Origin of the sequence: Nocardia sp. NPDC050718 (genome assembly GCF_040654235.1) — a bacterium.
Classification (GTDB): domain Bacteria; phylum Actinomycetota; class Actinomycetes; order Mycobacteriales; family Mycobacteriaceae; genus Nocardia.
The window spans coordinates 703,520-761,190 of record NZ_JBFAHQ010000003.1 but is presented as its reverse complement, the minus strand read 5'-3'; the positions used below and the strand labels follow the sequence as shown (position 1 = coordinate 761,190).

At 70.8% G+C, this 57,671-nt stretch carries 41 protein-coding genes (2 of these 41 running past the window's edge); 14 read left to right on the top strand and 27 right to left on the bottom strand.

The features are described 5' to 3' along the window. The 4 genes in view from AB0H54_RS17875 to AB0H54_RS17860 are tightly spaced (at most 14 nt apart) and all read right to left on the bottom strand, a layout consistent with a single transcriptional unit that may run on beyond the window. Positions 1-4,187, bottom strand: partial view of an amino acid adenylation domain-containing protein gene (locus tag AB0H54_RS17875; RefSeq protein ID WP_357346449.1) — the 5' portion only. 877 nt of this gene lie to the left of the window's left edge; the window shows 4,187 of its 5,064 coding nt (coding positions 1-4,187); its start codon is at positions 4,185-4,187; its stop codon lies beyond the left edge, outside the window. Positions 4,188-4,201: 14 nt separating this feature from the next. Then, on the bottom strand, positions 4,202-7,351 hold the full coding sequence (gene nbtC / locus AB0H54_RS17870) for a nocobactin polyketide synthase NbtC (protein WP_357346448.1): 3,150 nt from the start codon (positions 7,349-7,351) through the stop codon (positions 4,202-4,204). Beyond that, a complete protein-coding gene (locus AB0H54_RS17865) occupies positions 7,344-8,669 on the bottom strand; it encodes a polyketide synthase (protein ID WP_357346447.1) in 1,326 nt (441 codons plus the stop codon). The genes nbtC and AB0H54_RS17865 overlap by 8 nt, the downstream gene beginning before the upstream one ends. Beyond that, the gene (locus AB0H54_RS17860; RefSeq protein ID WP_357346446.1) at positions 8,666-9,418 is read right to left on the bottom strand and encodes an alpha/beta fold hydrolase; all 753 of its coding nucleotides are present in this window, start codon (positions 9,416-9,418) and stop codon (positions 8,666-8,668) included. Before AB0H54_RS17860 ends, AB0H54_RS17865 begins: the two co-directional genes overlap by 4 nt. A gap of 254 nt (positions 9,419-9,672) precedes the next feature. On the opposite strand from AB0H54_RS17860, the gene AB0H54_RS17855 reads away from it, so the two are divergent. Then, the gene (locus tag AB0H54_RS17855) at positions 9,673-10,338 is read left to right on the top strand and encodes a GNAT family N-acetyltransferase (RefSeq protein WP_357346445.1); all 666 of its coding nucleotides are present in this window, start codon (positions 9,673-9,675) and stop codon (positions 10,336-10,338) included. Positions 10,339-10,396: 58 nt separating this feature from the next. Here the strand turns inward: AB0H54_RS17855 and AB0H54_RS17850 are convergent, their stop codons facing one another. Then, positions 10,397-11,686, bottom strand: a complete 1,290-nt coding sequence (locus AB0H54_RS17850; RefSeq protein WP_355271734.1) for a SidA/IucD/PvdA family monooxygenase — start codon at positions 11,684-11,686, stop codon at positions 10,397-10,399. A gap of 160 nt (positions 11,687-11,846) precedes the next feature. On the opposite strand from AB0H54_RS17850, the gene AB0H54_RS17845 reads away from it, so the two are divergent. The 3 genes from AB0H54_RS17845 to AB0H54_RS17835 all read left to right on the top strand — a co-directional run bounded on the left by AB0H54_RS17845 (position 11,847) and on the right by AB0H54_RS17835 (position 14,537). Continuing rightward, on the top strand, positions 11,847-12,554 hold the full coding sequence (locus AB0H54_RS17845) for a siderophore-interacting protein (RefSeq protein ID WP_357346444.1): 708 nt from the start codon (positions 11,847-11,849) through the stop codon (positions 12,552-12,554). Between the two features lie 119 nt (positions 12,555-12,673). Further along, positions 12,674-14,032, top strand: coding sequence for a hypothetical protein (locus tag AB0H54_RS17840; RefSeq protein ID WP_357346443.1), 1,359 nt, complete (start codon positions 12,674-12,676; stop codon positions 14,030-14,032). 85 nt (positions 14,033-14,117) lie between these two features. Further along, the gene (locus tag AB0H54_RS17835) at positions 14,118-14,537 is read left to right on the top strand and encodes a TIGR03667 family PPOX class F420-dependent oxidoreductase (protein ID WP_357346442.1); all 420 of its coding nucleotides are present in this window, start codon (positions 14,118-14,120) and stop codon (positions 14,535-14,537) included. Positions 14,538-14,588: 51 nt separating this feature from the next. On the opposite strand, the gene AB0H54_RS17830 is transcribed toward AB0H54_RS17835, so the two are convergent. Together AB0H54_RS17830 and AB0H54_RS17825 are read right to left on the bottom strand one after the other, a co-directional pair. After that, positions 14,589-16,325: an ABC transporter ATP-binding protein gene (locus AB0H54_RS17830; protein WP_357346441.1), complete on the bottom strand. Its 1,737-nt coding sequence runs from the start codon at positions 16,323-16,325 to the stop codon at positions 14,589-14,591. Further along, positions 16,322-18,163 (bottom strand): ABC transporter ATP-binding protein, encoded by a 1,842-nt coding sequence (locus AB0H54_RS17825; protein WP_357346440.1) that lies wholly within the window; start codon positions 18,161-18,163, stop codon positions 16,322-16,324. The genes AB0H54_RS17830 and AB0H54_RS17825 overlap by 4 nt, the downstream gene beginning before the upstream one ends. A gap of 405 nt (positions 18,164-18,568) precedes the next feature. Here AB0H54_RS17825 and AB0H54_RS17820 point away from each other — a divergent pair, with 405 nt between their 5' ends. The 3 genes from AB0H54_RS17820 to AB0H54_RS17810 are packed head-to-tail and all read left to right on the top strand — an operon-like array spanning position 18,569 to position 20,902. Further along, positions 18,569-19,144: a putative glycolipid-binding domain-containing protein gene (locus AB0H54_RS17820; protein WP_357346439.1), complete on the top strand. Its 576-nt coding sequence runs from the start codon at positions 18,569-18,571 to the stop codon at positions 19,142-19,144. Positions 19,145-19,164: 20 nt separating this feature from the next. Continuing rightward, a complete protein-coding gene (locus AB0H54_RS17815) occupies positions 19,165-20,106 on the top strand; it encodes an RluA family pseudouridine synthase (RefSeq protein WP_357346438.1) in 942 nt (313 codons plus the stop codon). 58 nt (positions 20,107-20,164) lie between these two features. Beyond that, the gene (locus AB0H54_RS17810; RefSeq protein WP_357346437.1) at positions 20,165-20,902 is read left to right on the top strand and encodes a CPBP family intramembrane glutamic endopeptidase; all 738 of its coding nucleotides are present in this window, start codon (positions 20,165-20,167) and stop codon (positions 20,900-20,902) included. Position 20,903: 1 nt separating this feature from the next. Here the strand turns inward: AB0H54_RS17810 and AB0H54_RS17805 are convergent, their stop codons facing one another. After that, positions 20,904-21,560, bottom strand: coding sequence for a TetR/AcrR family transcriptional regulator (locus tag AB0H54_RS17805; protein WP_357346436.1), 657 nt, complete (start codon positions 21,558-21,560; stop codon positions 20,904-20,906). A gap of 103 nt (positions 21,561-21,663) precedes the next feature. Here AB0H54_RS17805 and AB0H54_RS17800 point away from each other — a divergent pair, with 103 nt between their 5' ends. Together AB0H54_RS17800 and AB0H54_RS17795 are read left to right on the top strand one after the other, a co-directional pair. Next, positions 21,664-22,485, top strand: coding sequence for an SDR family oxidoreductase (locus AB0H54_RS17800; RefSeq protein WP_357346435.1), 822 nt, complete (start codon positions 21,664-21,666; stop codon positions 22,483-22,485). 113 nt (positions 22,486-22,598) lie between these two features. After that, positions 22,599-25,169: a hypothetical protein gene (locus tag AB0H54_RS17795; protein WP_357346434.1), complete on the top strand. Its 2,571-nt coding sequence runs from the start codon at positions 22,599-22,601 to the stop codon at positions 25,167-25,169. Between the two features lie 66 nt (positions 25,170-25,235). On the opposite strand, the gene AB0H54_RS17790 is transcribed toward AB0H54_RS17795, so the two are convergent. From AB0H54_RS17790 to rpsJ, 13 genes are all read right to left on the bottom strand, one after another. After that, positions 25,236-26,420 (bottom strand): MFS transporter, encoded by a 1,185-nt coding sequence (locus tag AB0H54_RS17790; protein WP_357346433.1) that lies wholly within the window; start codon positions 26,418-26,420, stop codon positions 25,236-25,238. Between the two features lie 63 nt (positions 26,421-26,483). Beyond that, positions 26,484-26,885 (bottom strand): HEAT repeat domain-containing protein, encoded by a 402-nt coding sequence (locus tag AB0H54_RS17785; RefSeq protein ID WP_357346432.1) that lies wholly within the window; start codon positions 26,883-26,885, stop codon positions 26,484-26,486. Between the two features lie 87 nt (positions 26,886-26,972). Further along, complete coding sequence (gene rpsQ, locus AB0H54_RS17780; protein WP_232996603.1) at positions 26,973-27,242, bottom strand: 30S ribosomal protein S17; 270 nt, start codon at positions 27,240-27,242, stop codon at positions 26,973-26,975. After that, positions 27,239-27,478 (bottom strand): 50S ribosomal protein L29, encoded by a 240-nt coding sequence (rpmC, locus tag AB0H54_RS17775; RefSeq protein WP_071926410.1) that lies wholly within the window; start codon positions 27,476-27,478, stop codon positions 27,239-27,241. Before rpmC ends, rpsQ begins: the two co-directional genes overlap by 4 nt. Beyond that, a complete protein-coding gene (gene rplP / locus AB0H54_RS17770; protein WP_019045023.1) occupies positions 27,478-27,894 on the bottom strand; it encodes a 50S ribosomal protein L16 in 417 nt (138 codons plus the stop codon). The genes rpmC and rplP overlap by 1 nt, the downstream gene beginning before the upstream one ends. A gap of 3 nt (positions 27,895-27,897) precedes the next feature. Continuing rightward, positions 27,898-28,692 carry a 30S ribosomal protein S3 gene (rpsC, locus tag AB0H54_RS17765; RefSeq protein WP_019045022.1) on the bottom strand — a complete coding sequence of 265 codons (795 nt, stop codon included), beginning with the start codon at positions 28,690-28,692 and terminating at the stop codon, positions 27,898-27,900. After that, complete coding sequence (gene rplV / locus AB0H54_RS17760; RefSeq protein WP_019045021.1) at positions 28,693-29,106, bottom strand: 50S ribosomal protein L22; 414 nt, start codon at positions 29,104-29,106, stop codon at positions 28,693-28,695. Next, the gene (rpsS, locus tag AB0H54_RS17755; RefSeq protein WP_019045020.1) at positions 29,103-29,384 is read right to left on the bottom strand and encodes a 30S ribosomal protein S19; all 282 of its coding nucleotides are present in this window, start codon (positions 29,382-29,384) and stop codon (positions 29,103-29,105) included. The genes rplV and rpsS overlap by 4 nt, the downstream gene beginning before the upstream one ends. A 14-nt stretch (positions 29,385-29,398) precedes the next feature. Beyond that, a complete protein-coding gene (gene rplB, locus AB0H54_RS17750; protein ID WP_019045019.1) occupies positions 29,399-30,235 on the bottom strand; it encodes a 50S ribosomal protein L2 in 837 nt (278 codons plus the stop codon). Between the two features lie 33 nt (positions 30,236-30,268). After that, positions 30,269-30,574 (bottom strand): 50S ribosomal protein L23, encoded by a 306-nt coding sequence (gene rplW, locus AB0H54_RS17745; RefSeq protein ID WP_019045018.1) that lies wholly within the window; start codon positions 30,572-30,574, stop codon positions 30,269-30,271. After that, positions 30,571-31,245 carry a 50S ribosomal protein L4 gene (gene rplD, locus AB0H54_RS17740; RefSeq protein WP_019045017.1) on the bottom strand — a complete coding sequence of 225 codons (675 nt, stop codon included), beginning with the start codon at positions 31,243-31,245 and terminating at the stop codon, positions 30,571-30,573. The genes rplW and rplD overlap by 4 nt, the downstream gene beginning before the upstream one ends. Next, positions 31,242-31,907: a 50S ribosomal protein L3 gene (gene rplC / locus AB0H54_RS17735; protein ID WP_019045016.1), complete on the bottom strand. Its 666-nt coding sequence runs from the start codon at positions 31,905-31,907 to the stop codon at positions 31,242-31,244. Before rplC ends, rplD begins: the two co-directional genes overlap by 4 nt. 14 nt (positions 31,908-31,921) lie before the next feature. Further along, positions 31,922-32,227, bottom strand: a complete 306-nt coding sequence (gene rpsJ / locus AB0H54_RS17730) for a 30S ribosomal protein S10 (RefSeq protein WP_003938093.1) — start codon at positions 32,225-32,227, stop codon at positions 31,922-31,924. A gap of 520 nt (positions 32,228-32,747) precedes the next feature. On the opposite strand from rpsJ, the gene AB0H54_RS17725 reads away from it, so the two are divergent. The 4 genes from AB0H54_RS17725 to AB0H54_RS17710 all read left to right on the top strand — a co-directional run bounded on the left by AB0H54_RS17725 (position 32,748) and on the right by AB0H54_RS17710 (position 36,582). Then, positions 32,748-33,224, top strand: coding sequence for a hotdog fold domain-containing protein (locus AB0H54_RS17725; RefSeq protein WP_357346431.1), 477 nt, complete (start codon positions 32,748-32,750; stop codon positions 33,222-33,224). Between the two features lie 71 nt (positions 33,225-33,295). After that, positions 33,296-34,174 (top strand): ATP-binding cassette domain-containing protein, encoded by an 879-nt coding sequence (locus AB0H54_RS17720; protein ID WP_357346430.1) that lies wholly within the window; start codon positions 33,296-33,298, stop codon positions 34,172-34,174. Continuing rightward, the gene (locus AB0H54_RS17715) at positions 34,171-35,352 is read left to right on the top strand and encodes an ABC transporter permease (RefSeq protein ID WP_357346429.1); all 1,182 of its coding nucleotides are present in this window, start codon (positions 34,171-34,173) and stop codon (positions 35,350-35,352) included. The genes AB0H54_RS17720 and AB0H54_RS17715 overlap by 4 nt, the downstream gene beginning before the upstream one ends. A gap of 51 nt (positions 35,353-35,403) precedes the next feature. Next, positions 35,404-36,582 carry a lycopene cyclase family protein gene (locus AB0H54_RS17710; RefSeq protein ID WP_357346428.1) on the top strand — a complete coding sequence of 393 codons (1,179 nt, stop codon included), beginning with the start codon at positions 35,404-35,406 and terminating at the stop codon, positions 36,580-36,582. A gap of 49 nt (positions 36,583-36,631) precedes the next feature. Here AB0H54_RS17710 and AB0H54_RS17705 read toward each other — a convergent pair whose 3' ends face one another. The 3 genes from AB0H54_RS17705 to AB0H54_RS17695 are packed head-to-tail and all read right to left on the bottom strand — an operon-like array spanning position 36,632 to position 39,296. Then, positions 36,632-37,489, bottom strand: coding sequence for an ABC transporter permease (locus AB0H54_RS17705; RefSeq protein ID WP_357346427.1), 858 nt, complete (start codon positions 37,487-37,489; stop codon positions 36,632-36,634). Further along, positions 37,486-38,295: an ABC transporter permease gene (locus AB0H54_RS17700; RefSeq protein ID WP_357346426.1), complete on the bottom strand. Its 810-nt coding sequence runs from the start codon at positions 38,293-38,295 to the stop codon at positions 37,486-37,488. The genes AB0H54_RS17705 and AB0H54_RS17700 overlap by 4 nt, the downstream gene beginning before the upstream one ends. After that, positions 38,295-39,296, bottom strand: a complete 1,002-nt coding sequence (locus AB0H54_RS17695) for an ATP-binding cassette domain-containing protein (RefSeq protein WP_355271213.1) — start codon at positions 39,294-39,296, stop codon at positions 38,295-38,297. The genes AB0H54_RS17700 and AB0H54_RS17695 overlap by 1 nt, the downstream gene beginning before the upstream one ends. Before the next feature lie 295 nt (positions 39,297-39,591). Between AB0H54_RS17695 and AB0H54_RS17690 the strand changes: the two genes are divergently transcribed. Next, a complete protein-coding gene (locus AB0H54_RS17690) occupies positions 39,592-41,106 on the top strand; it encodes an aldehyde dehydrogenase family protein (protein WP_357346425.1) in 1,515 nt (504 codons plus the stop codon). Here the strand turns inward: AB0H54_RS17690 and AB0H54_RS17685 are convergent. The 3 genes from AB0H54_RS17685 to AB0H54_RS17675 all read right to left on the bottom strand — a co-directional run. Then, positions 41,103-42,347: a TetR/AcrR family transcriptional regulator gene (locus tag AB0H54_RS17685; protein ID WP_357346424.1), complete on the bottom strand. Its 1,245-nt coding sequence runs from the start codon at positions 42,345-42,347 to the stop codon at positions 41,103-41,105. The genes AB0H54_RS17690 and AB0H54_RS17685 overlap by 4 nt on opposite strands. Before the next feature lie 172 nt (positions 42,348-42,519). Next, positions 42,520-43,542, bottom strand: coding sequence for an alpha/beta hydrolase family protein (locus tag AB0H54_RS17680; RefSeq protein ID WP_355271732.1), 1,023 nt, complete (start codon positions 43,540-43,542; stop codon positions 42,520-42,522). A 172-nt stretch (positions 43,543-43,714) separates the two neighbouring features. Further along, on the bottom strand, positions 43,715-57,671 hold the 3' portion of the coding sequence (locus AB0H54_RS17675) for an amino acid adenylation domain-containing protein (protein WP_357346423.1). The gene runs 2,717 nt beyond the window's last position; the window shows 13,957 of its 16,674 coding nt (coding positions 2,718-16,674); the start codon falls outside the window, past its right edge; the stop codon is at positions 43,715-43,717.

The following is a 57,671-nucleotide window of genomic DNA, read 5'->3' as shown; positions in this document are numbered from 1 at the left end:
AACAGGCCGATCAGGGCGGTGGTCGCCGAATCGGTGCGGGCCGCGACAGGGGTGCCGAGCGAGATGTCGGTGCCGCCGCCGAGCGCGTGCAGGAGCGTGGCGACGGCCGCCTCGCACACCATGAACTCGGTGGCGCCACTGCGCAGCGCCAGCGCCTCCAGCCCGGAGCGCACGCTCGCGGGCAGCGAGAAGGTGACCACCTCACCGCGCTTGCCGAGCACCGGCGGACGCTGCCGGTCGTGCGCGACCGCGATCTCCTCGGGCACGTCGGCCAGCGTCGCCTTCCAGTAGTCGATCTGGGCCAGCGCGAACTCGCTCGGCGCGGCCTGGTCGAACAGCTCGCGCTGCCACAGGGCGTAGTCGGCGAACTGGATCGGCAGCGGGCTCCAGCCCGGGGCGCCGCCCTGCTCACCGCGGGCCCGGTAGGCGACGGTCAGGTCGTCGAGGAGCACGCCGAACGACGCGTGGTCGGCGACGATGTGGTGCACCAGCAGCGAGAGCACATGGGTGTCGGCGTCGAGGACGAGCAGTTCGGCGCGGATCAGCGGCTCACCGTCGAGGGTGAACGCGTACTCGGCGATGGCCGCGAGTTCCGCGGTGAGGTCGGCGGGCGCGATCTCCCGGATCGGCAGCGGGACGGCGGTGGCGGGGTGCACCACCTGGTACGGGATGCCGTCGTGCTCGGGGAAGGTGGTGCGCAGCGACTCGTGCCGGGCGACGACGTCGTCGAGCGCCGAACGCAGCGCGGCGATGTCGAGCGCGCCGTCGAACCGCAGGGCCAGCGGCAGGTTGCCGACCGAGCCGGCACCCTCCATCCGGTACTGGAACCACATGGCCAGCTGCGAGTACGACAGCGGGACGCGCTCGCCGCGCGGCCTGCCGCCGATCGCCGGACGGCCCGGATTCGCCTGCGGGGCAGCGGTATCGACCACCACCACCTGCTCCTCGACGATCTCGTCGTCGGCGTCGACGGCGTCGAGGTCGAGGTCGAACTCGGCCAGGAAGCGGGCCACCAGGTTCGCGGCCAGCGCGGCCGGGGTCGGGCTGTCGAAGACGACGCGGACGTCGAGCTCGACGCCGAACTCCGCGCGCACCTGGGCGACCAGCCGGGCGGCGAGCAGCGAATGCCCGCCCAGCTCGAAGAACGAGTCCTCCGCGCTGACCTCGTCGAGCCCGAACAGCGTGCCGAACAGGGCGCACATCTTGCGCTCGGTCGCGGTGGCGGGCGCGCGGTGAGCGCGCACGACGGCGGGCGTCGCGGTGGGCAGCGCGCGCTTGTCGAGCTTGCCGTTGACGGTCAGCGGGATCTCCGGGATCACCGCGAAGGCGCTGGGCACCATGTATTCCGGCAGCCCGGTCGCGGCGAAGGCGTGCACCTGCTCGAGGTCGATCGACGCGTCGGCGGGCACCACGTAGGCGGCCAGCATGGCGCCGACGGCGGGGTCATCGGTGACGACGACGACGCAGTGCGCGACGGCGGGATGCGCGGCGATCGCGGCCTCGACCTCGCCGAGTTCGATCCGGAAGCCACGCACCTTCACCTGCTCGTCGGCGCGGCCGACGAACTCCAGCTCACCGAAGCTGTTGCGGCGCACCAGGTCACCGGAGCGGTAGAGCCGCGCACCCGGGGTGAACGGGTCGGCGACGAAGCGCTGCGCGCTCAGCGCGGGGCGGTCCAGGTAGCCGCGGGCCAGCTGGTCGCCGCCGAGGTAGAGCTCGCCGACCACGCCGTCGGGCACCAGGTGCAGGGCCTCGTCGAGGACATAGGTGTAGACGTTGCGGTTGGGGATGCCGATCGGCACCACGCCGGTGCCCTGCGGGCCGGCGACCGGCATGTGGGTCGAGCAGACCACGGCCTCGGTCGGGCCGTAGTGGTTGCGCAGTTCGGCGTCGAGGGTGTTGGCGAAGCGGTCGGCGACCTCGCCGGGCAGCGCCTCACCGCCGACCGGGACCTGCCGCAGCGACTGCCACTCGCTCACTTCGGGCAGCAGCAGGAAGGTGCTCAGCATGGAGGGCACCATGTGCAGCACGGTGACCTGGCGCTGGGTGATCAGGTCGGCGACATAGCGGATATCGCGGAAAGCGTTGGGCTTGGGCACGATCAGCTGCGCGCCGACCGTGAGGGTGATGGCGATGTCGACCAGCGAGGCGTCGAAGCTCACCGACGACGACTGCATCAGCCGGTCCTCGGCGGACATGCTCCAGTCGGCGGTGAAGCACACGATGTGCTCGGCGATCGCGGCGTGCGGCACCGGGACACCCTTGGGCTTGCCGGTCGAGCCGGAGGTGTAGATGACGTAGGCGAGGTTGGCGGGCAGCAGCGGGCGCAGCCGGTCCGCGTCGGTCGGCGTGGTCGCGGGCAGTTCGGCCGCGATCGACTCCGCGGCCGCCAGCTCCACGGCACCGAGCAGCAGCCGGGGACGCGCGTCCTCGACCAGGTACTCGATCCGGTCCTCGGGGTAGGCCGGGTCGATCGGCAGGTACGCGCCGCCCGCCTTCAGCACGGCGAGCACGGCGACGATGAACTCCACCGAGGTGCCCAGGCGCAGCCCGACGATGTCCTCGGTGCCGATGCCCTGCCCGATCAGCCAGTGCGCCAGCCGGTTCGCGCGCGCGTGCAGCTCGCCGTAGCTGAGCTCGATGTCGTCGGAGGCGAGCGCGGGCGCGTCGGGGGTGGCGGCCGCCGCGGCCTCGAACAGCGCGATGAGAGTGGTCGGCGGCTGGTCGACGAGCACGCCGTGCGAGCGCTCCAGTAGCGCGGCGCGGTCGTCGGCGCCGAGCATGTCGAGGTCGGCGAGCCTGCGCCGCGGGTCGCGCAGGGCGGCGTCGAGGAGCCTGCCGAAGTGCGCGAGCAGCTGCTCGACGAGGGATTCGGCGAGCACGTCGGTCTGGTACTCGGCCTCGACCACGGCGGTGCCGTCGTCTTCGAGCACGATCGCCAGCGACAGCGGCACCTGCGCGCTCACCGCGCCCAGTTCGAGCTGGGTGGAGGTGACGCCGTCGATGGCGAAGCCGTCGGCGCTCTTGCGCACGCTGAAGCCGAGGCGGACCAGCTGGTCCATGCCGTCCCGACCGGCCACCCGGTCCGGATTCGCCTCGCGCACCACGCGATCGATGCCGACGCCGCGCCGGGCGAACCCGCCGGCGCAGGTGTCGCGCACGGCGGCGACGAGCTGGGCGAAGTCGTCCCGGTCGCCGAAGGTGGCGCGCAGCAGCAGGGTGTTGCCGAAGTAGCCGATGAGCTGCTCGGTGCCCGCCGGGCGATCGGTGACCGGGATGGAGACGAGGAAGTCGTCGGCGGCGGTGTAGCGGTGCACCAGGGCGTCGAAACCGGCCAGCAGCACCATGAACGGGGTCGCGGCGTGCTCGCGCGCGAACTGCTCGGTGCGGGCGACCAGGTCGGCCGACAGGCGGTGGGTGCGGCGCTGGGCCTGCCTGCCGGGGGCCGCGGCGGGCGAGCCCGGCAGTTCCAGCGGTTCGGGCAGCGGGCGCAGGGCCGCGCGCCAGTAGTCGACGTCGGCCTCGGCCGCCTCGGCGGTGGAGGCGATCGCGGCGAACTGGACCGTGGCGCCCGCGCCGGACCCGGCGCGGTAGGCGGCGTTGAGCTCGGCGAAGAACACCGACCAGGAGTCGTCGTCCCAGCAGATGTGGTGGATGGCGAACAGCACGACGTGCTCGTCGGCGCCGGTCCGGATCAGGGTGGCGCGCACCGGCAGTTCGGTGCCGAGGGCGAAGGGGCGGCCGAACTCGCGCCGAGCCAGCACCTCCACCCGCAGGTCACGGCCGGATTCGGCGAGGTCGGTCAGGTCGTGGGTCTGCCACGGCGCGCGGCCGTCGTCGGTGAACACCTGGAACGGCTCGCCCTCGGCGTCCGCGCCGTAGGTGGTGCGCAGGATGTCGTGGCGGGCCACCACGGTGTCGAACGCGGCGTGCAGGCGCTCGCCGTCGAGCGGCCCGGTGAGCCGGTAGGCGACACAGATGGACAGGGCGGTGTCGTCGGCGTCGCGGGTCTGCAGGAACCACATCCGGCGCTGGCCGGGGGTGAGCGGACGGCGCTCCCCCGCCGCGATGCGCGGCACGGCGACGGGTTCGGGGGTGGCGGCGGCCATGCCGCTCGCGCGCAGCTTCTGCTGGAGCAGCAGCTTGCGGCGCTCCGCGACGGACAGGGTGGCTTCGGTGTCAGACATGTTCGTTCGGCCCCTCAGCCCTGGTTGGTGTTCTGTGCCATCAGCAGCACGACGTCGTCGAGCGACGCGCCGCCGAGAATCGCCGCGACCGGCAGATCGCGATCCAGCTCCGCCTTGACCCGCTTGCGGAAGTCCAAGGCCTGCAACGAGTCCAGGCCGAGGGCGACCAGCGGCATGGTGGCGTCGATCGAGTCGGCGCTGTCACCGCCGATTACTTTGAGCAGTTCGGTGCGCATGCGCAGGTCCAGCGCGACCCCGTCGGCCGGTGCGCCGACCGGCGCAGCCTGCGCCACGACGACGGGCTCGACCGCGACCGGTGCCGGCTCGACCGGCGGCGCGGGCACCGACGATTCGAGTCCGGTGAGCACCGAGGACTGCCCGAACGCGCCGAGCACCTCGCGCAGGAAGTCCCAGTCGGCGGCGATGATCATGCCGTCGCGGGCGGGCAGCGCGAGCCCGGCCTCGATCGCGTCGGCGGGCACCATCGGGAACACGCCCGCCTCTTCGACGCGCGCGAAGCCCGCGTCGTCCAGCGGACCGGCCACACTCCACAGGCCCCACTGGAGGCTGGCCGCGTCGATGCCGCGGGCCCGCAGCCTGCGGGCGGCCACGTCGAGCATGCGGTTGGTCACCGCGTACAGGATCTGTCCGCGGCCGCCCAGGGTCGCGGCCATGGACGAGCACAGCAGCACGCGCGCGCCGTCCGCCAGCGGCGCGGCGTCGACGAGGTTGTCCAGGCCGCGCAGCTTGGCGCCCGCGGCGGTGCGCACGTCCTCGGCGGTGATCTTGTCGAGTTCGGCGTCGACGTAGTTGACGGCGGCGTGGATCACCAGGTCGACCGGGCGATCGGCGATCTCGGCGCCGAAGGCGGCCGCGGCCGCCGGGTCGCTGACGTCGCAGGCCCGCACCACGATCTCGGTGCCGCCCAGACCGCGCAGCCGCGCCAGTTCGCCCGCCAGCGCCTCGGTCTCGCCGCTGCGGCTGAGCAGGGTGACGCGACCGGCGCCGGTGCGCGCCAGGTGATCGGTGAACCGCAGCCCGAGCTGACCGGTCCCACCGACGATCACCACGTGGTCGAGATCGGTACCGAGCGCGCCGGTGTCGGTGGCGGTGTCGAGCACCAGCCGCTTCACGAACACCTTGCCCGCGCGCAGCGCCAGCTCGGCCTCCCCCGTGGAGTGCACGGCGGCGACGATCTTGGCGGCCTGCGCGGCAGCGGGTTCGGACGCGGCGAGGTCGAGATGCCGGAACAGGATGCCGGGGTGCTCGATGCCGACACTGCGGAAGCCCGCGGTGACGCCCGACTGGAACAGCGCGGGAATCGGATCGCCGTCGTGCACGGACTCGCCGCCGACCGTCAGCAGCCAGCACTCGCCGCCGGGACGCAGCGCGGACAGCGCCGTGGCCCAGGCGCGGTCGGCGTAGAAGCCGGTCAGCGCGTCGATGGCGGCGGCGGTGTCGTCGGCGGCGGTCTCGGGCAGCAGGACGACCACGGTATCGGCGGCCGAGCCGTCACCCAGGGTGAAAGCCGTCGCGCCGGAAGCCAGGTCGGCCGGACCGAGGACGCGCGCGCCGGCGCCGTGCCGGTCGGCGGCCGCGAGCAGCGCGGTGGCGAGGTCGGCGCATTCGCCGGTGTGGTCGACCAGCAGCAGGTTGCGCGGCGCGGTGAGCGAGCGGCGCTGCAGCGGGCTCCACTGTTCCACCAGCCGCTGCGGTTTCGGCGTGCTGACGACCAGCTCGGCCGGGGTCTCATGCGCGCCGAGCGGGGCCCACAGCCGCTTGGGCGCGGTGACGGTGTGCGGGAAATCGCGCAGCGGCAGGGTGACGGTGTCGTCGACGCGCAGGGCGTCCCAGCGGTAGTCGGCGTCGAGGACGGTGACCTGGGCCAGGTTGCGGGTGAACTCCGAGAGCCCGTCGGCCGAACGCAGCGAGGTGCCGAGCACGCGGAAGTCACGCGGGGGCAGGCCGGGCCGGTTCGGGACCAGGCTCAGGTTCTCCTGCAGGGCCAGTTGCAGCACCGGGTGCTCGGCGACCTCGATCATCAGGTCGATGCCGTCGCTGCCCGCGCCGACCACGGCGCGGTCGAACCGCACGCGGTTGCGCAGGTTCCAGTACCAGTACTCCTCCTGCTTGAGGTCCGGCGTGATCACCTCACCCAGGGTCGCGCCGTAGCAGGGGATCTCGGACGCGGTGAAGGTCTGCGAGCTCATCTCGTCGCCGAGGAAGCCTTCGAAATCGGCGCGCACCTCGGCGACGATGGAGGTGTGCGCCGGGAAGGCGACCCGGATCTCCCTGGCGAACTGGCCGCGCGCGGTGGCCGCTGCCACCAGCTCGACGACGGCGCCGCGTTCGCCGGAGATGGCGATGATGTGCGGCGAGTTGACGACCGCCAGCTCGGCCCAGCCGGAGTTGCGCGCCATCAGCGCTTCCACGCTCTCGCGGTCCATGCCGAAGACCGCCATCGAATAGCCGCGCGGGGACAGCCGGTCCGCGAGCAGGGCGCGATGGGTCACCGCGAGCACCGAATCGCGCAGCGTCATCACGCCGGACACCGCGCCCGCGGCGAGCTCGCCCTGGCTGTGGCCGATGGTCGCGTGCGGTTCCACACCGGCGGCCCGCCACGCGGCGGCCAGACCGGTCATGTGGAACATCAACGCGGGCTGCACTTCCCACACCGTGTCCTCGTACTGCCCCTCGTGGCCGAGCAGGTAGTGCAGCGGCTTGGAGTGGCCGAAACGTTCGGCGTGGATGGCGGCGCACTCGTCGACGACGGCGCGGTAGGCCGGCGAGAGCTCGTAGAACACCGCGCCCATGCCGGGACGCTGGCTGCCCTGACCGGGGAAGACGAAGCCGACGCGGCGGGGCCCGGCGGGCGCGTCGGCCCGGACCACCGCGGGATGGTCGGTGTCGGTGGCGATCGCGTCGAGCGCGGCCAGCAGGTCGGTCCGCGCGTCAGCGGTGGTCGACGGCGGCGCCAGCACCAGGGCGCGGTGACGACGGGCCACCCGGGTGCGGAACAGCATGTCCGCCAGGCGTTCCGGGGTCACCTCGGCATGCGCCGCGACATAGGCGCGCAGGCCGGCGGCCTCGGCGCGCAGGCCGTCGGCGCTGTCGGAGGACAGCAGGACGGGAACGGTGCCGTCGGGCAGACGGTACTCAGCCATGGTTGGTCTCCTCCAGCACCGGCAGGCCGACGATGGCGTGCGCGTTGGTTCCCGCGACGCCGAACGAGGACACCGCGCCGTAGCGCATGCCGTCCGCGCGCGGCGCCCAGTCGGTGAGTTCGGCGGCGAGCCGCAGACTGGTCGTGTCCCAGTCCAGGTCGGTGGTCGGGGCGTCGACCCACAGGCTCGGCGCGATCGCGCCGTGCGCGCCGCACAGCAGCACCTTGATCAGGCCGAGCATGCCCGAGGCGGCCTGGGCGTGCCCCGCGTTGGACTTCACCGAGCCGAGCAGCGGTCCGTCGGCGCCGCGCTCGGGATCGCCGTACGTGGCGGCCAGCGCGGTCAATTCGAGCGGATCACCAACGGCGGTCCCGGTGCCGTGGCCCTCGATCAGGCCGATGTCGTGCGCGCTGATCCCGGCGGCGGCGACGGTGGCCTCGATGAGCCGCTGCTGCGCCTGCGCGCTCGGCACCGCGATCGGCGCGCCCGCGCCGTTGTGGTTGACCCGCGAGCCGAGCAGCTGACCGTAGATCCGGTGCCCGAGCGCCCTGGCCCGCGATTCCCGTTCCAGCACGACGACGCCCGCGCCCTCGCCCCACAGCGTCCCGGTCGGGTCGGCGGCGTAGGAGCGGCAGTGCCCGTCGGTGGCCAGGGCGTTGTTCTTGGAGAACTCGTAGAACGCGCCGGGCGAGCCCATCACGCAGACGCCACCGGCCAGCGCCCAGTCGCACTCGCCCGCGCGAATGGCCGAGGCGGCCTGATGCACGGCGGTCAGCGACGAGGCGCAGGCGGTGTCCACGCTGATCGACGGGCCGACCAGGCCGAGCCCGTGCGAGATGCGTCCGGCGACGGCGCCGAGCGCGGTGCCGGTGGCGCGGTAGCCGCTGTACTCGTTGACACCCGCCACGCGCGGTCCGTACTCGACGGTCGAGACACCCATCCACACACCGGCCGGATCACCGTCGAGCGCACCGGGATTGATACCGGCGTGCTCGAGCGCCCGCCAGGCCACCCGCATGGCCACCCGCTGCTGCGGGTCCATGGCGACCGCCTCGCGCGGGGTGATGCCGAAGTACTGGGCGTCGAATTCGGCGGCGCCGTCGAGGAAGCCGCCCGCGTCGCGCACGGGGGCCCAGCCGTCGAGCCTGCCGAGGGCGAACAGCTCGTCGAGCGGCCACTCGCGGTCACGCGGGAAGGGGCCGATCAGTTCGCGGCCCTCGGCCAGCGCCGACCAGAACGCGGGCAGGGTGTCCACGCCGCCGGGCGCCTCGACGCCCATGCCGACGATGACGATGGGGTCGTTGCTCGGCTCACTCATCGGGCGAGCGCCTGACCGGCGAGTACCTCGGCGATGCCGTCGATGTTCTCGTCGATGTAGAAGTGGCCGCCGGCGAACAGGTTCACCTCGAGCTCGGCGCTGGTGCTGGTCTCCCACGCGTAGAGATCGCGGGGGCCGACGAAGGGATCGTCGTCGCCGCCGAGCACCAGCAGGGGCGCGGCGACCTGGACGTCGGTGCCGCAGGAGTAGGCGTCGAAGGCGCGGTAGTCGGCCTTGAGCACCGGCAGCGCCATCCGCATGACCTCACGGCTGGCCATCACGTCGGCCCCGGTGCCGTTGAGGGCGGCCATGTGGTCGAGCAATTCCTCGTCCTCGGTGGGATGCCCGGGGAGCTCGGCGATCCGGTGCGGTGCGGCCGCCGCGGAGGCCACCAGCAAACGCACGGGCAACCCGGCGGCCTCGGCCAGCCGGACGAACTCGAACGCGACGATGGAGCCCATGCTGTGGCCGAAGACGGTCAGCGGGGCGCCGGTGTCGTGGGCGGAGCCGCGGAAGGCCTCGAAGGCGCCGGCGGCGAGTTCGGGCAGGGTCTCGGCGGCGGCGTCACGCACGCGATCCTGGCGGCCGGGGTACTGGATCACCACGGTGTCGAAGTCCTGGGCCATACGCTTGGTGAACACCCGGTAGGCGGAGGCACCGGCGCCCGCGTGCGGGAAGACGATCAGCGGCGGTAGGGAGTCGGTCCTGGGAGCCTGGAATTGCCGGATCCAGCCGAGTTCTCTTGCCATGTCGTTCTCCCTCACCGGTCGCGCACACGCTGCGCGGCCGTTTCGCACTGTCCAACGCCGTGCCTACGCACGGGCCCGCCCGGCGCGGTCGTCCGGGACCGGGGCGAATCCTGTTGCGCCCGAGGCCGACCCGTTCGGTCGCACCCGGCAACCACCGGGCGATCGGTCGGGCAACAGTAACACCCGGGCATTAGTATAGGCTAGCCTTACCAATCCAGGTGACCAAGGTTACGATTGAACGGAGCACCCAGGAGATGACCCTCGCCGGGACCCCCCACGCGCTACCCCGCGAGCAGACCGATCTGCCCGCCGAGGTGGCCGCCACGCCGGCACCGGCCCTGCCGATCTTCGCGGCACCCTTCGCCCTGCGCGTCGCCGACCCGGACGGCACCGACCCCGAACTGCTCGCCGAGTGGATGGCCCGCCCGCACCTGGTCGAATCGTGGGAACAGGACTGGGACGTCGAGCGCCGCCGCGCCGACTTCCAGACCCAGTTGGCCGGAACCTATTCGCGGCCCTGCATTCTCAGCCTCGACTTCGCCGTGCTCGGCGAGCCGGAACTCGGCGTCCGCGACATCGCCTACATCGAGCTGTACCGCGCGGCCAAGGACGAGATCGGCAGGCTCTACGACGCCGCGCCCGGCGACATCGGCTTCCACATCGCCACCGCCGACACCAGGGTGATCGGCAAGGGCATCATGTCCGCCTGGATCTCGACCATGGCCGCGGCCGTCTTCGCCGCCAATCCCGAGTGCCGCCGGATGCTCGGCGACCCGGACCACCGCAACCGGGCCATCTGCCGCAGCTTCGACAAGATCGGCTGGCACCTCGTCGGCGAGTTCGACGTCCGCCCGACCCGCCGCATCGCGCTCTACGCGACCCCGCGCACCCCGGACGACCTCCCGATCCCGCGCGCCTGAGCAGCCGACGGCAACAGCCCCGCGCCTTCCGGTGCGGGGCTGTTGTTCGTTCGGTGCCTCAGCGCGCGGCGAGGTGGTTCGCACCCGCGCGCGCCCGGGCGGGCTCGGTGCGCAGGACGCGGTCCGAGAGCTCGCCGAGGCAGCTGAGATTGGGGAAACCGGGACCCTGGGCCATCGCGGCCATGTTCGGCAGGTACAGCTTGCCCGCCAGCCCGGTGACGGCCAGGTCGTAGCCGATCGAGGACTCGATCCGCTGCTGGGTCAGCGGGCCGCCGACGGCGAGCTCGAGCAGGTCGGTGCTCTGCTGATCGAACAGGTCGAGGAACCACAGCGGCTGACCGCCGGTGGCGTCGACCACCAGATCGAAGTTGTGCACCTGATCGGCGCGCAGCTCGTTGGACAGCGTGAGCGCCAGCGCCTCGCCCTGCGGCGCGATCTTGGTGACCCGGCCCTGCAGGTGGTGCACCCGGTTGTCGCCGAGCAGGCTCTCCTGCACGCGCACCGAGAACACCCCGCGGTCGGTGCGCCGGATGACATCCCGGCGTTCCTGGATGCTCAGCGCGTTCCACTTCACCGGATCGCTGAACAGCGAGTTCTCGAAGAAGCTCTCGCCACGGGTGTAGAGGGTGGCCATCGGCGAGATCACCGAGATGGTGAGCATCTCGTGCCGGACCAGCTCGTCCAGGGCCGAGCCGGCGGTCTCGCCGCCGCCGATCACCGCGGCGCGAGAGGCGGCGGGCAGGCTGCGCTTGCCCGCGAGGTCCCAGAACTCGGCGATGCTGAGCACGCGCGGGTGTTCGGCCAGCGCGCGGCTGCTGCGGCCGGGGCCGGTGATCATCAGGCCGTCGGCGGTGAGCTCGGTGCGGGCGCCGTCGGCGTCGACCACGTCGACCTGCCACTGGTCGCCGATGCCGTTGCCGTCGTTGCGGATCCGCTCGACCCGGCCGAGCACGAGCTCGAGGTCGATGGACTTGGCCACCCATTGCAGATACTTGGCCCACACGTGGTGCTGCGGGCTCGGCCTGCCGCGGTCGATCCACTCGGCGTAGGTGCCGTGCTCGATCAGGAACGAGGTCCAGCTGAACGCGGCCATCGCCTGGTCGATGTCGCGGTTGCGGCCGCGCGCCCAGGTGGAGTGGTACGGGAAGCCGATGTCCTTCTCGGGGCTGGTGCCCAGGCGATGCTGACCGTCGGTCCAGCCGCCGGTGGGCAGCCAGTTGCCGCCGACCGCGTGCGATTCGACGACGACCACGCGCGGCGCGGGCAGGCCGAGGGTGCGCAGGACATGCGATTTCGCAGCCACCGCAAGGGCTTTCGGCCCCGCGCCGACTACCAGGAGGGTTTCCACCGGTTCGTTCTCCACTCTCTCACGCATTTCGCGCCGGGATCGTCCACAGGGCGATTGCCCGGACACGATCCCCATATTTGCATAGGCTTACCTTATCTGGCCAGTGTGACCCCCGCGTGCCTATGCAGACAAATTAGTGACCTTAGGCTAACCTAACGGCATGGGTAAGGGATTGAACGGCCTGATCACCAAGGCCTGGGGCGGCGCCGACTACAAGCTGACGGTGACATCCAACGAGCAGATCACCGACAAGTTCCTCCGGATCGGTGTCGATCTCGGCGGCCTGCTCGCCGATCACCCGGTGCACCCCACCCAGTGGATCCGCCTGTGGATTCCGGACGCCGAAAGCGACAAGCTGCACCACCGCGGCTACACCCTCGTCGACCCGGACCCGGAGACCGACACCGCCTACATCGACTTCGCGCTGCACAACGGCCCCGCCGCCGACTGGGCCCGGCGCGCCAAGCCGGGCGACCCGCTCGACGCCACCGTCCTCGGCTCGGACTTCCAGCTGCCGGAACAGACCCCGAGCGAGTACGTCCTCTTCGGTGACACCGCCTCGCTGCCCGCCATCAACTCGCTGCTCGACGCCATCGGCGACACCCCGGCGCGGGTCTGGCTGGAGTGGCAGTACGAGTCCGACCAGACCATCCCGGTGCGCAACAAGCCGCACCACCAGCTCACCTGGCTGCAGCGCGTCGACGACGGCCGCCTGATGCGCGAGGCCGCGCTGGAGATCGAGTGCGCCGCGGATGCCTTCGCCTGGGTGGCGTGCTGCGGGCAGACCACCCGCTCGATCGTGAAGACACTCAAGGGCCAGCACGCGCTGCCCAAGACCGCGATCAAGTCACAGGCCTACTGGAAGTAGGTCATCCCCGAGGACGACCACCGGTCGGTCTCGGTGCTGATGCGGGCGTAGCGGACACTGCGGCAAGCTGATCGGACAAGTCGGGAACCCCCGAGCCGTCCGGAGCGAATCGAGCCGCCGTGTCCGTCATCGATGCCGTTGTGCTGTTCGCCACCGTGGCGCTCGCGATCACGCTGGTCGCGTCGCCACGGATCGGCAGGCGGGTGGCGCCGTTCGCGCTGCCGGTGCTGATCATCGGCGCGCTGTTGCTGTGGGTGCTCGAGGGCTACTGGCACTGGTGGCCGCTCTACCCGCTGCTCGCGCTGATGTTCGCGTTCGTGGTGACCGATGTCGCCGGAACGCGCCGCCGCGCGTGGTTCCGCGCGGGCATCGGCGTGCTGGCGGCGGTGTCGATCCTGCCGTGGGCGGTGCCGCCGTCGCCCGAGCTCCCCGCCCCCACCGGCCCGTACGCGGTGGGGTCGGAGATCTTCCGCTGGGTCGACGAGCGGCGGCCCGAGCCGGTGACCGCGGCGGAGGACCGGCGCAATGTCGTTGTCCAGGCGTGGTATCCGACCGAGCTGACCTCCGGCAGGCAGTGGGTGTACCTCGACGGGCAGAACAGTCTGCCGTCTCGGGTGTCCGGGATTCCGGGATTTCTGCTGTCGGACACCATCATCGACACGCACGCGACCGCCGACGTTCCGGTGTCGCCCGCGCGGGAACGCTGGCCGGTGGTGCTGTTCTCCCCCGGCTACGGCGCGCCGCGCGCGTTCTACTCGGGGCTGGTCGCCGATCTGGCCAGTCGCGGGTTCATCGTCCTGGCGATCGACCACCCCTACGAGTCGGCGGTGACCGAGCTCGCCGACGGCACCGTCGCCACCACCGTCGAGAATATCGCCGCCGACGATCCCGATGCCATCCGCTACATGACCGAATGCCTCGAAACCCGCACGGCCGACCTGCGATTCGTGCTCGACCAGCTCGCCAGGCCCGAGGTCCTCGGCCCGCTGGAGGGTCGCGTCGACCTCGGCAACGCGACCGCGATCGGGCATTCCCTCGGCGGCGCCGCCGCCCTGTCGGCCCTGGCCGCCGACCCTCGGCTCACCGCCGCGGCCAATCTCGACGGCACCCTCTACGGCGACCTGCCCGAGCGCGCCCTGGACCGCCCCGTACTGCTGCTGGAGAGCGACCACGAGGTGACCGGCCACTCCCAGCGCTACCTCGACGGCAATCGCGGAGTCCTGGAACGCTTGCGCGCCCCCGGCTTCCGCTACGAGTTCGGCGACGCCGACCACTTCGGCTTCACCGACGTCCCCCGATTCCTCGCCGCCCCGGTGCGTTTCGTGGTGACCAGGTTCGCGGGCGGATCGCGCCCCGCCGCCGACACCCAGCGCACCGCCAACGACATCCTGACCCCGTTCCTGCTCGGCCGGACCGCCGAGGTCGCCGCCGCCGCGGCGGAGCATGCCGGGGTCACGGGTGGTCCGGTGCCGCGCTGACGAGGCGTGCTGGCGGGCACGGGCGATTTCGGCCAAGGTGGACAGCGGAACGCAGTACCGATCCCACACCCGCGAGGAGTACGCCGTGTCCGTTCTCGACGAAAGCACCCCCTTCGGCGCCACGGTCGCCCAGCGCCTGGCCGACGAGCACGTCCTCTGGCTGACCACGATCGGCGCCGACGGCACCCCGCAACCGAACCCCGTGTGGTTCCTGTGGCAGGACGGCACCTTCCTGATCTACACCATGCCCGAGGCCAAGCGGCTGCACCATCTCGCCCGCAATCCACGGGTCGCGCTGAACTTCAACAGCTCCGCCTCCGGTGGCGACGTAGTCGTGTTCGCCGGCGCGGCGCGCGTCGGCGAGCCGGTGTCCGCCGCCACGGTCGCCGACTACAGCCGCAAGTACACGCAGGGCTTCGTGGACATCAAGATGACCGAGGCCGAGTTCTTCGACACCTACTCGGTCCCGATCCACATCACCCCGGATCATCTGCGCGGCTTCTGAACACACGGAAGGGCCGTCTCGTCGAGCGAGACGGCCCTTCCGGCGCACCGATCAGACGGCGACGGGCTCCAGGCGCCAGCCGGTGGCCCGCTCGCGCTCGTTCCAGAACGCGGCGTAGCGGCCGTTGAGTTCCAGCAGCTCCTGGTGGGTGCCGCGCTCGGCGATGCGGCCGCCGTCGAGGAACAGGATCTGGTCGGCGTGCGCGATCGTCGAGAGCCGGTGTGCCACCACCAGCACCGTCTTGTCCCTGGTCAGTTCGTGGATGCCGCGCACGACGACGGCCTCGCTGTGCGGGTCCAGCGCGCTGGTCGCCTCGTCGAGCAGCACGATCGGGGCGTCCTTGAGCAGGGCCCTGGCGATCGACACGCGCTGGCGCTCGCCACCGGACAGCGACGCGCCGCCCTCGCCGACCATGGTGTCGAAACCGTCGGGCAGCCGCTCGACGATCTCGTCGACCCTGGCCGCGACGGCCGCGCGGTCGAGTTCGGCGTCGGTGGCGTCCGGCTTGCCGATGCGGATGTTGTCGGCGACCGAGCGGTTGAACAGGTAGACGTTCTGGAAGACCAGCGAGAGCTGGTCGAGCAGCGTGTCCGAGGGCTGTTCGCGCACATCGTGTTCGCCGACCGAGACCGCGCCGGAGCTCACGTCGTAGAAGCGGGCGGCCAGCCGCAGCAGCGTGGTCTTGCCGGCGCCGCTCGGCCCGACGATGGCCGTGGTGGTCCCGGCGGGCACGGTGAAGCTCAGCTCCGAGAGGACGGGTTCACCGGGCCGGTAGCCGAAGCTCACGTCATCGAAGACCACGGCGGGCGCGCCCGGCGTCACCGGCTCGGTGGGCGCGGGCAGGGTCGGCTCGGCCAGCAGATCGGTGATCCGGTCCGCGGCCGCGGCGGCCGAGCGCAGCGCGGCGCCGAGCTGGGCGGCCTGGTTCACCGGTTCGATGAAGCGCGAGCTCACCGCGATCAGCGCGATCGCCGCGGCCGCCGAGATCGAGCCGTCGGTCACCTGCACCACCGCGATGTAGGCCAGGACCAGGAACACGGCCTGCACGAACAGCGCGAAGACGATCAGTCCCGGCACGGTCGCGACCATCATCTTGCGCACCGCCGACCGCTGGCCGACCAGCGCGGCGTCGAGCGCCTTGTTGCCCGCGCCGACCGCGCCGAACGCGCGCAGCACCGGCTGCGCCTGGGCGAATTCCACCACCCGCGAGTCGGCCTCGGCCGCGGCGGTGTGCAGCCGGGCGTCGGCGCCGGTGTAGGCGCGGTTGGCGAGGTTGTTCACCAGGTACAGCACGGGCGCGGCGAGCAGCATGGCCAGCCCGATCCGCCAGTCGATGAACAGCATGCCGATGGCCACCACCAGCGGCACGATGATGCCGGTGAGCACCTTGGTGAGCAGATAGGCGATCAGGCCCTGCATCTCGCGGACCTGCTCGACCATGACGCGCGAGAGCGGGCCGGCGTCCCGGTCGGAGAACCAGCCCAGCGGCAGCGCGTTGAGCTGGTCGCCGAGCCGGGTCTGCAGGCCACGCTGCATGCCGAGGCCGATCCGCAGACCGATCACGGCCTGCAGGTAACCGAAGACGACCACGCCCGCCACGGCCGCGCCCATGCCGAGCGCCCACAGCCAGGCGCCGCGCAGGTCGTCGCCGAAGAGCGCTTCCAGCACCGGGACCAGCAGCAGATACGCGATGGCCTGGCACAGTGCCTGCACCACGATGGCGGCGAGCAGGCGCGGGATCAGCGGGGCGAACTCGTCGGGGACGAGGCGGAAAACCTTGCGAATCATCGTGTTTCCTCCACCAGGGCGAGCGTGCCGAGCGCGGCCTCGTTGATCTCCCAGAGCCGCTGATACAGCCCGCCCGCGGCGCGCAGCTCGGTGTGCGTGCCCTGTTCGACGAGCGTTCCGTTCTCCAGCACCAGGATCCGGTCGACGCCGGTGATGGTGTGCAGCCGGTGCGCGATCACCAGCACGGTGCGGCCGGCCACCAGCGCGGCCAGCGCGTCCTGGACGGCGGCCTCGGACTCCGGGTCGGCGAAGGCGGTGGCCTCGTCGAGGACCAGGATCGGGGTGTCGGCCAGCAGCGCGCGAGCGATCGAGAGACGCTGGGCCTCACCGCCGGACAGGGTCGCGTCGACGCCGATCTCGGAGTCGTAGCCGCGCGGCAGCGCCATGATCCGGTCGTGGATCTGCGCGGCCCGGCTCGCCCGCTCGATCGCCGCTTCGTCGGCGTCGGGGCGCGCGAGCAGCAGGTTCTCCCGGATCGAGCCGCGGATCAGGCGCACATCCTGGAACACGAATCCGACGGTGCGGTAGAGCTCTTCGCTGGTGAACTCGCGAATGTCGCGGCCGTCGATGGTGATCCGGCCCGCGCCCACGTCGTAGAAGCGGGGCAGCAGTTTGGCCAGCGTCGATTTGCCGGAGCCGCTCGGGCCGACCAGGGCGGTGATGGTGCCGGGGGTCAGTTCGAGGTCGAGGCCGCGCAGCACGTCATGGCCGGTGCGGTAGGCGAATTCGACGCCTTCGAAGCGGACGACGCCGTCCTGGCCCGCCGCCGGGGCGGCGGTCGCCGCGACGATGTCGAGTTCGGGCGTCTGCTGCAGTTCGTGCAGGCGCAGCGCCGCGGCGCCACCGGCCCGCAGCGCTTGCGACCCGTAGCCGAGGCCGAGCAGCGAGCTGCCGATACCCAAGCCAACCAGCAGGAACGGCAGCAGGTCGAGCGGATTCACCCAGTCCAGGCCGACGAACGCCAGCCCGCCGACGACCACGATCAGCATGACGAAGACCGGCATGACCACGATGTCGGAGGCCGACTGCACGCGCAGGATCGGCATCTTCATCCGATGCGCGGCCTGCACCTGACCGTCCACGGCGTGCTGGAACTCGGTGTGCGCCTTGCCCGCCTGACCGAACGCCCGCACCACCTGGATGCCGTCGACGAATTCGATGGTGGCCTCGGCGGTCCGGCGCTCCCAGCGGGTGTAGACGGCGAGGCGGTCGCGGCCGTCGCGGTCCATGATCTTGCCGAACAGGAAGAAGTAGGCGATCAGCGGAATCAGCAGCACCAGGGTGAGCCGCCAGTCGACGGTGAACAGGTAGCCGAGGGTGACCAGCGGGACCACCAGCGCGCCGACGAACTCCAGCCGGGCATGGGCGACGAGGTAGTGCAGCGCCTCCACGTCGTCGCGCAGATAGGTCTTGACCTCGCCGGAGCTGCGCTCACCGAACCAGCCGAGCGGGACCCGGGTGAGCTTGTCGGCCAGGGCCCGGCGCAGCGTCAGCTGGTAGCCGGCGTCCAGCGCGTGCGACCAGGTGAGGGCGACGGCCTGCAGCAGCGCGCGCACGACCAGCACGATCACGGCCGCGCCGAACAGCCACCACACCCGATCGGTGTCGACCGGGGTCTCCAGCAGTTCCCGGCAGGCGGCCACGATCAGCAGGAACGGCACGACGGTGCAGACCGAGGCGACCGCGACGAGCAGGCTCGCCACCGTCAGCATCCCCGACACCGGTGCCAGGATCTCCTTGCGCGCCTGCGCTTCCTGTTGTTTCTGCGCTTTCGCGGCCGCCTTGGGCAGCCGGTTCCCCGACTCCGCCCCCGGCGGCGGCGCTACCTGCACCGTCATAACTTCTCGCCCTCTCGACCTGTCCACGGCAACGTGCCAAGGGTAGGTTAGCCTAAGTTGAGCGGTTGTGGCCGACCGGGGAAGCTTGTGTGAACTGGCGGTCAACCCCCTCGGCAATTCGACATTCCGGGCGTAATTTCTCCTCTACCTCCGAATCCTTTCTCGCGGCGGGAGAGCGAAAATGTTTGTCACGTCAATAATTTCGGCGACTGCGGACTGCCATATCGACCCCGGTCATCTGACACCCGACCAAGCGCATCGGGCCATGCAGATTCATCTCGAATGCAGCGTCGATCTGTGCCGGGTCCGCAGGCGCGCGCGGCACACCCTTGTGGAAGCGAAATTGATGGTCCTCGACCAGCGCGCGGGCTGATTGGCCGGGAGAATTCCGGGAAACCTTTTCTCGTGTTCACTCCACTGCCCTCCGCGGCCGCCTGGACGCATCACGAGGCGCGCACCGGATTCGAAGTGACCTATTTCCGCGACGGCGAGCGCGGCGTGCTCATCGAGGGCTGCGCGACCGCCGTCGAGGACGGTCTCGCCTGGGCGATCGACTACCGCCTGCGGGTCGACGGCAGCTGGCACACCAGGTCGGCGCAGATCACCGGCCGCTACCCCGACACCCGGCGCTCGCTCACCCTGCAGTCCGACGGGCTCGGGCGCTGGCAGCTCGACGGAACGCCTGCCCCCGAACTCGACGGGTGTCTCGACGTCGACCTCGAGGCGTCGGCGTGCACCAACGCGCTGCCGGTGCACCGGCTGGGGCTGACGGTCGGCGACGCGGCCGACGCGCCCGCGGTCTACGTGCGCGCCGCCGACCTCGGCGTCATCCGGCTGCCCCAGCACTATCGGCGGATCACCGACGGCGCAGGTCAGCGCTATGACTACCGGGCGCCGACGCTGGATTTCCAGGCCACGCTGGACTACGACGAGGCCGGGCTGATCGTCGACTATCCGGGGCTGGCGCGCCGTCACGCCTGAGCGCCGACGAGACTGGCGGTATGCGACGCAGGCAGCAGCCGCCGCTGCCCAAGCGGCACGGCCTCGATCCCGCCCGGCTCCGGCTCCCGGAGGACGGGCACTGGCCGACCGTGCGCGATCACCTGGTCGAGCGGCTGCCGCGGGTCGATCCGGCGCGCATCGACGAGATGCTGCGCGCGGGCGAGATCGTCGACCTGGACGGGCCGCTGGCGCCGGACGCGCCGTTCGTGCCGGGTGGGGCGGTGTGGTTCCACCGGGATCTGCCGGTGGAGACCGAGGTGCCGTTCGAGATCGGGATCGTGCATCGCGACGACGACATCCTGGTCGTCGACAAACCGCACTTCCTGGCGACCATTCCGCGCGGTCAGCACATCCTCCAGACCGCGCTGGTCCGCCTGCGCCGTGACCTCGACCTGCCCGAGCTGATTCCGGCCCACCGGCTCGACCGGGTGACCGCCGGCCTGATCCTGTTCGTGGTGAACCCGGCGGCGCGCGGGGCGTACCAGACGATGTTCCACCGCCGCACCGTGCGCAAGGAGTACGAGGCCGTCGCGCCCTACGATCCGGCGCTGGCGCTGCCGAGGACCGTGCGCAGCCGGATCATCAAGGAGAAGCAGGTACTCGCCGCGCAGGAGGTGCCCGGCGAGCCCAATGCCGAGACCGAGGTGGAGCTGGTCGAGCACCGCGACGGGCTCGGCCGCTACCGGCTGCGGCCGCACACCGGCCGGACCCATCAGCTGCGGCTGCACATGAACAGCCTCGGCGTGCCGATTCTCGGCGACGATTTCTATCCGGTGGTCACCGACAAATCCGTCGACGACTACACCCGCCCGCTGCAATTGCTGGCCGCGTCGCTCGAATTCACCGATCCGATCAGCGGGCGGCCGCGGCGCTTCGAGACAGCGCGCAGTCTGCAAGCGTGGACGGACCTGCCCGGATGGTCCGGATCGGCTGTCGAGTAGCTCACAGGAGATTCATCGCACCGTTTCCATTCTGTGATATTTCCGTACACTCGGTCGGGTGCCCGTACCCGCCACCGTCGCCGATCCCCGGCCCAAGTTGCACGCCTACGTCGATATCGCCGTGGTCGTCGTGGTGCTGGCCTGCACCAATCTGATCGCGCACTTCACCACGGCGTGGGCCAATATCGTCACCGTGCCGGTCGCGGCGTTCGCGCTGCTGGCGCTGATGCGCAAGCGCGGGCTCGGCTGGGCCGAACTCGGCCTGTCCCCCCGGCACTGGCGCCGCGGCACGATCTACGCGCTCGGCGCGGTCGGCATCGTGCTCACCGCCGTCGCGATCGGCGCGATCCTGCCGATCACCCGGCCGTTCTTCCTCGCCGACCGGTACGCGACCATCTCCGGCGCGCTGATCGCCTCGATGATCGTCATCCCGTTGCAGACGGTGATCCCCGAGGAACTCGCCTTCCGCGGTGTGCTGCACGGCACGCTCGACCGGGTGCTCGGCGTCCGCGGGCTGTTCGCGGCGGGCTCGCTGCTGTTCGGCTTCTGGCACATCGCCTCCTCGCTCGGGCTGACCAGCGGCAACAAGGGCCTGTCCGGGATCGTCGGCGGCGGACTCGTCGGTCAGATCGTCGGCATCGCCCTCGCCGTCGCGGCCACCGCCGGTGCGGGCGTGGTGTTCACCTGGCTGCGCAGGCGCAGCGGCAGCCTGCTCGCCCCGATCGCCCTGCACTGGTCGCTCAACGGCGCCGGTGCCCTGGCGGCCGCCGTCGTCTGGCACACCGCGCTGAGCTGAGTCAGATCTCGTCGGCCAGGGCCGGATCGGTGGCCCGGACGGCGGCGAAGACGTTCGCGCAGACCGTCACCAGGTCGTCGGGATCGGTGGTGCGGCCGTCCATCAGCCAGTCGACCAGCAGGTGGTTCACGCCGCCGACCACCGTCACACACGTCAGGCGGCTGCGTTCGGGCAGCGGCTGGGCCCGCGCGGCGGCCCACAGGCCCGCGACCAGCTCCGCGTAGTCACGCAGCACGCCGTGCCTGCGCTGCTCCATCCGCGCGGAGACGCCGACCACCTCGATCAGCACCACCCTGGCGCGGCGCGGGTCCTCGGTGAGATAGCCGATGAAGGCGGCCAGGCCCGCGGTGATCACGTCGTCCAGTCGGGACCCGGCCGTTCCCAGTGCCGCGACCGTGCGCTCGCGGAGCTGGGCGGTCGTCTCGTCGTAGAGCGTGGCCAGGCAGGCTTCGCGGTCGCGGAACGATTCGTAGAAATAGCGCTCGGTGAGACCGGCGATCCCGCACAGCTGCTTGACCGTGCCCGCCGCGTACCCCTGGGTGCCGAAGAGTTCGAGCGCGGCGTCGAGCAACGCGGTTCGGCGCTGCTGGACTCGCTCCGCAGAGGTCCGTCCCGAGTACCGCCGACCCGCCGGTCGATCGGCGGACTGCTCTGTCATCGACGTCTGTCCTTCTGTGCGACTGCGTGGAATACTAGGCCACAATTTCTGACATGACGACATGTCAGAAGCGCTGTTTCCGCTGGATCGAAAGGCTTCGCCGATGAAACGCACCCATGCCGGCTCGGTCGTCGCGGTGACCGGCGGCGCCGCGGGCATCGGCCGCGAGATCGCCCGGCAGTTCGCGGTCGCGGGCGCGCGCGTCTGCATCGGCGACCTGTCCGGCACGGCGGCCCGCACCACGGCCAGGGAGCTCCCCGGCACCGTGCACGGGTGCGAACTCGACGTCACCGACGAGCGGTCGTTCCACAATTTCCTCGCCACCACCGAGGCCCTGCTCGGGCCGATCGACGTGCTCGTCAACAACGCGGGCGTCATGTGGGTCGGCGCGTTCGACACCGAACCCGATACCGCCACCACCCGGATGATCGCGGTGAACCTGCACGGCGTCATCCGTGGGGTGCGGCTGGCCGCGCCCGCGATGCGCACACGTCGGCGCGGACACATCGTCACCATCGCCTCCGCCGCGTCCCGACTATCCCCGCCCGGCGAATCCACCTACGCGGCAACCAAACACGGCGTGCTCGGCTATCTGACCGGTGTGCGCGAAGAACTTCGGGGCACCGGCGTGCGGATCTCGGTGATCATGCCGGGTGTCGTCGACACCGAACTGGCGGCCGGAACGGCAACGGGCGCAGCCGAACTCCTGCAACCCGCCGATGTCGCGAAGGCGGTGCTCGACGTGGTCGAGCGGCCGCGATTCGAGGTCTCCCTTCCCGGCTACATCGGCCCGCTCACGCATCTGGCCGGACTGCTGCCGCAACGGCTGCGCGATATCGTGCTGCGCCGCGCGGTCCCCGACCAGGTGGCGGCGGTCGCGGGATCTTCCGCGCGCGGGAAATACGAGAAGCGCACGCTCTCCTAGATCCGCTCCGATCGCCCGGTTGTCGTTGACCACGACGCGGACGGCGTTTACGCTCTCTGGCAATCACACATATGTTCGATAGTCCATATGTTCGAGTGACCGGAAGGCGCCAGATGTCCGACGATCGGTCGATGGAGGATGCCGTCAGCTCGCCGAACACCGAGATCACGGCACTCGCACAGCAGGTCGCGACCGCGCGCGGCAAGCTGCCGCTGCAGCACGACACGGCGCTCTACGACGCACTCTCCGACGCCGAGATCAGGGCCGAACGCGAACTCGCCGAATGGATCCGCGCGCAACGCCGCAAACAGCGCCGCCACGCCGTCGCCGACGAACTCGCCGCCGAACAGCGCGACCGGCGCACCGGCGCCCTGATCCGCCGCGCCGACGAAGCCGACGCCCGCTGGCATCGCAAGGCCCTGGCCGCCCGGCGGCGGGTCTCCAGCGCCGACGCGCGGCTGGCCCAGCTGTACCGGCGGGCCGAGTGGTCCTCGCGCGCGCTGATCGGCGTCGTCATCCTGGGCATGGTCTGGGCCGGGGTGAACGTGCAGCACAATCTGGTGCCCAGCGGGGACATGAGCGACCCGCTGTACTGGCTCAGCTTCGGCATCGAGGCGATGATCTCGATCCCGATCATCACCATCATGGTCGCCGCCACCACCGCCGCCCGCTGGGGTCGCGAACTCGAGCGCGGCAAGGTGCTGCTGTTCGAGCTGGCCCTGCTCGGCACCACCGTCGCCCTCAACGCCGGACCCCACCTGGCCTCCGGGTCGTACGGGCGCGCCGCCGAATACGCCATCGCGCCGGTGATGGTGGGTGTGGTGATCTGGCTGCACGCGTGGGTGTCGGCGCGGTACGCACTGTTGATCGAAGGGGCTTCGGTCGAACTGCCCGGGGAGGCGAGCTACTCCCCCGCCGAGCGAGTGATGTCGATGGCCGGGGTCGCCTCCGTGCCCGCGAGCACGCCGGAACAGGTTGCGGTGCAGGGCGACTCCCGGATGCGGGCAGTCGAGCGCGAGAACGTCACGGCCGCGCGCGATATCGCGGAGACGTCGGTGGCGGGATCTGCCGTCGACAAGGAGCGCGCCGTCATCGGTGCCATGCAGACCAGTGCGTCCGAATCACAAGAGAACTCCGCCGCGCAGGTAGCCACGGCGGTGGGAACCGCAATGAACGCCGCCGACTCCGAGGTTCGGGCTGCAATGAGCGCAGCCGACTCCGAGGTTCGGGCTTCGCGAGATGCCGCGCGGGAACACCCGGCCGCACAAGACGTCACAGTGGCGGCGACAGCCCTGGGCGCAGTCGATTCCGCCGCCCAGGCCTCGCAGAATGCCGCGCTCGACCGTTCCGCTGCACAGGCCACCACGGAGGTGGAGACCGTCCTGATCGATGCCGATTCCGACTCTCAGACCTCGCGGGATGCGGCGCGGGAGCGTCCCGCCGCGCGGGTCGACTCCACTCCCATCGAGACGCTCGCAGGTCGTGGCCAGCTCACGCATGGCGTCCGTCGGCCGTCGACCGACAAGATCGCCGCGCCCGGCACCCTCGAACTGATCCACAAGGCCGCCGCCGAGCACCGGCGCAACGGTGATCACGCCCGCGTCAACGGTGCCACCCCGACCCTGCGGCGAATACCCGTCACCGCCGCCGCGCAGGCGACTGCCGGCGAGGCCACCGGTACCGACCCGGTTCCCGAGGCGACGGCGCACGCCGGCTCCGTCGCCCGTGACCGCAACGGCGACACCGCGGCACCCACCGCATCGGTGGTGCACAACGATCCACAGCCTCCGGCCGAGCCCGAACAGCTCACCCTGACGGCAGACCTCGAACAGCCGAGTGCCGCTTCGGGGCCCGGCTCGAACCAGCAGCCTGCGGAGCGCGAGTCGACCCCTTCCGCGGATCGGCAGCCGTCGAAGTCAGAGCCGCAGGCCACGTCAGCTCCCGCGGCCGGGCGGCAGCGGACCGATGACTTCGCTGTGTCGAGGAACCAGCAGCGTGCCGAGACCGACCAGGCTCCCGTTGCAGTGCGGGCTTCTGCCGATCAGCAGACTGCTGACCAGGTCACGAAGTCCGCAGTGGCAGACGTTGCGCGGCAGCAGGATACGACGTTCGGGGCGAACCATTCGCCGCAGACGGATACAACGCCGTCGGCGAACGATATGCGGCAGCCGGATACGTCGTCCGCAGCGAGCGATACACGGCGCCCGAATACGACGCCCAAGGCGAGCGATGCGCGGCAGCAGAGCACGAAGTCCGCAGCTAGTGCGAAGCAGCAGCCTGCTGAGACGGAAGCCGTTACTCCCGAAGCGGAGTCGTCTTCGCAGCCTGCGCCGAGGCCCATCGCCGAGAAGCAGTTGACGAAGGTCGCGGCGGTGGCCGCGGCTCCCGTCGGCGAGCAGTTCCCCGAACCGGTCGAGCTCGAGGACGAGGACCAGGACGAGGACGACCGCACCGACGACTACGACTTCGACGACGACACCGAGGTCCGTGCCCTGGCCCGGCAGATCGCGCACCGCAGCCCCCTGCGGCTGACCCTCGATCAGATCGAAGAGATCCTCGAGCTCACCGATCAGTCGTGGTCGGCGCGCAGTATCGGCGCCGAGGTCGGCGTCTCGGGCAGCACCGTCACCAATATCGTCGAATTCGCCCGCAAGATCCGCCAGCCGTACGCCTTCACCGGCTGACCCCACCGACCCCACCGACCCCACCGACCGCGCCCCGGCCCCGGCTCGATCGGGGCCGGGGACGCTTCACCCCGGTGCCGGACCGACGACCGCTTTCGGCGCGGACCGCATCCCGACCAGCAGCGCGAGCCCGACACCCGCCGCGATCCCGAAAACGCCGGCGACCCCGAATCCGGCGCGCGCACCGCCGATCTCGATCATCGATCCGCCCAGCACACTGCCGAGGGCGCCACCCAGCGTCATCGCCGCGCCGTGCCAGCCGATGGCCTCACCACGTCCGCCCTCGGGGACGATCCGGCTCAGCTGGTCGATCGCCGCGGTGAGCGCGGGGGCACACAGCAATCCGGCGACGAAGCCGGTGACACCGAGCGACAGCGGACCGACGGCGATCGCCATCGGGACCGTCACCACGCCGAGCGCGATCAGCAGCACATCGGCCGGAATCGGCCGCCGCAGCGCGCCGTAGAGCAGACCGCCGACCAGCGAGCCCAGCCCCCAGATCGCCAGGATCACGCCGAGCCAGCGATCGGCGCCGAAACCGCGCACCGCCGAGACGAAGGTGAGTTCGGAGGCCGACACCACGCATACCGCCGCCGCCGCGACCCCACACAGTGCGACGAACTCGACGCGGAACCAGCTGCGCCGGGCCACCGGCCCCGTGCCGACCGCCGATTCCTCGGCACGCAGCGCGGGGTTCCACCACCACAGCACGATCCCGGCGAGCACCATGCACATCTGATTGGCGAACAGCGCCGCCGTCGTCGACCAGTGCAGCGCCGCCGCCACCCCGAGCACCGGCCCCACCATGAACGCCGCCTCGACCGAGACCGCCTCCAACGCGAGCGCGGGCTGACGCTGCTCCTCCGTCGTGGCCGCGATGATCGCCAGCCGCACCACGCTGAACACCGGAATGTCGTACAGCCCCGCGAGTCCCGCGAGCAGCAACAGCGGCAGATACCCGACGAACGGCGCCACCGACCAGCACACGGCCCCCAGCACGATCGCCGGCGCGATGGTCGCCCGCAACCCGAAGCGATCCACCAGCCGCCCCCGCCACGGCCCACTGGTCGCGACACACACGGTCACCACCATCGCCAGCGTCCCCGCCTGCAGAAACGACCCGCCCAACGTCTCCACCACATGCACCGCGAGCAGCACCGCCCCGGCGAAGTGCGGCACCCGCACCAGCACCCCGAGCAACACGATATTGCGCACCGCCCCGATAGACAGCACGTCCCGATAGGCCCGCATCGTCAGAGCCTGACAGCCCCCACCCCCACCCGCCACCGATTTTCCCGGGCAACGACGCCACGGCTACGACTCGTCGAGCAACTCTTCGAACTGTTCGAGCCCGGCCAGGCCGTCGGCCGACAATCCGGATCCCAGCGCCCTCGCGGATTTCACCAGTGGCACCTGCTCGAGCAGCTGCAACTCTCTCAACCGATACGCGATGTAGTCGACGTCCGGGTCATCACTTCGCCGCCCGAAGTCGGCCAACACCGCTTCCAGCCCCGCACCCCGACCGAATCGCACCAATTGCTCGGCAGCGTCCTGCTGCACGGCCGTATCCGCATCGTTCAATGCGGCGACCAGAGCCGCGAAGGCGTCCTCCGCAGGCAGCCACCGACCCAGTGCCAACACCGCATCGCGCCGCACGTCCCAGTCCGAGGCTCGAATCCGAGCCAACGCCTGATCGCGATCCAACTTCTCCCCCATCTCTTCCCAGGACAGACACGACGAAGGCCCGCTTCCCTGGGGAAACGGGCCTTCGTGGCAACGATCTCGATGGATCGAGGAGGGACCTTACTTGGCCTTCTCCAGGACCTCGACCAGACGCCAGCGCTTGGTGGCCGACAGCGGGCGGGTCTCCATCAGCTGAACGCGGTCGCCGATGCCGGCGATCTCGTTCTCGTCATGCGCCTTCACCTTGGAGGTGGTGCGAATGATCTTGCCGTAGAGCGGGTGCCGGTGACGGTCTTCCAGCTCGACGACGATCGTCTTGTTCATCTTGTCCGAGACGACGTAGCCGCTGCGTACCTTGCGGCTGTTGCGCTCTTCCTTGTTCTCGCTCATGCCGCATCTCCCTTGCCAGCGGGTGCCGTGGCCAGGCCGAGCTCGCGCTCACGCATGACCGTGTAGATCCGCGCGATCTCATGACGGACGACGCGCAGACGTCGGTTGTTGTCGAGCTGACCCGTCGCCATCTGGAAGCGCAGGTTGAACAGCTCTTCCTTCGACTCGCGCAGGCGGGCGACGAGCTCCTCTTCGTTGAGCTCGCGGAGCTCTGCGGCCGGTGTTCCGGTAGCCATCAGAACTGCTCCTCCCTGGTCACGATCCTGCACTTCATCGGGAGCTTGTGCATCGCGCGACGCAGGGCCTCGCGAGCGATCTCCTCGTTCGGGTAAGACATCTCGAACATGACCCGACCGGGCTTCACGTTCGCGACCCACCACTCCGGCGAACCCTTACCGGAACCCATGCGGGTCTCGGCAGGCTTCTTGGTGAGCGGGCGGTCGGGGTAGATGTTGATCCAGATCTTGCCGCCACGCTTGATGTGGCGGGTCATCGCGATACGCGCCGACTCGATCTGACGGTTGGTGACGTAGGCGGGCTCGAGAGCCTGGATGCCGTACTCACCGAACGCCACCGCGGTGCCGCCCTTGGACATGCCGGAGCGGGACGGGTGGTGCTGCTTGCGGTGCTTGACGCGACGGGGCATCAGCATGCGTCAGCCCTCCTGGTTCTCTGCCGGTGCGTCCGCCACAGCGGTGGCGGCGCGACCGACCTCGGTCGAGGTCGCGGTGGTGCCGGCGGAACCGGAACGACGCGGGCGGCTCGGACGCTCGCGGCGCGGGCGCTCCGGAGCAGCAGCGGCGGCGGTCAGCTCACGACGACCACCGACGATGTCACCCTTGTAGATCCAGACCTTCACGCCGATGCGACCGAAGGTGGTCTTGGCCTCGTAGAGGCCGTAGTCGATGTCCGCGCGCAGCGTGTGCAGCGGGACCCGACCCTCGCGGTAGAACTCCGAGCGCGACATTTCGGCGCCACCGAGGCGGCCCGAGCACTGCACGCGGATGCCCTTGACGTTCGGCGAACGCATGGCCGACTGGATGGCCTTGCGCATCGCGCGACGGAACGCCACACGGTTGCTGAGCTGCTCGGCGACACCCTGAGCGACCAGCTGCGCATCCGACTCGGGGTTCTTGACCTCGAGGATGTTCAGCTGAACCTGCTTCTTGGTGAGCTTCTCCAGCTCGGCGCGGATGCGGTCGGCCTCCGCGCCACGGCGACCGATCACGATGCCGGGACGCGCGGTGTGGATATCCACACGCACGCGGTCACGGGTGCGCTCGATCTCGACCTTCGAGATACCAGCCCGCTCCATGCCGGTGGCGAGGAGCTTGCGGATCTGAACGTCTTCCTTCACGTATTCCGCGTACTGCTTGTCCGCGTACCAACGCGACTTCCAGTCGGTGGTGATACCGAGGCGGAAGCCATGGGGGTTGATTTTCTGTCCCATTTACTTTGCCCCTCCCTTCCGGCGGCTACGAGTGGCAGCGCCGGCAGTGGGCACGCTCTCGACCTCGATGGTGATGTGGCTGGTGCGCTTGCGGATCCGGAACGCACGGCCCTGGGCCCGCGGCTGGAAACGCTTCATGGTGGCACCCTCGTCGACGAAAGCCGTCGAGATGACCAGGGTGGCCGGGTTGAGGCCGAGGTTGTTCTCGGCGTTCGCCGCGGCACTGGCCACGACCTTGGCAACCGGCTCGCTCGCGGCCTGCGGCGCGAACTTCAGGATCGCCAGGGCGTCCTCGACACGCTTGCCGCGGACCAGGTCCACGACGCGACGCGCCTTCATCGGGGTGACCCGCACGTGCTTAGCGGTAGCGCGGGCAGTCGGGTTCTGAACCGTTTCGGTGTTGGTTTCAGTCATCGCCGCTTGCTCTTCCGGTCGTCCTTGACGTGGCTCTTGAACGTCCTGGTCGGCGCGAACTCACCGAGCTTGTGGCCGACCATGTTGTCCGACACGAACACCGGGACATGCTTGCGACCGTCGTGGACGGCGAAAGTGTGGCCGATGAAATCGGGGATGATGGTCGAGCGACGCGACCAGGTCTTGATGACCTGCTTCGTGCCCTTTTCGTTCTGCACGTCCACCTTCGCGAGGAGGTGGTCGTCGACGAACGGGCCCTTCTTGAGGCTGCGTGGCATTTCTTACCTCCTCCTTAGCGCTTCTTGCCGGTCTTGCGGCGGCGAACGATGAGCTTGTCGCTCGGGCGGTTGGGCTTGCGGGTGCGGCCCTCAGGCTGACCCCACGGGGAGACCGGGTGGCGACCACCGGAGGTCTTACCCTCACCACCACCGTGCGGGTGGTCGACCGGGTTCATGACGACACCACGGACGGTAGGACGACGGCCCTTCCAGCGCATACGGCCGGCCTTGCCCCAGTTGATGTTCGACTGCTCGGCGTTGCCGACCTCGCCGACGGTGGCGCGGCAGCGCACGTCGACACGGCGGATTTCACCGGAGGGCATACGCAGGGTCGCGTACGGCCCTTCCTTGCCCAGCAGCTGGATGCTCATGCCTGCGGCACGGGCCATCTTGGCGCCGCCGCCCGGACGCAGCTCCACGTTGTGGATCGTGGTACCGGTCGGGATGTTGCGCAGCGGCAGGTTGTTGCCCGGCTTGATGTCGGCCGTGGGGCCGGACTCGATCGGGCTGCCCTGCTGGATGCCCTTCGGCGCGATGATGTAGCGCTTCTCGCCGTCGGCGAAGTGCAGCAGAGCGATGTTGGCGGTGCGGTTGGGGTCGTACTCGATGTGCGCGACCTTGGCCGGGATGCCGTCCTTGTCCAGGCGACGGAAGTCGATGACACGGTAGGCACGCTTGTGACCGCCACCGCGGTGACGCGTGGTGATGCGACCGTGCGCGTTACGACCACCGGACTTGGTGAGCGGGCGCAGCAGCGACTTCTCCGGCGTCGACCGGGTGATCTCGGCGAAGTCCGAGACGCTGGAGCCACGACGGCCCGGCGTTGTCGGCTTGTACTTACGGATTGCCATGAGTTCTTCTCTACTTTCTGGATGACCAGCCGCTTACGCGACCGGGCCTCCGAAGATCTCGATGGGCTTGCTGTCGGCCGAGATGGTCACGAGCGCGCGCTTGGTGTCCTTGCGCTTGCCGTAACCGAAGCGGGTCCGCTTGCGCTTGCCCTGACGGTTGGCGGTGTTGACGCTGGTGACCTTGACGCCGAAAACCTTCTCGACGGCGATCTTGATCTGCGTCTTGTTCGAATCCGGGTGCACCAGGAAGGTGTAGGTGCCTTCCTCGATCAGTCCGTAGGACTTCTCCGAGATGACCGGTGCGAGCAGGATGTCGCGGGGGTCGGCGATGGTGCTCACTTGCTCTCCTCCTGGGCCGCCTCGGCGGGACCGTGAACGAACGCGTTCAGGGCCTCGACGCTGAACACCAGTTCGTCGCTGTTGAGGACGTCGTAGGTGTTGAGCTGATCCGGGGCGATCGGCAGCACGTTCTGCAGGTTCGCCACGCTCTTCCACGCGGCGACGTCCTCGCGACCGACGACGACCAGGAACTTCTTGCGGTCCGACAGCTCGGACAGGAAGCTCTTGGCGGCCTTGGTCGACGGGGTCTGACCCGCGACCAGCTCGGTGATCACGTGGATGCGCTCGTTGCGGGCCCGGTCGGACAGGGCGCCACGCAGGGCGGCGGCCTTCATCTTCTTGGGGGTCCGCTGGCTGTAGTCACGCGGCTGCGGGCCGTGGACGGTGCCACCGCCGGCGAACTGCGGCGCACGGGTCGAACCCTGGCGGGCGCGGCCGGTGCCCTTCTGGCGGTACGGCTTCTTGCCACCACCGGAGACCTGACCACGAGTCTTCGTGGCGTGGGTGCCCTGGCGAGCGGCGGCCAGCTGCGCGATGACGACCTGGTGCATCAGCGCGACGTTGGCGGTCACGTCGAAGATCTCCGCGGGGAGTTCGACGGTGCCTTCGGTCTTGCCGCCTGCGGCCTTAACGGTCAGCGTCAGGTTGGCCTTCTTGTCGAGGCTGGTCATGCGTGCGCACCACCCTTCACGGCGCTCTTGACGATCACGACGTTGCCCTTGCGGCCAGGGATGGCACCCTTGACCAGGAGCAGGCCGTTCTCGGCGTCGACCTTGTGAACCGAGAGGTTCTGCGTGGTGACGCGGTCGTTACCCATACGGCCCGACATGCGCATGCCCTTGAACACGCGGCCGGGAGTGGCGCAGCCACCGATGGAGCCCGGGCGACGGTGCACAGCCTGCGCACCGTGCGAGGCGCCCTGGCCCTTGAAGCCGTGACGCTTCATGGTGCCGGCGAAGCCCTTGCCCTTGCTGATGCCGGTCACGTCGACGTAGGTGCCCTCTTCGAAGACGTCGGCGGAGAGCTCCTGGCCGACCTCGAAGGTGGAGGCATCCGCGACGCGGATCTCGGTGACGTGGCGGCGCGGGGTGACACCGGCCTTGGCGAACTGGCCGGAAGTCGGCTTGTTCACCTTGCGCGGGTCGATGGCGCCGAAAGCGATCTGGACGGCCGAGTAGCCGTCGCGCTCCACGGTGCGGATCTGGGTGACCACGTTCGGGCCCGCCTTGATGACGGTGACCGGGACGACGCGGTTCTTCTCGTCGAAGACCTGGGTCATGCCGAGCTTGGTGCCCAGGATGCCGGCTGCGGGCCGGTTCTTGTTGTCAGTCATATCTCGAGTCCCCGTCACTGAATGTTGACGTCGACGCTGGCCGGCAGGTCGATGCGCATGAGCGCGTCGACCGTCTTCGGCGTCGGGTCGAGGATGTCGATGAGGCGCTTGTGCGTACGCATCTCGAAGTGTTCGCGCGAGTCCTTGTACTTGTGCGGCGAACGGATGACGCAGTACACGTTCTTCTCGGTGGGCAACGGCACAGGCCCGACCACACGGGCGCCAGTGCGGGTCACCGTCTCCACGATCTTGCGCGCAGACGCGTCGATCGCCTCGTGGTCATAGGCCTTGAGCCTGATGCGGATCTTTTGTCCCGCCACGCTAAGTGTCCTTTTCTCCGCTTTCCTTCGTGGTCACAGGAGCTGGCTCCTGCACCACCCTCATTTGCACAGCCCGAACACACGAAAGACGCCAGAACGCCACCGGGCACCGCCCAGTCTTCGCCGCTGTTCATCTGTCATGGTTCTCCGGTCCACGCGGTCGGGCGTGTCGCCTTTTCGCTCATTCTTCAGCCCTGGTCACTTGCGCACCGCTGGCCTGGAACGTGGTCCCGGACGTATCCACACCGGCGAACCGACGGGATACAAACTACTGCTCGCCTCGCTCGACCCGTCTTCTCCGTGGAAAAGACATGATCCTGTGCAAGGCAACCCGAACAGTATGCACCATGCCGACGACGCTCTTCAAATCGGGGGTCGTGAGGTATCGATCACGCCCCTGCGGGGCCATCTACCTGGACCGCATCGCCGGCTGGGCTGTACCGGACCATGGTAGCTGGCGCGACGCTCGCGCCGGTCGCCGAGGGTTCCGCGCTACCTTACTTTTGAGTAAGATACGGGCATGGCACAGGAAACCGCGACGTACCGCGGCTGGAAGAAACTGCCCGACAACCGCCTCGGGCACACGCTGTTCTCGCTCGGCATGGTCGCCCGGGTGCCCTACTTCGGCACGGTGCTGCCGCAGGTGGTGCGGCTCGAGCCGGGCATCTGCGAGGTGACCTCGCCCAAGTGGTTCGGCATCCACAACCACCTGGGCACCTTCCACGCGATCGCGGCCTGCAATCTGGCCGAGGTCGCGATGGGCATGCTCAGCGAGGCCACCGTGCCGACCACGCATCGCTGGATTCCCAAGTCGATGAACGTGCAGTACCTGGCCAAGGCCGAGTCCGGGCTGCGCGCGGTGGCCAGGCTGACCGAGATCCCCGACTTCGACGCCATCACCGAGGGCACCGAACTCACCGTCCCCGTGTCGATCTACGACAAGGACGGCATCGAGGTCGTGCACGCCGACATCACCACCTGGGTCACGCCGCGCTGAGCTGAACATCGAGCCCGGTGCGGCGTCGGATCGGTACCGTTGGGGCGAGACGACAACAGACGGGGAATTCGATGTTGGAAGTCGCGCATCTCATCCGGCGCTTCGGCGACAACGTGGCGGTCGACGAGGTGTCCTTCACCGTGCCGCCGGGGGCGCTGACCGGGTTCGTCGGGGGGAACGGGGCGGGCAAGACCACCACCATGCGGATGATCATGGGGGTGCTGGCGGTGCACGGGGGCGAGGTCAGGTGGAACGGACGGGCGGTGACCGCGCTCGATCGCCGCTCGTTCGGGTACATGCCGGAGGAGCGCGGGCTGTATCCGAAACAGCCGGTGCTCGATCAGCTCGTCTATCTGGCCAGGCTGCGCGGACTGAGCGCGGCCGAGGCGAAGGCGCGAGCCGCCGAACTGCTGGGGCGGTTCGGGCTCGGCGACCGGAGCAAGGACAAGCTCGAGTCGCTGTCGCTGGGTAATCAGCAGCGGGTGCAGATCGCGGCCGCGGTGATCGCGCAGCCGACGGCGCTGATCCTGGACGAGCCGTTCTCCGGGCTCGATCCGGTCGCGGTCGATTCCATGGCCGAGCTGCTGCGCGAATACGCCGGGCAAGGCGTGCCGGTGCTGTTCTCCTCCCATCAGCTGGATCTGGTCGAGCGGCTGTGCGATCAGCTGGTGATCCTCGCCGCGGGGCGGGTGGTCGGGCAGGGCACGGTGGCGGCGCTGCGGGCGACGAGCGCGGCGCGGTACCGGCTGGTCGTCGGCAGTGATCCGGGCTGGTTACGGGAGTTCGCCGGGGTGCGGGTGCTCGAGACGAACGGGTCGGCGGCGGTGATCGAGCTGGCGGACACCAGTACCGACGCGGTGCTCGCCGAGGCGCTGGCGCGGGGGTCGGTGCGCGAGTTCGCCGAACTGCGGCCGACCGTCGCCGAGATCTATCGGGAGGTGACGGCATGACCGCCCCCGCATCGCATGGCGTGTGGCGGATCGTCGCCGCCAGGGAGATCGTGGTGAAGCTGCGCGATCGCAACTTCGTCATCTCGACGGTGATCACCATCGTGGCCATCGTCGCCTCGCTGGCCGTGAGCGGGTTCGTCAGCAGCAGGCCGGACAAGATCGAGGTCGCCGTCACCGGGCCGGAGACGGTGGCGGTGGTCCAGGCGGCGGGTGGCCTGGCCGCGGCGGCCGATACCGATATCTCCTTCACCGCCTATCCCTACCCGGACCGGGCCGCCGTCGAGCAGCAGGTGCGCGACGGGACGGTCGAGGTCGGGCTGGTGCCGGTGGACGGCGGGTGGCAGCTCATCGGCAAGACCGCCGAGAACGACGACGCCACCACCTACATCTCGGCCGCCGCCGCGCAGCTGGCCCTACAGCGCAATGCCGAGGCCGCCGGTGTGTCGCTCGAAGAGCTCGCGCGCGGAGCCGGGGTGAGCTACGCGCTGCTGGAGCAGGGCGGGGTCGATCCGGGGCTCGCCAGGATCGTGGCGTTCGTGTTCGCGTTCCTCTTCTATCTGGCGTCGGTGCTGTTCGGCATGTCCATCGCGCAGAGTGTGGTGGAGGAGAAGCAGAACCGGATCGTCGAGATCCTGGCCAGCGCGATGCCGTTGCGGCAGTTGCTGATCGGCAAGGTGGCCGGCAACGCGGTGCTGGCGTTCGCGCAGCTCAGCCTGTTCGTCGGCGCGGGTCTGATCGGCTTGGCCGCGACCGGGCAGGCCGATCAGCTGGGCCGGATCGCCGGCGCGGCGGGGTGGTTCATCGTCTTCTTCCTGGTCGGTTTCCTGGCGCTGGCCAGTCTCTGGGCCGTCGCGGGCTCGCTGGCGACCCGCAGCGAAGACCTCCAGTCCACCGCCACTCCCCTGTCGATGCTGATCATGATCGTGCTGTTCGCCGGCATCTTCCTCACCGGCGGCGCCCGGGTCGTCGCGTCCTATGTCCCGATCATGTCCATCGTCGCCATGCCGGGCCGCCTCGCCGACGGCACCGCCGCCTGGTGGGAACCGTTCATCTCCCTCGCGCTGATGGCCGTGGCCACCTACGGCATCGTGGTCGTCGCCGAACGCGTCTACCGGCGCTCCCTCATGCAGACCCAGGGCCGGCTCACCTTCCGTCAGGCCTTGGCCTTGGAGGACTGAGCCGAACAGCGGCGCTTGCGCCGTGACGGCCGGTGCGGTTTGAATGCGGGCGTGAGCGTTGTGCGGGAATTCGATATCTGCGTGGTCGGGTTGGGGCCGACCGGGCGGGGGTTGGCGCATCGCGCCGCGGTGGCCGGGTTGCGGGTGGCGGCGGTGGATCCGCGGCCGGATCGGCTGTTCCCGCCGACGTTCTCGTGCTGGGTCGACGAGCTGCCGGAATGGCTGCCCGCGAGCGTGATCGCGCAGCGGATCGAGGCCCCGACGGTGTGGACGAAGACCGAGCACCGGATCGCGCGGCCCTACTGCGTGCTGTCCAAGGCGGGGTTGCACGCGGCGCTGGCGCTCGACGACGCGACGGTGTTCGCGGACCGGGCGCGCCGGGTCGACCAGCACGAGGTGGAGCTCGCGGACGGGACGGTGATCTCGGCGGCGGTGGTGTTGGACACCAGGGGCCTGCCCGTGCTGGGGCAGCGCCGAGCGGCGTCGGCGCACGGGATCTTCGTCGACGCCGAGACCGCGGCGCCGATGGTGGCCGACGGCGAGGGCCTGCTGCTGGACTGGCGGCCGGAGAACGGGGCCGGTCCGGACGAGCCGCCGTCGTTCCTCTACGCCGTGCCGCTGGGCGACGGGACGGTGATCTTCGAGGAGACCAGCCTCGGCTTACGCGGCGGGATGCCACAGCACGAGCTACGCAAGCGCACGCTGAGCAGGCTCGCGGCACACGGCATCCGGCTCACCGGGGACGAGCCGCACGAGGCCGCCCACTATCCGCTGGATCAGCCGCCGCCGAAGAAGGGCACCGCCGTCGCCGTGCCGTTCGGTTCGCGCGGCGGGATGATGCACCCGTGCACCGGGTACTCGGTGGCCGATTCGCTCGCCCTCATCGATACCGCGATCGACGCCGTCCGGGCGGGTCGCGACCCGATCGCCGCGCTGTGGCCATGGCGGGCCCGAGCGGTGTACTGGATGCGGATGCGCGGGCTGTGGGGCCTCGGCCGACTCACCACCGACCAGTCGATCGCGATGTTCGAGGCGTTCTTCACCGAGTCCGAACGCGGTCAGCGGGCGCTGCTGACCGCCCACGACGACTACGCCGCGCTCGGCGCGGTGCTGTTCAACACCGTCGCGCACACCTGGCCGTTCCGCTGGCGCTACGACCTGGTCGGCTGGACCAACCGCAATCGGTGGGTCGACTACCCGTTCGCGCCGGCCGAGGCGCCGACCCACTGACACAGCAATCGCCCCGGAGTCACATGGACTCCGGGGCGATTGCCGTAGCTTACGAGGACTGCGCGGCGCGCTTGTAGCCGACGATCGCCGGGTAGGCGAAGACCGCGATCATCCCGATCGTCCAGGCCAGCGTCTTCAGCAGCGGCTCGGCGACCGGCCCGCCGTAGGACAGGCCGATCATCGCGTTGATCGCGCAGCTCATCGGCTGGTTCTCCACGATGGTCTGCAGCCAGGTCGGATAGGCGAAGATCGGGACGAAGCCGGTGTTGAAGAACATCAGCAGCGTGTTGACGATGCTGATCAAGCTGATCAGCATGACGCCCTCGGTGACGGTGGCCAGCGCGGTCACCATCACCGCGAAGCCGAGGCCGAACAGCACCGGCACGCAGACCAGCGCGATGTTGGTGAGCGGGTCCTCCATGAACAGGAACCCCAGCGGCACCGCGACCAGCAGCACGATCACGGTGGTGATCAGGATGCGCACCGCCTCGGCCAGCAGCCGGCCGGTCAGCAGCGAGGCCTTGTTCAGCGGCATCGTGTAGAACCGGCTGAGCAGCCCGGCCGCCTTCTCGCGCTTGAAACCGAGGGCGCTGACCACCGCGCCGGTCATGGCCGCCACCAGGGTGAGCAGCGCGGCCTGTCCGTAGATCGCGGGCATGCCGCCGTAGGCGGTGATGTAGTCGCCGAGCACGATGCGGAACATCAGCAGCGTCACCGCCGGGTAGACGATGGTCTGGATCGTCGTCGCCGGATCACGCAGCCACACCATCAGCAGCCGCTTGCACTGGAGCACGCTGTGCGTCGCCCACATCGACACCGAGCCTTCCGGCTTGGCGTGCACCACCGGCAACAACGCCGCGGTCTCGTCGACCGGCAGCGTGTGCTGGTCGGGCGTTGTCGTCGTCATGATCGCCTCACACTCGCCCACACAGCCAGTGGGAGGAAGAAAATGGTCAGACCGGCGAGCCACACCAGCGACACCCAGGTACCCGCCCAGCTCAGGTGGCCCGCGGCCATGTCGCTGAGGGTCTGGGCGGCCTGCGAGATCGGCTGATTGCGGGCGAAGCCCCGCGCCCAGCTCGGGAAGGCCTGCTCGGGAACGAACCCGGTGGACAGCATCCCGAAGATCAGGATCGGCAGGGTGAGCGCCTGGCTCAGCGACTCGGGGTTCTTGGTGAGGCTGCCGAGCGCGTCGGCGCCGAGCGTCAGGACAAGGCCGACCGCCAGCGCGAAACCACAGAAGGCCAGCGCCTGCAGCCAGCCGCCGGAGAACCGGAAGCCGATCAGGTAGCCGTAGCCGATGGTGGCGATCAGCGAGATCACCGAGCGCACCAGACCGGCGCTGATCCGCGAGACCAGCGGCACCAGCGAACCGATCGGCATGGTCTGCAGCCGCGAACTCAGCCCGGTGAGCGCCTCGAACGCCGCGAGCTGGGCGTTGGACATCATCGTCATCGCCATCGTCTGGAGCACGATGATCGGCATGACGTACTGCGCGTAGTCGATGCCCTGGACCTTCATCACGTACCGCAGCGGCAGATAGAAGGCCACGGTGATCACCAGCGGGAAGAGCACCGCGACGATCAGCTCGCCCTTGGTGACCATGGTCCACACGACCCGGCCGGTCAGCGCGCGCCACTGCGCGAAGCTGCTCGGCTGGGCCGCGGGTAGGTCGTCGAACAGGGTGGTCCCCGCGACGGTCGGAGCGCTCACTAGTGGCCGCCCGAATGACCGGTGATCGACAGGAACACGTCGTCGAGCGAGGGCCTGCGCAGCGCGATGTCGGCCAGGTCGATGCCCGCGCTGTCGAGCCTGCGCAGCGCCTCGGCGAGGGTGGCGGCACCGTCGGGAGCGGGCACCGACAGCTTGTCCGCGCCGGCGATGTCGGCGGCCACGGCGGCGGGGACCAGGTCGCCGAGCGCCTCGACCGTCGCGGCCAGGCGGCTCGGGTCGAGCGGGACGATCTCGCAGAAGCTGCCGCCGGTCTTGGCCTTGAGCTGATCGGCGGTGCCCTCGGCGATGACCGTGCCCTTGTCGATGACGATGATGTTGTCGCTGAGCACGTCGGCCTCTTCGAGGTACTGCGTGGTCAGCAGCACCGTGATGCCCTGGTTCTTGAGCGCGGTGACCAGGTCCCACACGCCCTGACGGCTGCGCGGGTCCAGGCCGGTGGTCGGCTCGTCGAGGAAGACGACCTCGGGCCGCACGACCAGCCCGCAGGCGATGTCGACGCGGCGGCGCATGCCACCGGAGTAGTTGCGCACGGCGCGCTTGCCCGCGCTGACCAGGTCGAACTCCTCGAGCAGCACTTCCGCGCGCTTGCGGGCGGCCGACTTGGACAGACCCATCAGCCGACCGAACAGTTCCAGGTTCTCGCGTCCGGTCAGGTTCTCGTCGAGCGCGGCGTACTGGCCGGTCATCATGATCGCCCGGCGCACGCCCGCCGCGTCGGTGCGCACGTCGTGCCCGGCGACGATCGCGGTGCCGGAGTCGGGGCGCAGCAGCGTCGACAGGATCTTGACCGTGGTGGTCTTGCCCGCGCCGTTGGGGCCGAGGATGCCCAATACGCTGGCCTTCTCGGCCTGGAAACTGATGCCCTGCAACGCGTGCACATCGCCGAAGGATTTGCGCACATCGGACACCAGCACCGCGGGCTCACCGCCGGGCGACGCGACGCCACCCGCCGGCGAATCCACTGAGATCGAACTCGGCATCAACTCTCCACCATCAGCCGGGTGCGGCGCCCTGACCGGACGAGCGCACACGGAATTTGCTTCTCGGTAGGTGATCCATACCGTTCGGCGCGATGTTACCGGTCCGGCGGTTTTCCGGGTCGCGTCTGCGCGCACCCGGCCGGTTTCCCGCGCGGCTGTGGTCTTGCTCACCAGGGCAGTGGAAGGGCAGTGCGCCGACCTTGTCGGCGCGCTCGGGCGCCCATACGCTGGCGACGGGGAAACACTCGTCTCACCGGCCCGCACGCGGGCGTGTTCGATCTCGTGAGAGGTGACAATGGGCGACTCAGCACCGGCAGGCGCCGCCGTGCCGACGGGGCGATCCGACGTGCTGACGTCGTTCGACCCGCGCACCGGCGAACAGCTCGCGCAGTATCCCGTGCACGGGCAGGCCGAGGTCACCCGCGCGGTGCGCACCGCGCGCGCCACCCAGAACTGGTGGAGCGAACTGGGATTCGCGGGCCGCAAGCGGCTGCTGCTGGACTGGCGCACGCGGATCGCCAGGCGCACCGGCGAATTGGTGGAGCTGCTGCGCGCCGAGACGGGCAAGCCGGAGGCCGACGCCGCGCTCGAGGTGATGCTGGCGGTGGAGAACCTGGACTGGGCCGCCCGCAACGCCGAGCGGACGCTGGGCCGAAAGCGCCTGGCCACCGGCTGGTTCACCCGCAATCAGCACGCCTCGGTCGGGTATCTGCCACTGGGCGTGGTCGGGGTGCTCGGCGCCTGGAACAACCCGGTCTTCACGCCGATGAGCTCGATCGCCTACGCGATGGCCGCGGGCAACGCGGTCGTCTTCCATCCGCACGAGCTGACCACCGGCGTCGGCACCTGGCTGGCCGAGAGCTGGGCGGCGGTGGCGCCCGATCAACCGGTGCTGCAGGCCGTCACCGGTGACGCGCGCACCGCGACCGCGCTGTGCAAGTCCGGCGTGGACAAGATCGCCTACGCCGGGCCGGAGGCGGCCGGGCGCGACGTGATCGCCCTGTGCGCGCAGACGCTGACGCCGGTCGTGGTGGAGCACAGCGGCAAGGGCAGCATGATCGTGCACGTCGACGCCGTCCTCGACGCGGCGGCCGAGGCCGCGGTCTTCGGCGCGATGGCCAACGCCGGGCAGAACGCCTCGGGCATCCAGCGCTGCTATGTCGCCGATTCGGTCTTCGACGACTTCCTGGCCAGGGTGGCCGAACGCGCGGCGAAGCTGCGCCCCGGCGCCGACAACCGCGCCGCCTACGGCCCGATGATCAACGCCGCCCAGGTCGACGTGGTGCGCAAGCAGGTCCGCGACGCCATCGCGCGCGGCGGGCACGCGGTGCTCGGCGGCCTCGATTCCTTCCGCGATCCGTACGTGGAGCCCATCGTGCTGGCCGAGGTGCCGGAGGAGAGCATCGCGATCACCGGCGAGGGCACCGGCCCGGTGCTGGTGGTGAATCGCGTCGCCGACCTGGCCGACGCGGTGACCAGGGTGAACGCGGCGGGCAACGGCATCGCCGTCACCGTCTTCACCCGCGACATCCCCAGCGCGGAGTTCATCGCCGAGCAGCTCAGGGTCGGCGTGGTCACGGTGAACTCGTCGACCGCCTTCACCGGGATCCCGGCGCTGCCGTTCGGCGGCGTCGGCGAGTACGGGCAGGGCCACAGCCACGGTCAGCAGGGCCTGCGCGAATTCAGCCGGACCATGTCGATCGCCCGCAGGCGCTATCGGGCCCCGGTCCGGCTCTCGACCTTCGACCGGCATCCCCGGCATCTGCACACGGCGCGCGCCCTGTTCCGGCTGCGCCACGGCCGGGCCTAGGCTTCGGCGTCCGGCTCGGCCTTGTCGCCGAGCAGGACCGCGCCGGTGAGCGCGGCCAGCCGGGCGAGCTGTTCGGGCCTGGAGTCGAAGCGCAGCAGCCGGCCCACGTCGATGATCTGACCGATCGCGGCGTGCACCCGGAACCTGGCCTCGATCGGGTCGCCGTCGAGCAGGTTGGCCCATTCGAGGACGTTCTGGCGCTGGATGGCGCGCAGCCGGTGCTGTTCGGCCTGCGGGAGGTTGCTGAACTCCGCGTAGTACACCGGCATGATCTCCGGCGTCGCGAAGGTGAGCCGGGCATAGCGGTCGGCGATGCGGCGGGCGGCGTCGGCCCGGCTCTCCGACTCGGCCAGTGCCTCGCCGATCGCCACGGCGAGCCGGTCGCCGGTGCGGTGGAAGGCGGCGGCGAGCAGGTCGGCCTTGCTGTCGAAGTGCCGGTAGACGCTGGAGGCGTTGATCCCGACGGCGGCGCCGATCTCCTCGATGCCCGACTCGTGATAGCCGTTGCGGCCGAAGATCCTGATCGCCTCGGTGAGCAGCTGTTCACGTTTCGATGTCACCGGCAGGCCCCGGTTCTGCCGGTCCGGTTCCGCGGCGGCGGGGGCGGGCGGCAGGTCGGCGCGCACGATCGCCCAGGACATGTCGAGCTGGAGCGCGAGGACGCGCGAGTGCGACAGCGTGGTGCGGTGCGCGGCGATACTGGCCAGCGAGCTCAACGCGCCGACCGCCCGCAGGGTGACGTTGTCGGGGCTCTCGCCGGGGTGCAGTTCGGCGATCGGCGCCGCGACCATGGCCTCGAGTTCGCGATAGAACGCGCGGATGCGCACGCGGTCCTCGCGCTCGAGATAGCGGCGTTCCCAGCGGTAGAGACCGGCCTCGCGCCGGAAGTCGATGTTCTGCTCGGCGACGGCCGTGAGCAGCGCGTCGAGCCGGGCCTCCGCGGGCAGCGACGGGTCGTCGGCGGCCGCGGCGCAATCGCGCAAACCGCGCGCGCCCTCTTCGGCGGCGGCCACGAGCAGGGCGTACTTGTTGGCGAAGTGGCGGTACAGGGCGGGCCCGGAGATGCCGACCTCGGCGGCGATCTCGTCCACGCCGACCGGGTAGTAGCCACGGGCGCTGAACGCGCGCGCGGCGGCCCGCATGATCTGGATCTTGCGGTCCTTGGGCCTGCGGCGCACGACCCGCGCCGGTGCGGTGGTCGGCTCGCAGGCGCGTTCGGCCTCACTGCGATCGGCGACCATGCACTCACTTTCCGTTCCGCGAACCGGGCTACTTACGACTGGCTGCGCACCCACCGGGCGGCGCCGGACCAGTCAACCTAAGTTAACCACAATTCGCAAACGTCGAGAGGCAGTCCGGGAAACGAAAACCGCCCCGGCGATACCGGGGCGGCCTTCGTGGAACGCGACGCGCTTACAGGCCGAGACCGCGGGCCAGCACCGGCCACGACAGCTTCAGCTCATCCTTCCAGTAGCCCCACGAGTGGGTGCCGTTGGGACGGAAGTTGAAGGTCGCCGGGATGCCCAGCTCGTTCAGCCGGTTGGCCAGGTTGTGCGTGCAGAAGTTGGTGCCCGCCTCGATGACGCCGCCGATGACGATCTGGTTGGCCAGGCCGTAGGCGCCGGGCAGGGCGTACGGACCGTCGAGGGTGTCGTACGGGCCGGGCAGCCCGTTGCCGGTGGAGATGTAGAGATCAAGCCCGCGCAGTCCCTCGGCGTGGACGTACGGGTCGTTCGCGACCCACTCCGCCGAGCCCTGCGGGCCCCACATGTTCATGGTGTCGCCACCACCCCAGGTCTCGACCGTGAGCTTGACGAACTCCGAGCCGACCGGGTCGGAGGTCTGCGCGCACCCGGAGTAGGCCGCGGCCGCCTTGTACAGGCCGGGCTTGGCGATCGGCAGCGCGAGCACGGTGGTGCCCGAGGTGGACAGACCCGCGATGGCGTTCACGCCGTTGGTGCCAAGCGCGCCGTCGACCAGCGGGGGCAGCTCCTCGGTGAAGAACGTCTTCCACTTGTTGCGGCCGACGACCGGGTCGTCGGCGATCCAGTCGGTGTAGTAGCTCCAGGCGCCACCGATCGGCTGGATGACGTTGACGTTCTTGTCGCTGAGGAACTCCAGCGCGTCGGTCTTGGCGACCCAGGACGCGGAGTCCTCGCCACCACCGGCACCGTTGAGCAGGTACAGGGTGGGGCGCGGCACGGAAGCGTCGGCGGGGCGCTGGACGTCGACGATGATGTTGGAGTCCATCGCCGCGGAGTACACGTGCAGCCGCAGGCTGCGCGAGTCCTTCACCTCGGCCTTGACGATCTTGGAGCCGTCCTCGGAAACGGGGTTGGCGAGCAGGCTCTTGGAATCGATGATCGGATCAGCCGAGGCCGGGCTCGCGCCGATGCCGGACAGCAGTCCGGCGGCCACTGCGGTCGCCGCGATCATCGCCGCGGCGCGGGAGCCACGACGCCGGGAGTGCCGACGAATCAATTTCGCACCTTCGCTTCGTTTCGAATGGGTTGCACCACGCCAGAACCCTACGGGTTACCCAGGCGATACAACAGTAGGAATCGTTACAACAGCGCGGTCACATCATGCCTCACCAGCATCACCGATGTCATCGTGCCCCGGACTCCCGGTCGCCGACATCCAGCAACTCCGCCAGGCGCGGGCCGATCTCGGCCAGCGCCTCCGGTGAGGTCATCTGATCATGCACCACCGCGACCGGCCGATCGCGGACCTCGCCCTCGACATACGGCGCCCAATTCCGTGCTGCCGTCTCGTGTCCGAGCGCGCTGAAGTACTCCAGCCTGCCCCGGTACATCGCGGGCTGGTGCTCGGCGATCAGCTCGGCCGAGCGCACCGCGCTGCGGTAGATCCGTCGCAACCGCTCGGGGGTGAGCACGGCCATGTTGGCCGGGACGATCGCGTGCAGCGCGGCCAGCGCGTCCTCGCTGAGTTCACGCACCCCGGAGGCGGGCAGCGCCGCGCCGAGGTCGACGCCGAGTTCGGCGAGCGCGTCCCGGACCGCGGTGTGGAAATCGGGCACATCGATGTCGGGATGCGAGTCGAGCATCGCCAGCAGCGCCACCCGCTCCCCGCGCGCCTGTAGTTCGGTGGCGACCGCGTGCGCCAGCACGCCGCCCAGCGACCAGCCCATCAGCCGGTACGGGCCGTGCGGCTGGGCGGCCTTGATCTCGGCGACGTAGCGGCGGGCCATCTCGGTGAGCGTGCCGGGCAGGTAGCCCGCCTCGCTCAGCGCGGGCGACTGCAGGCCGAAGATCGGCCGCCGCGCCGGGATGTACTGGGCGAGCCCGGCATAGCACCAGGACAGGCCGTACATCGGATGGACGCAGAACAGCGGTCCGCCCGCCTCGGTGCCGTGCGGCACCCGGTTGCGGATGGGCAGCAGCACGCCGAGCGCGTCGTCGGAGTCGACGTCGTAGTCGCCCGCGTCGGACTGGGTGGCGTCGATGCGGGCGGCGAGCGCGGCGACCGTGGCGTCGGTGAAGAACCACTGCACCCGCACCTCGGCGCCGACCCTGGTCCGCAGCCTGCTGATCGCCTTGGTGGCGACCAGCGAGTTGCCGCCGAGCTCGAAGAAGTCGTCGTCGAGGCCGACCTTGCCCGCCCCGAGCACCTCCGCGTACACCTCGGCGACCGCGCGCTGTAGCGGGGTCGTCGGCGGACGGTAGGGCCGGGTGGTGAAGGCGGGCACCGGCAGCGCCTTGCGGTCGAGCTTGCCGCTGGCGTTGAGCGGCAGCGACTTCAGGGTCACCAGGGTCGACGGGACCATGTACGACGGCAGCGCGGCCCTGGCGTGCGCCAGCAGCGCCGCCTCGTCCAGCCCGTCCGCGCTCGCGCCGCTCTCGATCGAGTAGCCGGCCGCGGGCGGCGCGGTCTCGGCCGCGGTGGGTTCGGCCGCGTCGACCGGGACGACGTAACCGACCAGCCGATCCCCGGTCGGGCCGTGCACGAGCGCCACGGCGGCGTGTCTGACCTCGGGGTGATCCAGCAGCACGGCCTCGACCTCGCCGAGCTCGATCCGCTGACCGCGCAGCTTCACCTGGAAGTCACTGCGCCCCAGGTACTCCAGCTCGCGCTCCTCGGTCCAGCGGACCACGTCGCCGGTGCGGTAGAGCCTGCCGCCGCCGGCCTCGGCGACGAATCGCTCGGCGGTCAGCGCCGCGGCACCGAGGTAGCCACGGGCCAGCTGCACGCCTTCCAGATACAGCTCGCCCGCGGTGCCGGGCGGCACCGGCCGCAGCTGCCGGTCCAGCACGTGCACGCGCGTGTTGGCGACCGGAGTGCCGATCGGAATGCTCACGGCGGCACCGGCTTCGGCTCGCGCCGCGGTGACGACGGTCGCCTCGGCCGGGCCGTACCAGTTGATCAGGTCGACGCCGGGCAGCGCCCGCGCGAAGCGCCGCGCGGTCGAGGCCGACAGCGCCTCACCGGCGGCGAACACCCGGCGCAGCGCCGGGAAGCCGCCGTCGGCGCGGTCGGCGAGGAACGCGTCGAGCATCGACGGCACGAAGTGCACCGTGGTGACGGCGCGTTCGGCCAGCACCTCGGCCAGGTAAGCCGGGTCGCGGTGCCCGTCGGGCGACGCGATCACCACGGTCGCGCCGGTCTGCAACGGCCACAGCAGTTCCCAGGTGGAGATGTCGAAGGTGACCGGCGTCTTGTGCAGGACCACGTCGCCCGGGCCGTGCGGGTAGGCGCGCTGCGCCCAGCGGAACTGGGCGACCAGCTGCCGGTGGGTGAGCATGACGCCCTTGGGCGTGCCGGTGGAGCCGGAGGTGTGGATGACGTAGGCCAGGTTGTCCGGCTGGACCGCCGCGCGCGCCAGCGGCGCCGAGCCGGGCTCGAGCGTGTCGACGGTGACAACGGAAACCTCGGCGGCGGTGGTGAATCCGGTGCCCGTGGTGGTGAGCACGCAGACGGGCGCGGCCGCGGCCAGCACCCGGTCGGTGCGCTCGGCCGGATGGTCCGGATCCACCGGCACGTAGGCGGCGCCGGTGCGCAGCACCGCGTAGATCGCGGTCACCAGGTCGACGCCGCGCCGCATGGCGACGGCGACCAGCGCGTCGGGACCGGCGCCCCGCGCGCCGAGTGCCGCGGCGAGCGCGCGGGCCTTCGCGTCGAATTCGCCGTAGGTGAGCGAGGTTTCGCCCTCGACGAGGGCGATCGCGTCGGGAGTCGCGGCCACCTGCGCGTCGAACAGTGACAGCAGTGTCGCGTCGTCGAGCAGTTCCGGCGCGTCGGTGGCATTGGCCGCCGACAGCACGGCCCGCTCCTCGGCCAGCAGCACATCGATCTCGGCGAGCCTGCTCTCCGGCGCGGCGGTGAACCGGGCCAGCAGCATCGAGAGTCGTTGCGCCAGTGCGGTCGCGGTGGCCTCGCCGAAGACGTCGCGCAGATACTTGACCGACACCCGCAGTTGGCCGTCGGCGACGACCTGCACGGTCAGCGGGTAGTGGGTGCCGTTGGCGGCGTCCATCCCGGTGACCGCGGCGGAGCCGGACGCGGCCTGCGCCAGACCCTCCCGGTCGACCGGGAACGACTCGAACACGACAAGCGTGTCGAACAGCGCGTCGATGCCCGCGATCTCCTGGATCTCGCCCAGGCCCAGGTAGTGGTGCTCGAGCAGGGCCGCCTGGTCGTCCTGCAGCCTGCGCAGCAGTTCGGCGACGGTGTCGCCGGGGTGCAGCCGCACCCGGACCGGGATGGCGTTGAGGAACAGGCCGACCATGCGCTCCACGCCGTCGAGGGTGGCGGGCCTGCCGGAGACGGTGGCGCCGAACACCACGTCGTCGCGGTCGACCAGGCGCGCGATGAGCAGGCCCCACGCGGCCTGGACCACGGTGTTCACCGTGACGCCGAGCCCCGCCGCGAGCGTGCTCAGCGCGGCGGTGTCGGCGGTGGACAGCTCGAAGCCGGTTTCGCCGGTGCCGGTGGCGATCTCGCGACCCTGGTCCACCGGTGCCAGCGGCGTCGGCTCGGCCAGGCCGGTGAGCGCGCTGCGCCAGGCCTGGCGCGCGGCGTCGAGGTCCTGTTCGGCCAGCCAGGCCAGGTAGTCCCGGTAGGGCGCGATCTTCGGCAGGCGGCGCGAGCGGCCGCCGACCGCGTAGGCGGTGAGCAGTTCCTGCAGCAGCAGCGGGGTCGACCAGCCGTCGATCAGGATGTGGTGGCTGGTGACCAGCAGGTGCGCGGTCTCGGGCGTGCGCACCAGGGTGAAGCGCAGCAGCGGCGCGGCCGCCATGTCGAAGTGCGTGGTCAGGTCGGCCGTCTTGATCCGCTGGTAGGTGGCGGCGTCGGCGTCGATGACCTGCCACGGCACGTCGATGTCGTCGAGCACCACCTGCAGCGGGGTGCCCGCCGCGTCGGCGGCGAAGGCGACGCGCAGGTTGTCGTGCCGGTCGAGCACGGCCTGCGCGGCCTGGTGCAGCCGCTCGTCGTCCACGGCCGGATCGAGGTCGAGCGCGAACTGGGTGATGTAGGGGTCGACCGAGTTCTCCGCGAGCAGCGCGTGGAACAGCATGCCCGACTGCAGCGGGGTCACCGGCCAGACATCGCTGAGCAGCGGGTAGCGCCGCACCAGCCGGCTCAGTTCGGTCTGGCCAAGGCGCACCAGCGGGAAGTCCGACGGGGTGAATCCGCCCGCGCCGGGCCGCAATCCGTGTTCGGCGAGGCCGCCGAGGGCGCGGATCCAGTGTTCGGCGAAGGTCTTGACCGCGTCGGCGGTGAGCGCCGCGGTGGCGTAGTCGAAGCGGGCGACCATGCCGTCGTCGGTGGCGTCGACGGTGAGCACGAGCGCCAGATCGTCGGCGGCGACGTCGGTGTGCACCTTGGCCGGGCGCAGGTCGCGGAAGCGCACCGCGAACCGGCCCCGATCCAGCGAGCGCACGCTGTCGGCGGCCTCGGCGTCGAGATAGCGCAGCAGGCCGAAACCGGCGCCGCGCGCTGGCACCGTCCGGCGCAGTTCCTTGATCTGGGCCAGCGCGGTCCCGGCGGCGGGCCCGCCGACCAGCGCGTCGGCGATGTCGACGCCCTCCAGGCGCAACACCAGCGGGTAATCGGTGGTGAAACCGCCGACCACGCTCTCGGCGTCGGGCCTGCCCAGCACGCGCTGGTCGGCGCGCAGCCGGACCACGGTGCCGATGACCCGCGCGACGGCGGTGTCGGCGGCGGTGTGCAGGGCCAGCGCGGCGGCGGTGAGCAGGACCTCGTCCACGGTGGCGCGGTAGGCGTCGGCGACGGTGGTGACCGCGGCGGTGCCCTCACCGGTGATGCTCAGCGAGACCCGGTTGCGCTGCCGCAGATCGGCGGATTCGCCTGCCCTGGAACGGATCGCGCGGTGCCAGTACTCGCGTTCGGCGCGGGCCCGGCCCGAGGACGGGTATTCGGCGAGCCTGCGCACCAGGTCGCCGAGTCCGGCGTCGGGTGCGGCGGGCGCCGCGTGGCGGCCCCGGCTCCACGCCGTGGTCAGCTGGTCGACGATCGAGCGCCAGGACGGTTCGTCCAGGACCAGGCTGTTGGCGACCACGACCAGCGTGGAGCTGCGCTCGCCGTCGCCGGTGAGCACGAAGTGGATATTGCGGCCCTCGTCCGGGTCGAGCGCGGCGGCGGCCGCGGCGACGATGTCGTCGACCGGCAGCGAGGACTCGCCGTCGGTGGCGTCGAGCCTGCGGAAGGCGTCGCCGGTGCGCTCCTCCTGCGACGGGATCACCAGCACCGGGGCCCTGCCGCTGCGGTCGAGCACCGCCCACAGCATCGGGTGCTGGTTCATCACGGCGTGCACGACCTCGGCGACGGCGTCGTCGGAACAGTCGACGGGCACGTCGAGCAGCACGGCCCTGGGTTCGACGGCGGTGTCCCCGGTCTCCATCAGCTGGGCCGCGGTGGCGGTCAGCGGCAGAGCGGCGGGCCGCGAGCCGGCGTCGAGGGTGATCTCGGCGCGCCCGGCGAGCGCACCGACGGTCCGCGCGTCGAAGAGGTCGCGCGGCCGCAGCCCCACCCCGGCCGCGCCGGCCCGCGAGACCACCTGGATGGCGGTGATGCTGTCGCCGCCGAGGGCGAAGAAGTCGTCGTCGAGGCCGACCCGGTCGTGGCCGAGGACCTCGCCGATCACCCGCGCGAGCGCGCGTTCGGCCGCGGTGCGCGGCGGACGGTGTTCGCGGCGCACGGTGACCGGATCGGGCAGCGCGCGCCGGTCCAGCTTGCCGACCGGCGTGAGCGGCAGCTCGTCGAGGACGACGATCGCCGCGGGCACCATGTAGTCGGGCAGCACGCGGCCTGCCAGCGCGGTGAGTTCGGCCGGGTCGAGCCGCTCCCCCGGCTCGGCGAGCACGTAGGACACCAGCATGGTGGCGCCGGTGCCGTTGTCGCGGCCCAGCGTGGTGACCCAGGAGACGCCGGGCGCGGCGGCCAGCACCGCGTCGATCTCGCCGAGCTCGATCCGCAGGCCGCGGATCTTCACCTGGAAGTCGTTGCGGCCGACGAACTCCAGCACGTCACCCCGACGGCGCACGAGGTCGCCGGTGCGGTAGAGCCGGGTGCCCGGCGCCCCGTACGGATCGGCGACGAAGCGCGCCGCGGTCAGGCTCGCGCGGCGGTGGTAGCCGCGGGCGAGCTGGATGCCGCCCAGGTACAGCTCACCGGTGACGCCCTCGGGCACCGGACGCAGCCGCCCGTCGAGGACCAGCGCCGTGGTGCCCCGGATCGGACCGCCCATGTGCGCGTCGGCGCCGGGGGTCAGCGGATCGCTGATGGCGGCCATGATGGTGGTCTCGGTGGGACCGTAGCCGTTGTGGAACTTGCGCTGTGCCAGCGTGTTCCAGCGCGCGACCAGGTCGGCGGGCACGTGCTCGCCGCCGACGACCAGATGCCGCAGCCCCGGCACGCCCGCCGGGTCGAGGGTGGCCAGGACGGTGGGTGTGAGGAAGGTGTGGGTGACCCCTTCGGTGCGGATCAGCTCGGCGAGTTCGGTGCCGCCGACGGATCCGGCGGGCGCCACCACCAGCGTGCCCGCGCCACCGAGGGCGAGCAGCAGCTCGAGCATCGAGGCGTCGAACGACGGCGAGGCGAAAGCCAGTGCGCGCGAACCGGAATCGAGCCGGTAGCGCTCCTTCTGCTCCGCGCAGAAGTTGGCCAGGCCCGCGTGGGTGACGACGACGCCCTTGGGCAGACCCGTCGACCCCGAGGTGTAGATCATGTACGCGCCGTTGGCGGTGCTCGGCTGGGCCCGCAGTTCGATCTCGCGCAGCGCCACCGAGGCGTAACCGGCGACCTCGGCGGTGAATTCGCGATCGTCGAGGGCGACCCAGCCCGCGTCGCCGGGCAGGGTGGGCAGCCCGGTCAGCTCGGCGGCGAGGGTGACGCCGAAGACCGCGCCGGAGTCGGCGGCCATGTGGGTGATCCGCTCGGCCGGGTAGCCGGGGTCGATCGGCACGATCATCGCGCCGGTGCGGGCGATGGCCCACACCGCGAGCACCGATTCGACCGACCGCCGGATCGCCACGGCCACCGCGACTTCCGGTCCGGCGCCACGGGCGATGAGGCCCCTGGCCAGCTGGTTGGCCGCCGCGTCGAGGTCGGCGTAGGTGAAGCCGCGCCCGTCACCGCGCACGGCCACCCCCGTCGGGTTGGCCAGCACGGCGGCATCCATCAGCTGCGCCAGCGTGCGCTCCGGCTCGGCGGGCGGACCGGTGAAGGTGGTCTGCGCGGTGAACTCGGCGTCGTCGAGCAACTCGACAGCACCGACGGCGACCTCGGGATCGGCGACGAGCTCGCCGAGCAACCGGGCGAACCTGGCACCGAAGGCCGCGACGGTGGCTTCGTCGAACAGATCTGTCGCGTAGGTGAATTCGGCGTGCATGCCGCCGTGGTCGGGCAGCTCGCGGACGGTGAGCAGCAGGTCGAACTTGGCCTCGGCGGTGCGCGCGTCGAGCGCGCCCACCGTGATGCCGGGCAGCTCGAACGCGACCGGGGCGAGGTTCTCGAACGACAGCGCCACCTGGAACAGCGGGTGCCTGCCCGCCGACCGGACCGGCTGCACCGCCTCGACGACCCGCTCGAACGGGATATCGGCGTGCGCGAAGGCCCGCAGGTCGGTGTCGCGGGTCTGCCGCAGCAGTGCCGTGAACGGCTCGGCGTCGGACACCCGGCTGCGCAGCACCAGGGTGTTGACGAACATGCCGACGAGGTCGTCGAGTTCGCGGGCGCCACGACCGGCGATCGGGGTGCCGATGGCGACGTCGTCGGTGCCGCCGGTGCGGGCGAGCAGTACCGCGAGGGCGGCCTGCACCACCATGAACACGGTGACGCCCTGGGCCCGCGCCAGCCCGGCCAGGCCGGAGTGCAGCGCCGCGTCGATCTCCACGGTGCTCAGCGCCCCGGCGAAGGACTGCACCGGCGGCCGCGGCCGGTCGGCGGGCAGCGCGATCTCCTCGGGAAGCCCGGCGAGTTCTTCGGTCCAGTAGCTCAGCTGCGCGGCGGCGGTGGACGCGGGATCGGCCTCGTCACCGAGCGATTCCCGCTGCCACACCGCGTAATCCGCGTATTGCAGCGGCAGCGGCGACCACGCGGGCGTGGCGCCTTCGGTGCGGGCGGTATAGGCCAGCACCAGGTCACGGGTGAGCGGGCCCATCGAGAAGCCGTCGGCGGCGATGTGGTGGGCGACGAACACCAGGACGTGGTCGTCGGCGCCCAGCCGCAGTAGTCGCAGCCGCACCGGCGGCGCGGCGGTGACGTCGAAGCCCTCGGCCACGGTGCGCCGCACCTCGTCGACCAGGTCGTCGGCGGTGACCAGCATCGGCGTCAGATCGACCCGCACCGCGCCGGGCGCGAGCACCTCCTGGACCGGACCGTCGCCGCGCTCGGGGTAGCGGGTGCGCAGCACCTCGTGCCGGGCGAACAGGTCACCGACGGCGACGGCCAGCGCCGCGAGGTCGAGCGTGCCGGTGAGCCGGATGGCGGCCGGGATGTTGTAGACGGTGGCCTCGGGATCGAGCCGGTTGAGCAGCCACATCCGCTGCTGCGCCAGCGACAGCGGCAGCCGGTCCGGGCGCGGTCCGGCCACCAGCGGCAGCGCGGCGAGCTCGGCGGAGCGGTGCACCCGCAGGGCGAGGTCGGTGACGGTCGGCGCCTCGAACAGCAGGCGGACCCCGACCGCGCGGTCCAGCGCGGCGCTGATCCGGGCGGCGGCCCTGGTGGCGAGCAGCGAGTTGCCGCCGAGGGCGAAGAAGTCGTCGTCGGCGCCGACCGCGTCGACCCCGAGGATCTCGGCGTAGACCTCGGCGACCAGCTGTTCGGTCGGCGTCGTGGGCGCGCGGAAGGCCGCGGCCTCGAACACCGGGGCGGGTAGCGCGGCCCGGTCCAACTTGCCGTTGACGGTGCGCGGCAGCGTGTCGAGCACGACGAACGCCTCGGGCACCAGGTACGCGGGCAGCTTGTCGCGCAGCGCCGACTTCAGCTGCGCCACATCGACTTCCCCGCCGACCACATAGGCGACCAGCCGGTCCCCGAAGTGCGCGTCGGTGCGCGCGAGCACGGCGGCCTGGGCGATCCCGGGCAGCCCGAGCAGCACGGCCTCGACTTCGCCCGGCTCGACCCGGAAGCCGCGGATCTTCACCTGGAAGTCCGTGCGGCCCAGGTAGTTCAGCGAGCCGGTGCGGTCACGGGCGACGAGGTCGCCGGTGCGGTACATCCGCGCGCCGGGCTCGAACGGGTCGGCCACGAAGCGTTCGGCGCTCAGCGCCGCCTTGCGCAGATAGCCGCGCGCCAGCTGGGCGCCCGCGAGGTAGAGCTCACCCCGCACGCCCGGCGCGACGGGGCGCAGGCGCTCGTCGAGGACGTACACCCGGGAGTTCCATTCGGGGGTGCCGATCGGCACGCTCAGCACGTCGGCCGAGGTCACCCGATGGTCGGTGATCGACACGGCCGCCTCGGTGGGGCCGTACAGGTTGTCGATCCTGGTGTCCGGCAGCGCGGTCAGCAGGCGCTGGGCGAGCGCGGCGGGCAGCGCCTCGCCGATGGCGAGGATGCGGGTGAGCGGCTGTGGCCGGGCCTCCCAGTAGCCGGCCAGCGCGTCCAGCAGCGACGGCACCGCCGTGAGCGTGGTGACCCCGGCGTCGGTGATGAGCCCGTCCAGGTAGGCGGGATCGCGGTGCCCGTCGGGCGCGGCGATCACCAGCTTGCCGCCGCAGACCGCGGCGGACCAGAACTCCCACACCGACAGATCGAAGGTGGCCGGGGTCTTCAGCAGGAACACGTCGTCGGCGCCGGTGCCGAATTCGCCACGCAGCCACTGCAACTGGTTGACCACGGCGGCGTGCGGCACCGCCACGCCCTTGGGGCGGCCGGTGGAACCGGAGGTGAAGATGACGTAGGCCGTGTTCTCCGGACGCAACGGCGCGCGCCGGTCGGCGTCGGTGATCGGCGCCGGATCGGCCGAGGCGATCACCGGATGGTCGACCCGCACGACGGGCGCCGCGTCGGTCCGGAAACCGTTGCTGAGCACACAGATCGGGGCCGCGGTGCCGAGGATGTAATCGGTGCGATCGGCGGGCTGATCCGGATCGATCGGCACGTAGGCGCCGCCGGCGCGGGTCACCGCGAACATGGCGACGACGAGATCGATCGAGCGCGGCAGCGCGAGCGCCACCAGCGACTCGGGTCCGACGCCCAGCGAGATCAGGTGCCGGGCAAGGCGATTGACCCGCGCCTCGAACTCGGCGTAGGTGAGTTCCAGCCTGCCCTCGGGCAGATCGGCCACCAGCGCGACGGTTTCGGGGCGCGCCAGTGCGGGCAGGTCGGCCAGCGTGCCACCCGGAATCGCGAGATCGGCCGCGCCCGCGGTGATCTCGGTCGCGCGCTCGGCCGACGTGCGCAGGTCGACATCGCCGACGACGACGCCCGGCTCGCGCACCACCGCGTCGAGCAGCAGACCGAGCCGATCGGCGAAGGCCCGCACGGTCTCCGCGTCGAACAGGTCGGTGGCGTAGGTGAAGAAGCCCTCGATGCCGGTCGGCGTGCCGTCGGCGGCGTAGCCGTCACCGACGATCAGGTGCAGATCGAACTGGGACACGGCCAGTTCCGCCGACACGGGGGCGATCCGCAGACCGGGCAGTTCCAGCGCGGCGCGGTCGACGTTCTGGAACGACAGGCCCACCTGGAACAGCGGATGCCGCGCGGTCGAGCGCGGCGGGTCGAGCACCTCGACGAGCCGCTCGAACGGGATGTCGGCGGCGGCGAAGGCGGCCAGGTCGCGGGTGCGCTGCGCGGCGAGCAGGTCGGTGAACGACGCGCCGCCGTCGTAGTGGGTGCGCAGCACGACGGTGTTGACGAACATGCCGATCAGGTCGTCGAGCTCGCGCTCGCCCCGACCGGCGAACGGCGTGCCGACCGCGACGTCGGCAGTGCTCGCCGTGCGGGCCAGCAGCACCGCGAAGGCGGTGTGCAGCACCATGAACACGGTGGCGCCGCTGTCCTTGGCCAGCTTCGCGAGCCCGGCGTGGGTCTCGGCGTCGATGCGCACCTGCACCCGGCTGCCCGCCAGCGAGGCGACGGCGGGACGCGGGCGGTCGGCGGGCAGTTCGAGCAGGTCCGGCAGGCCGGACAGCTCGTCGCGCCAGAACGAGATCTGCGCGGCGGCGGCGGATTCCGCGTCGGCCTCGTCACCGAGGCGATCCAGCTGCCACAGCGCGTAGTCGGCGTACTGCACCGGCAGCGCGGGCCACCCGGGGGCGTGCCCGGCCGTCCGGGCCAGATAGGCGGTGGTCACGTCACGCACCAGCGGCGCCATCGAGGACGCGTCGGCGGCGATGTGGTGCACGACCACCGCGAGCACGTACTCGGTGGGCGCGTCGGGGCCGTCGCCGGTGATGTCGAGCAGCCGGACCCGCAGCGGGACCTCGGCCGTCACGTCGAAGGCGGTCGCGGCGAGCGCGCCGACCTGCTCGATCAGCGTGGCCGGATCGACGCGGCGCACGGTGACATCGAGGTCGACCTGCTCGACCGGCAGCACCCGCTGGATCGGGCCGTCGCCGGTGTCGGGGTAGACGGTGCGCAGCACTTCGTGCCTGGCCAGCACATCGCGCAGCGCGGTGCCGAGCGCGGCCACGTCCAGGCTGCCGGTCAGGCGCAGCGCGAACGGCAGGTTGTAGGCGGCGGCGCCGTCACCGGCGGCCGCGCCCTGGTCGAACCGGTTGAGGAACCACATGCGCCGCTGCGCGGGCGAGAGCGGCAGGTCGGCCGGCCGGGTGAGGGTGCCGAGGCCACTGGTCGCGGCGGTCTCGCCGCCCGTCCCCAGCGTCGCGGCGAGACCGGCGACGGTCGGGGTCTCGAACAGGGCGCGCACGGCGACCCGATCCCCGGTGGCCGCGCCGAGACGGGCGACGAGCCGGGTGGCGACGAGCGAGTTGCCGCCGAGCGCGAAGAAGTCGTCGTCGGCGCCGATATCGGTGCGGCCGAGCACTTCCCCGAACAGCGCGGCGACGAGCTTCTCCTGCTCGGTGCCCGGCGCCCGGAAGGCGCGGGCCGAGAAGTGCGGCGCGGGTAGGGCTTTGCGGTCGAGCTTGCCGCTGGCGTTGAGCGGCAGCGCGTCGAGCACGGTCACCGACGCGGGAACCATGTACGCGGGCAAGGTCTTCGACGCGACGGTCCGCAGCCGGTCCGGATCGGCGGCCCGGCCGGGCGCCGGCACGACATAGGCGACGAGCTGATCACCGAGTTCGGTGGGCGCGACCAGCGCCACCGCCTGGCTGACGGAGTCGTGCGCGAGCAGCGCGGTCTCGATCTCGCCGAGCTCGATGCGCTGGCCGCGGAACTTCACCTGGAAGTCGATGCGGCCCAGGTAATCCAGCCGATGCGGCGCGGTCGCGGTGGGACGTCGCCACACCACCAGGTCACCGGTGCGGTACATGCGCTTGCCCACGTCGAACGGGTCGGCGACGAAGCGGTCGGCGGTCAGGCCGGGCCGGGCGACGTAGCCGCGCGCGAGCTGATCGCCCGCGAGATAGAGCTCACCCGCGATCCCGGGCGGCACCGGTCGCAGTCGCGAATCCAGCACGTAGACCCGGGTGTTCCACTGCGGCAGGCCGATCGGCACAGTCCGCTCGCCGGCGCGGGCGGGCCAGTAGGTCACCGAGACCGCAGCCTCGGTGGGACCGTAGAGGTTGTGCAGCCGGGCCGAGCTGATCTCGGCCATGGCGTCGACCGTCTCCGGCGGCAGCGCCTCACCGATCACGAACACCTCGCGCAGCGACGGCATCGCGCCGTCGGACCCGGCCTGTGCGGCGAAGACGGTGAGCATCGACGGGACGAAGTCGGTCACCGTGACGTTGTGCCGGTCGATCAGATCGATCAGGTATGCCGGGTCGCGGTGCCCGTCCGGGGTGGCGAGCACCAGCGTCGCGCCGACCCGCAGCGGCATGAAGTAGCCCCACAGTGACACGTCGAAGGTCGTCGCGGTCTTCTGCAGATAGACATCGCCCAGGGCCAGTGGGTATTTCGCGAGCATCCACACCAGCTGGTTGTGGATGGCCGCGTGCGAGATCGCCACGCCCTTGGGCTTTCCGGTGGAACCGGAGGTGAAGATGACGTAGGCCGGGTGGTCGGCGCGCAGCGGCGCGCGCAGTTCGGCCGGGCGCACCGGATCGACCGGTACGCCCCGCGTATCGAGCTCGTCGAGCCGGAGCAGTTCGGTGCCCTCGGGCACCGGCATCGGCTCGGTGCTCAGCACGGCCGCCGGGCGCGCGGTGTCGAGGATGTAGGCGATGCGCTCGGCCGGATGGTCCGGGTCCAGCGGCACATAGGCGCCACCGGCGGTGAGTACCGCGTACATGGCGACGACGAGGTCCGGCGACCGCCGGATCGCCAGGCCGACCAGGCCTTCCGGGCCGACCCCGGCCTGGATCAGCAGCCGGGCCAGCGCGTTGACCCGCTCGTCGAACTGCCGGTAGGTCAGGTCGGCGCCCTCGTAGACGAGCGCGGTGGCGTCCGGATGCGCCTGCACCGCACGGCGATACGCGTCGAGCATCAGCTCGGGCGCCACCGGGTGACCGGTCCCGTTCCAGGCGGTCAGGGTCAGTTCGCGCTCGGCGGCGGTGAGCAGATCGATCTCGGCGATCGTCAGGTCGGCGTCGGCCGTGACGGCGGCGAGCAGGTGGGTGAAGCGCGCCGCCATGGTCTCGATCGAGTCGGCGTCGAACAGATCGGTGGCGTAGTTGAACGACGCGGCCATCGGCTCGGCCGGGTCGGTGCCCGGCACGACGGTCAGCTGGAGGTCGAAACGGGCGACCGCGCCGCCGAATTCGACCGGCGTCGCGTCCAGGCCGGGCAGCCGCAGGTTCGGCAGGTCGAGGTTCTGGAAGAACAGGGCCACCTGGAACAGCGGGTGGTGCGCCTGCGAGCGGACCGGGTCGAGCAGCTCGACCAGGCGCTCGAACGGCAGGTCGGCCTGGGCGAAGGCGGCGATGTCGGCGCGCTTGGTCTCGCGCAACAGCTCGGCGAAGCTCGCGTGCTCGTCGACGCGCGACCGCAGCACCAGGGTGTTGACGAACATGCCGATC

Excerpts from the sequence above, each read along its gene's own strand:
- rplV (WP_019045021.1), bottom strand. The coding sequence starts at position 29,106 with ATGACTGAAACCAACACCGAAACGGTTCAGAACCCGACTGCCCGCGCT.
- rplB (WP_019045019.1), bottom strand. The coding sequence starts at position 30,235 with ATGGCAATCCGTAAGTACAAGCCGACAACGCCGGGCCGTCGTGGCTCC.
- AB0H54_RS17800 (WP_357346435.1), top strand. The coding sequence starts at position 21,664 with ATGAAACGCACCCATGCCGGCTCGGTCGTCGCGGTGACCGGCGGCGCC.
- AB0H54_RS17795 (WP_357346434.1), top strand. The coding sequence starts at position 22,599 with ATGTCCGACGATCGGTCGATGGAGGATGCCGTCAGCTCGCCGAACACC.
- AB0H54_RS17815 (WP_357346438.1), top strand. The coding sequence starts at position 19,165 with ATGCGACGCAGGCAGCAGCCGCCGCTGCCCAAGCGGCACGGCCTCGAT.
- AB0H54_RS17830 (WP_357346441.1), bottom strand. The coding sequence starts at position 16,325 with ATGATTCGCAAGGTTTTCCGCCTCGTCCCCGACGAGTTCGCCCCGCTG.
- AB0H54_RS17705 (WP_357346427.1), bottom strand. The coding sequence starts at position 37,489 with ATGACGACGACAACGCCCGACCAGCACACGCTGCCGGTCGACGAGACC.
- AB0H54_RS17805 (WP_357346436.1), bottom strand. The coding sequence starts at position 21,560 with ATGACAGAGCAGTCCGCCGATCGACCGGCGGGTCGGCGGTACTCGGGA.
- AB0H54_RS17785 (WP_357346432.1), bottom strand. The coding sequence starts at position 26,885 with ATGGGGGAGAAGTTGGATCGCGATCAGGCGTTGGCTCGGATTCGAGCC.
- nbtC (WP_357346448.1), bottom strand. The coding sequence starts at position 7,351 with ATGGCTGAGTACCGTCTGCCCGACGGCACCGTTCCCGTCCTGCTGTCC.
- AB0H54_RS17825 (WP_357346440.1), bottom strand. The coding sequence starts at position 18,163 with ATGACGGTGCAGGTAGCGCCGCCGCCGGGGGCGGAGTCGGGGAACCGG.
- rpmC (WP_071926410.1), bottom strand. The coding sequence starts at position 27,478 with ATGGCTACCGGAACACCGGCCGCAGAGCTCCGCGAGCTCAACGAAGAG.
- AB0H54_RS17720 (WP_357346430.1), top strand. The coding sequence starts at position 33,296 with ATGTTGGAAGTCGCGCATCTCATCCGGCGCTTCGGCGACAACGTGGCG.
- rplP (WP_019045023.1), bottom strand. The coding sequence starts at position 27,894 with ATGCTGATGCCCCGTCGCGTCAAGCACCGCAAGCAGCACCACCCGTCC.
- AB0H54_RS17725 (WP_357346431.1), top strand. The coding sequence starts at position 32,748 with ATGGCACAGGAAACCGCGACGTACCGCGGCTGGAAGAAACTGCCCGAC.
- rpsS (WP_019045020.1), bottom strand. The coding sequence starts at position 29,384 with ATGCCACGCAGCCTCAAGAAGGGCCCGTTCGTCGACGACCACCTCCTC.
- AB0H54_RS17865 (WP_357346447.1), bottom strand. The coding sequence starts at position 8,669 with ATGAGTGAGCCGAGCAACGACCCCATCGTCATCGTCGGCATGGGCGTC.
- AB0H54_RS17790 (WP_357346433.1), bottom strand. The coding sequence starts at position 26,420 with ATGCGGGCCTATCGGGACGTGCTGTCTATCGGGGCGGTGCGCAATATC.
- rpsC (WP_019045022.1), bottom strand. The coding sequence starts at position 28,692 with ATGGGACAGAAAATCAACCCCCATGGCTTCCGCCTCGGTATCACCACC.
- AB0H54_RS17845 (WP_357346444.1), top strand. The coding sequence starts at position 11,847 with ATGGGTAAGGGATTGAACGGCCTGATCACCAAGGCCTGGGGCGGCGCC.
- AB0H54_RS17685 (WP_357346424.1), bottom strand. The coding sequence starts at position 42,347 with ATGGTCGCCGATCGCAGTGAGGCCGAACGCGCCTGCGAGCCGACCACC.
- rpsQ (WP_232996603.1), bottom strand. The coding sequence starts at position 27,242 with ATGAGCGAGAACAAGGAAGAGCGCAACAGCCGCAAGGTACGCAGCGGC.
- AB0H54_RS17860 (WP_357346446.1), bottom strand. The coding sequence starts at position 9,418 with ATGGCAAGAGAACTCGGCTGGATCCGGCAATTCCAGGCTCCCAGGACC.
- rplC (WP_019045016.1), bottom strand. The coding sequence starts at position 31,907 with ATGACTGACAACAAGAACCGGCCCGCAGCCGGCATCCTGGGCACCAAG.
- rplD (WP_019045017.1), bottom strand. The coding sequence starts at position 31,245 with ATGACCAGCCTCGACAAGAAGGCCAACCTGACGCTGACCGTTAAGGCC.
- AB0H54_RS17695 (WP_355271213.1), bottom strand. The coding sequence starts at position 39,296 with ATGCCGAGTTCGATCTCAGTGGATTCGCCGGCGGGTGGCGTCGCGTCG.
- AB0H54_RS17855 (WP_357346445.1), top strand. The coding sequence starts at position 9,673 with ATGACCCTCGCCGGGACCCCCCACGCGCTACCCCGCGAGCAGACCGAT.
- AB0H54_RS17680 (WP_355271732.1), bottom strand. The coding sequence starts at position 43,542 with ATGATCGCGGCGACCGCAGTGGCCGCCGGACTGCTGTCCGGCATCGGC.
- AB0H54_RS17715 (WP_357346429.1), top strand. The coding sequence starts at position 34,171 with ATGACCGCCCCCGCATCGCATGGCGTGTGGCGGATCGTCGCCGCCAGG.
- AB0H54_RS17690 (WP_357346425.1), top strand. The coding sequence starts at position 39,592 with ATGGGCGACTCAGCACCGGCAGGCGCCGCCGTGCCGACGGGGCGATCC.